This window comes from Proteiniphilum sp. UBA1028 (assembly GCF_002316955.1).
GTDB lineage: Bacteria > Bacteroidota > Bacteroidia > Bacteroidales > Dysgonomonadaceae > Proteiniphilum.
The window spans coordinates 2,087-54,233 of sequence record NZ_DCEN01000072.1 but is presented as its reverse complement, the minus strand read 5'-3'; the positions used below and the strand labels follow the sequence as shown (position 1 = coordinate 54,233).

General features: G+C 50.0%; 59 protein-coding genes, 2 tRNA genes and 2 pseudogenes. 42 read left to right on the top strand and 21 right to left on the bottom strand.

Annotation, left to right across the window (positions count from 1 at the left end):
• Positions 1 to 311 (bottom strand): annotated as a pseudogene (locus B3Z75_RS12385) (hypothetical protein); the annotation flags it as partial.
• A 146-nt stretch (positions 312 to 457) separates the two neighbouring features.
• On the opposite strand from B3Z75_RS12385, the gene B3Z75_RS12380 reads away from it, so the two are divergent.
• Positions 458 to 1,831 (top strand): Gfo/Idh/MocA family protein, encoded by a 1,374-nt coding sequence (locus B3Z75_RS12380; protein ID WP_294072131.1) that lies wholly within the window; start codon positions 458 to 460, stop codon positions 1,829 to 1,831.
• Between the two features lie 118 nt (positions 1,832 to 1,949).
• On the opposite strand, the gene B3Z75_RS12375 is transcribed toward B3Z75_RS12380, so the two are convergent.
• The 5 genes from B3Z75_RS12375 to B3Z75_RS12355 all read right to left on the bottom strand — a co-directional run bounded on the left by B3Z75_RS12375 (position 1,950) and on the right by B3Z75_RS12355 (position 4,411).
• Complete coding sequence (locus tag B3Z75_RS12375; RefSeq protein ID WP_294072130.1) at positions 1,950 to 2,498, bottom strand: NADPH-dependent FMN reductase; 549 nt, start codon at positions 2,496 to 2,498, stop codon at positions 1,950 to 1,952.
• A gap of 134 nt (positions 2,499 to 2,632) precedes the next feature.
• On the bottom strand, positions 2,633 to 3,223 hold the full coding sequence (locus tag B3Z75_RS12370) for an HD domain-containing protein (protein WP_294072126.1): 591 nt from the start codon (positions 3,221 to 3,223) through the stop codon (positions 2,633 to 2,635).
• 28 nt (positions 3,224 to 3,251) lie between these two features.
• Positions 3,252 to 3,665 (bottom strand): hypothetical protein, encoded by a 414-nt coding sequence (locus B3Z75_RS12365; protein ID WP_294072124.1) that lies wholly within the window; start codon positions 3,663 to 3,665, stop codon positions 3,252 to 3,254.
• A 56-nt stretch (positions 3,666 to 3,721) separates the two neighbouring features.
• On the bottom strand, positions 3,722 to 4,156 hold the full coding sequence (locus B3Z75_RS12360; RefSeq protein ID WP_294072121.1) for a nucleoside deaminase: 435 nt from the start codon (positions 4,154 to 4,156) through the stop codon (positions 3,722 to 3,724).
• A 30-nt stretch (positions 4,157 to 4,186) separates the two neighbouring features.
• Entirely contained in the window at positions 4,187 to 4,411 is a 225-nt protein-coding gene (locus B3Z75_RS12355; protein WP_294072217.1) for a hypothetical protein, read from the bottom strand.
• 168 nt (positions 4,412 to 4,579) lie between these two features.
• On the opposite strand from B3Z75_RS12355, the gene B3Z75_RS12350 reads away from it, so the two are divergent.
• The 10 genes from B3Z75_RS12350 to B3Z75_RS12305 all read left to right on the top strand — a co-directional run bounded on the left by B3Z75_RS12350 (position 4,580) and on the right by B3Z75_RS12305 (position 12,411).
• On the top strand, positions 4,580 to 4,942 hold the full coding sequence (locus B3Z75_RS12350; protein WP_294072118.1) for a YraN family protein: 363 nt from the start codon (positions 4,580 to 4,582) through the stop codon (positions 4,940 to 4,942).
• 11 nt (positions 4,943 to 4,953) lie between these two features.
• Positions 4,954 to 5,316, top strand: coding sequence for an MmcQ/YjbR family DNA-binding protein (locus B3Z75_RS12345; protein WP_294072115.1), 363 nt, complete (start codon positions 4,954 to 4,956; stop codon positions 5,314 to 5,316).
• Entirely contained in the window at positions 5,300 to 6,052 is a 753-nt protein-coding gene (locus B3Z75_RS12340) for a biotin--[acetyl-CoA-carboxylase] ligase (RefSeq protein ID WP_294072112.1), read from the top strand. Before B3Z75_RS12345 ends, B3Z75_RS12340 begins: the two co-directional genes overlap by 17 nt.
• A 61-nt stretch (positions 6,053 to 6,113) precedes the next feature.
• Positions 6,114 to 6,821 carry a UMP kinase gene (gene pyrH / locus B3Z75_RS12335; protein ID WP_294072109.1) on the top strand — a complete coding sequence of 236 codons (708 nt, stop codon included), beginning with the start codon at positions 6,114 to 6,116 and terminating at the stop codon, positions 6,819 to 6,821.
• A 57-nt stretch (positions 6,822 to 6,878) separates the two neighbouring features.
• A complete protein-coding gene (frr, locus tag B3Z75_RS12330) occupies positions 6,879 to 7,436 on the top strand; it encodes a ribosome recycling factor (RefSeq protein ID WP_294072106.1) in 558 nt (185 codons plus the stop codon).
• A 35-nt stretch (positions 7,437 to 7,471) separates the two neighbouring features.
• Positions 7,472 to 8,398, top strand: coding sequence for a ribosome small subunit-dependent GTPase A (gene rsgA / locus B3Z75_RS12325; protein WP_294072183.1), 927 nt, complete (start codon positions 7,472 to 7,474; stop codon positions 8,396 to 8,398).
• A gap of 2 nt (positions 8,399 to 8,400) precedes the next feature.
• The gene (gene cls / locus B3Z75_RS12320; RefSeq protein ID WP_294072102.1) at positions 8,401 to 9,825 is read left to right on the top strand and encodes a cardiolipin synthase; all 1,425 of its coding nucleotides are present in this window, start codon (positions 8,401 to 8,403) and stop codon (positions 9,823 to 9,825) included.
• 60 nt (positions 9,826 to 9,885) lie between these two features.
• Positions 9,886 to 10,425, top strand: coding sequence for a shikimate kinase (locus B3Z75_RS12315; RefSeq protein WP_294072100.1), 540 nt, complete (start codon positions 9,886 to 9,888; stop codon positions 10,423 to 10,425).
• A complete protein-coding gene (locus B3Z75_RS12310) occupies positions 10,422 to 11,630 on the top strand; it encodes an alanine dehydrogenase (protein ID WP_294072097.1) in 1,209 nt (402 codons plus the stop codon). Before B3Z75_RS12315 ends, B3Z75_RS12310 begins: the two co-directional genes overlap by 4 nt.
• Before the next feature lie 217 nt (positions 11,631 to 11,847).
• The gene (locus tag B3Z75_RS12305) at positions 11,848 to 12,411 is read left to right on the top strand and encodes a hypothetical protein (protein WP_294072094.1); all 564 of its coding nucleotides are present in this window, start codon (positions 11,848 to 11,850) and stop codon (positions 12,409 to 12,411) included.
• A gap of 26 nt (positions 12,412 to 12,437) precedes the next feature.
• Here B3Z75_RS12305 and B3Z75_RS12300 read toward each other — a convergent pair whose 3' ends face one another.
• The 5 genes from B3Z75_RS12300 to B3Z75_RS12280 all read right to left on the bottom strand — a co-directional run bounded on the left by B3Z75_RS12300 (position 12,438) and on the right by B3Z75_RS12280 (position 15,331).
• Entirely contained in the window at positions 12,438 to 13,793 is a 1,356-nt protein-coding gene (locus B3Z75_RS12300; protein ID WP_294072092.1) for an MATE family efflux transporter, read from the bottom strand.
• Positions 13,794 to 13,857: 64 nt separating this feature from the next.
• Positions 13,858 to 13,930, bottom strand: a tRNA-Gly gene (locus B3Z75_RS12295).
• Positions 13,931 to 14,019: 89 nt separating this feature from the next.
• A tRNA-Tyr gene (locus B3Z75_RS12290) sits at positions 14,020 to 14,102 on the bottom strand.
• 28 nt (positions 14,103 to 14,130) lie between these two features.
• Positions 14,131 to 14,622 carry a 6,7-dimethyl-8-ribityllumazine synthase gene (gene ribH, locus B3Z75_RS12285; protein WP_294072089.1) on the bottom strand — a complete coding sequence of 164 codons (492 nt, stop codon included), beginning with the start codon at positions 14,620 to 14,622 and terminating at the stop codon, positions 14,131 to 14,133.
• A 4-nt stretch (positions 14,623 to 14,626) separates the two neighbouring features.
• A complete protein-coding gene (locus B3Z75_RS12280; protein ID WP_294072086.1) occupies positions 14,627 to 15,331 on the bottom strand; it encodes a tetratricopeptide repeat protein in 705 nt (234 codons plus the stop codon).
• A gap of 251 nt (positions 15,332 to 15,582) precedes the next feature.
• On the opposite strand from B3Z75_RS12280, the gene B3Z75_RS12275 reads away from it, so the two are divergent.
• The 8 genes from B3Z75_RS12275 (at position 15,583) to B3Z75_RS12240 (ending at position 22,304) form a co-directional block, all read left to right on the top strand.
• The gene (locus tag B3Z75_RS12275) at positions 15,583 to 16,143 is read left to right on the top strand and encodes a DUF4468 domain-containing protein (protein ID WP_294072083.1); all 561 of its coding nucleotides are present in this window, start codon (positions 15,583 to 15,585) and stop codon (positions 16,141 to 16,143) included.
• Between the two features lie 254 nt (positions 16,144 to 16,397).
• Entirely contained in the window at positions 16,398 to 16,637 is a 240-nt protein-coding gene (gene rpmB / locus B3Z75_RS12270) for a 50S ribosomal protein L28 (RefSeq protein ID WP_294072080.1), read from the top strand.
• Between the two features lie 18 nt (positions 16,638 to 16,655).
• Entirely contained in the window at positions 16,656 to 16,844 is a 189-nt protein-coding gene (gene rpmG, locus B3Z75_RS12265) for a 50S ribosomal protein L33 (protein ID WP_294072075.1), read from the top strand.
• A gap of 14 nt (positions 16,845 to 16,858) precedes the next feature.
• Complete coding sequence (locus B3Z75_RS12260; RefSeq protein ID WP_294072072.1) at positions 16,859 to 17,020, top strand: DUF4295 domain-containing protein; 162 nt, start codon at positions 16,859 to 16,861, stop codon at positions 17,018 to 17,020.
• Positions 17,021 to 17,241: 221 nt separating this feature from the next.
• Entirely contained in the window at positions 17,242 to 18,195 is a 954-nt protein-coding gene (gene ftsY, locus B3Z75_RS12255; RefSeq protein WP_294072069.1) for a signal recognition particle-docking protein FtsY, read from the top strand.
• A 28-nt stretch (positions 18,196 to 18,223) separates the two neighbouring features.
• Entirely contained in the window at positions 18,224 to 19,519 is a 1,296-nt protein-coding gene (gene rimO / locus B3Z75_RS12250; RefSeq protein ID WP_294072066.1) for a 30S ribosomal protein S12 methylthiotransferase RimO, read from the top strand.
• A 51-nt stretch (positions 19,520 to 19,570) separates the two neighbouring features.
• Positions 19,571 to 20,755: an HU family DNA-binding protein gene (locus B3Z75_RS12245; RefSeq protein WP_294072063.1), complete on the top strand. Its 1,185-nt coding sequence runs from the start codon at positions 19,571 to 19,573 to the stop codon at positions 20,753 to 20,755.
• A 124-nt stretch (positions 20,756 to 20,879) separates the two neighbouring features.
• The gene (locus B3Z75_RS12240) at positions 20,880 to 22,304 is read left to right on the top strand and encodes a Gfo/Idh/MocA family protein (RefSeq protein ID WP_294072060.1); all 1,425 of its coding nucleotides are present in this window, start codon (positions 20,880 to 20,882) and stop codon (positions 22,302 to 22,304) included.
• Between the two features lie 90 nt (positions 22,305 to 22,394).
• Here the strand turns inward: B3Z75_RS12240 and sucD are convergent, their stop codons facing one another.
• Both sucD and sucC read right to left on the bottom strand, forming a co-directional pair.
• Positions 22,395 to 23,267, bottom strand: coding sequence for a succinate--CoA ligase subunit alpha (gene sucD / locus B3Z75_RS12235; RefSeq protein WP_294072058.1), 873 nt, complete (start codon positions 23,265 to 23,267; stop codon positions 22,395 to 22,397).
• A gap of 13 nt (positions 23,268 to 23,280) precedes the next feature.
• On the bottom strand, positions 23,281 to 24,426 hold the full coding sequence (gene sucC, locus B3Z75_RS12230; RefSeq protein WP_294072055.1) for an ADP-forming succinate--CoA ligase subunit beta: 1,146 nt from the start codon (positions 24,424 to 24,426) through the stop codon (positions 23,281 to 23,283).
• Between the two features lie 366 nt (positions 24,427 to 24,792).
• Between sucC and B3Z75_RS12225 the strand changes: the two genes are divergently transcribed.
• On the top strand, positions 24,793 to 27,195 hold the full coding sequence (locus B3Z75_RS12225) for a TonB-dependent receptor (RefSeq protein ID WP_294072053.1): 2,403 nt from the start codon (positions 24,793 to 24,795) through the stop codon (positions 27,193 to 27,195).
• Here B3Z75_RS12225 and B3Z75_RS12220 read toward each other — a convergent pair.
• Both B3Z75_RS12220 and B3Z75_RS12215 read right to left on the bottom strand, forming a co-directional pair.
• On the bottom strand, positions 27,192 to 27,794 hold the full coding sequence (locus tag B3Z75_RS12220; RefSeq protein ID WP_294072050.1) for a response regulator transcription factor: 603 nt from the start codon (positions 27,792 to 27,794) through the stop codon (positions 27,192 to 27,194). The genes B3Z75_RS12225 and B3Z75_RS12220 overlap by 4 nt on opposite strands.
• Positions 27,787 to 28,467: a hemerythrin domain-containing protein gene (locus B3Z75_RS12215; RefSeq protein WP_294072047.1), complete on the bottom strand. Its 681-nt coding sequence runs from the start codon at positions 28,465 to 28,467 to the stop codon at positions 27,787 to 27,789. Before B3Z75_RS12215 ends, B3Z75_RS12220 begins: the two co-directional genes overlap by 8 nt.
• Before the next feature lie 267 nt (positions 28,468 to 28,734).
• On the opposite strand from B3Z75_RS12215, the gene B3Z75_RS12210 reads away from it, so the two are divergent.
• The 4 genes from B3Z75_RS12210 to nadD all read left to right on the top strand — a co-directional run bounded on the left by B3Z75_RS12210 (position 28,735) and on the right by nadD (position 31,411).
• Complete coding sequence (locus tag B3Z75_RS12210; protein WP_294072045.1) at positions 28,735 to 29,274, top strand: nitroreductase family protein; 540 nt, start codon at positions 28,735 to 28,737, stop codon at positions 29,272 to 29,274.
• Positions 29,275 to 29,313: 39 nt separating this feature from the next.
• Positions 29,314 to 30,456, top strand: a complete 1,143-nt coding sequence (nspC, locus tag B3Z75_RS12205) for a carboxynorspermidine decarboxylase (protein WP_294072042.1) — start codon at positions 29,314 to 29,316, stop codon at positions 30,454 to 30,456.
• Between the two features lie 116 nt (positions 30,457 to 30,572).
• Entirely contained in the window at positions 30,573 to 30,818 is a 246-nt protein-coding gene (locus tag B3Z75_RS12200) for a GlsB/YeaQ/YmgE family stress response membrane protein (RefSeq protein ID WP_294072039.1), read from the top strand.
• A gap of 11 nt (positions 30,819 to 30,829) precedes the next feature.
• Positions 30,830 to 31,411 carry a nicotinate (nicotinamide) nucleotide adenylyltransferase gene (gene nadD / locus B3Z75_RS12195; protein WP_414702898.1) on the top strand — a complete coding sequence of 194 codons (582 nt, stop codon included), beginning with the start codon at positions 30,830 to 30,832 and terminating at the stop codon, positions 31,409 to 31,411.
• Between the two features lie 15 nt (positions 31,412 to 31,426).
• Here the strand turns inward: nadD and B3Z75_RS12190 are convergent, their stop codons facing one another.
• From B3Z75_RS12190 to B3Z75_RS12175, 4 genes are all read right to left on the bottom strand, one after another.
• The gene (locus B3Z75_RS12190; protein WP_294072037.1) at positions 31,427 to 33,652 is read right to left on the bottom strand and encodes a tetratricopeptide repeat protein; all 2,226 of its coding nucleotides are present in this window, start codon (positions 33,650 to 33,652) and stop codon (positions 31,427 to 31,429) included.
• A gap of 7 nt (positions 33,653 to 33,659) precedes the next feature.
• Positions 33,660 to 34,559, bottom strand: coding sequence for a hypothetical protein (locus tag B3Z75_RS12185; RefSeq protein WP_294072035.1), 900 nt, complete (start codon positions 34,557 to 34,559; stop codon positions 33,660 to 33,662).
• A 24-nt stretch (positions 34,560 to 34,583) separates the two neighbouring features.
• Positions 34,584 to 35,816, bottom strand: coding sequence for a phosphoserine phosphatase SerB (serB, locus tag B3Z75_RS12180; protein WP_294072032.1), 1,233 nt, complete (start codon positions 35,814 to 35,816; stop codon positions 34,584 to 34,586).
• Between the two features lie 85 nt (positions 35,817 to 35,901).
• The gene (locus B3Z75_RS12175; RefSeq protein WP_294072030.1) at positions 35,902 to 36,744 is read right to left on the bottom strand and encodes a DUF4922 domain-containing protein; all 843 of its coding nucleotides are present in this window, start codon (positions 36,742 to 36,744) and stop codon (positions 35,902 to 35,904) included.
• A 191-nt stretch (positions 36,745 to 36,935) separates the two neighbouring features.
• On the opposite strand from B3Z75_RS12175, the gene B3Z75_RS12170 reads away from it, so the two are divergent.
• Positions 36,936 to 37,427 (top strand): DUF4348 domain-containing protein, encoded by a 492-nt coding sequence (locus B3Z75_RS12170; protein ID WP_294072028.1) that lies wholly within the window; start codon positions 36,936 to 36,938, stop codon positions 37,425 to 37,427.
• A gap of 9 nt (positions 37,428 to 37,436) precedes the next feature.
• On the opposite strand, the gene cdd is transcribed toward B3Z75_RS12170, so the two are convergent.
• Positions 37,437 to 37,919 (bottom strand): cytidine deaminase, encoded by a 483-nt coding sequence (cdd, locus tag B3Z75_RS12165; protein WP_294072025.1) that lies wholly within the window; start codon positions 37,917 to 37,919, stop codon positions 37,437 to 37,439.
• Positions 37,920 to 37,925: 6 nt separating this feature from the next.
• On the opposite strand from cdd, the gene B3Z75_RS12160 reads away from it, so the two are divergent.
• The 17 genes and pseudogenes from B3Z75_RS12160 to B3Z75_RS12080 all read left to right on the top strand — a co-directional run bounded on the left by B3Z75_RS12160 (position 37,926) and on the right by B3Z75_RS12080 (position 51,953).
• The gene (locus tag B3Z75_RS12160) at positions 37,926 to 38,873 is read left to right on the top strand and encodes a glucosaminidase domain-containing protein (protein ID WP_294072022.1); all 948 of its coding nucleotides are present in this window, start codon (positions 37,926 to 37,928) and stop codon (positions 38,871 to 38,873) included.
• Positions 38,874 to 38,899: 26 nt separating this feature from the next.
• Positions 38,900 to 39,493 carry a DUF4290 domain-containing protein gene (locus tag B3Z75_RS12155; protein WP_294072019.1) on the top strand — a complete coding sequence of 198 codons (594 nt, stop codon included), beginning with the start codon at positions 38,900 to 38,902 and terminating at the stop codon, positions 39,491 to 39,493.
• 5 nt (positions 39,494 to 39,498) lie between these two features.
• Positions 39,499 to 40,020 carry a ribosome maturation factor RimM gene (rimM, locus tag B3Z75_RS12150; protein ID WP_294072017.1) on the top strand — a complete coding sequence of 174 codons (522 nt, stop codon included), beginning with the start codon at positions 39,499 to 39,501 and terminating at the stop codon, positions 40,018 to 40,020.
• A gap of 36 nt (positions 40,021 to 40,056) precedes the next feature.
• The gene (locus B3Z75_RS12145) at positions 40,057 to 41,064 is read left to right on the top strand and encodes an ABC transporter ATP-binding protein (protein WP_294072015.1); all 1,008 of its coding nucleotides are present in this window, start codon (positions 40,057 to 40,059) and stop codon (positions 41,062 to 41,064) included.
• A gap of 80 nt (positions 41,065 to 41,144) precedes the next feature.
• Positions 41,145 to 42,335, top strand: a complete 1,191-nt coding sequence (locus B3Z75_RS12140) for a 1-deoxy-D-xylulose-5-phosphate reductoisomerase (RefSeq protein ID WP_294072012.1) — start codon at positions 41,145 to 41,147, stop codon at positions 42,333 to 42,335.
• 9 nt (positions 42,336 to 42,344) lie between these two features.
• Positions 42,345 to 43,667 carry an RIP metalloprotease RseP gene (gene rseP / locus B3Z75_RS12135; protein WP_294072010.1) on the top strand — a complete coding sequence of 441 codons (1,323 nt, stop codon included), beginning with the start codon at positions 42,345 to 42,347 and terminating at the stop codon, positions 43,665 to 43,667.
• 113 nt (positions 43,668 to 43,780) lie between these two features.
• Positions 43,781 to 44,731 (top strand): methylenetetrahydrofolate reductase, encoded by a 951-nt coding sequence (locus B3Z75_RS12130; RefSeq protein WP_294072007.1) that lies wholly within the window; start codon positions 43,781 to 43,783, stop codon positions 44,729 to 44,731.
• Entirely contained in the window at positions 44,731 to 45,840 is a 1,110-nt protein-coding gene (gene holB, locus B3Z75_RS12125; RefSeq protein ID WP_294072004.1) for a DNA polymerase III subunit delta', read from the top strand. Before B3Z75_RS12130 ends, holB begins: the two co-directional genes overlap by 1 nt.
• 106 nt (positions 45,841 to 45,946) lie before the next feature.
• Positions 45,947 to 47,098, top strand: a pseudogene (locus B3Z75_RS12120) (PSP1 domain-containing protein); the annotation flags it as partial.
• Positions 47,099 to 47,105: 7 nt separating this feature from the next.
• Positions 47,106 to 47,612: a gliding motility lipoprotein GldH gene (locus tag B3Z75_RS12115; protein ID WP_294072001.1), complete on the top strand. Its 507-nt coding sequence runs from the start codon at positions 47,106 to 47,108 to the stop codon at positions 47,610 to 47,612.
• A complete protein-coding gene (locus B3Z75_RS12110) occupies positions 47,609 to 48,370 on the top strand; it encodes a Rossmann-like and DUF2520 domain-containing protein (protein WP_294071998.1) in 762 nt (253 codons plus the stop codon). The genes B3Z75_RS12115 and B3Z75_RS12110 overlap by 4 nt, the downstream gene beginning before the upstream one ends.
• Positions 48,367 to 48,888 (top strand): KdsC family phosphatase, encoded by a 522-nt coding sequence (locus B3Z75_RS12105; RefSeq protein ID WP_294071996.1) that lies wholly within the window; start codon positions 48,367 to 48,369, stop codon positions 48,886 to 48,888. The genes B3Z75_RS12110 and B3Z75_RS12105 overlap by 4 nt, the downstream gene beginning before the upstream one ends.
• A gap of 104 nt (positions 48,889 to 48,992) precedes the next feature.
• Positions 48,993 to 49,223, top strand: coding sequence for a 4Fe-4S dicluster domain-containing protein (locus B3Z75_RS12100; RefSeq protein WP_294071994.1), 231 nt, complete (start codon positions 48,993 to 48,995; stop codon positions 49,221 to 49,223).
• A 40-nt stretch (positions 49,224 to 49,263) separates the two neighbouring features.
• Positions 49,264 to 50,346: a 3-methyl-2-oxobutanoate dehydrogenase subunit VorB gene (locus B3Z75_RS12095; protein WP_294071991.1), complete on the top strand. Its 1,083-nt coding sequence runs from the start codon at positions 49,264 to 49,266 to the stop codon at positions 50,344 to 50,346.
• 13 nt (positions 50,347 to 50,359) lie between these two features.
• Complete coding sequence (locus B3Z75_RS12090) at positions 50,360 to 50,521, top strand: hypothetical protein (RefSeq protein ID WP_294071988.1); 162 nt, start codon at positions 50,360 to 50,362, stop codon at positions 50,519 to 50,521.
• A 93-nt stretch (positions 50,522 to 50,614) separates the two neighbouring features.
• The gene (locus B3Z75_RS12085) at positions 50,615 to 51,376 is read left to right on the top strand and encodes a thiamine pyrophosphate-dependent enzyme (protein ID WP_294071986.1); all 762 of its coding nucleotides are present in this window, start codon (positions 50,615 to 50,617) and stop codon (positions 51,374 to 51,376) included.
• A gap of 16 nt (positions 51,377 to 51,392) precedes the next feature.
• Positions 51,393 to 51,953, top strand: coding sequence for a 2-oxoacid:acceptor oxidoreductase family protein (locus B3Z75_RS12080; protein ID WP_294071983.1), 561 nt, complete (start codon positions 51,393 to 51,395; stop codon positions 51,951 to 51,953).
• Here B3Z75_RS12080 and B3Z75_RS12075 read toward each other — a convergent pair.
• Positions 51,954 to 52,147, bottom strand: a 194-nt coding sequence (locus B3Z75_RS12075) for a hypothetical protein (protein WP_294071980.1), incomplete at its 5' end; no start/stop codon positions are given.

Below are 52,147 nucleotides of genomic sequence, written 5' to 3'. Positions count from 1 at the left end.
GTCTGCTTCACCTCTCTGTGCAGGATCAACAGCCCGATCAGGTTGGGCACCGTCATAAAGGCCACGGTAAGCATCGAGAGGTTCCAGATGATGATGGTGTCTATAAATGGTTCAAGGATGGCCACCATGCCTTCCGATTTTTTATCATATTTTCCTTTGATGATGCGGATGGCATGCCTGAAATAACGGATCTGTGGAAACTTTAGATAGAGGGTAAAGAAAAAACCGGTACCCAACAACAAGAAAATAAACCAGTTATTCCCGCCGATATATTGATGTAAAGTAGTGAAGAACGCATTGATTTGCTGCATAATAGAAGCAGTTAATGTGATATGAAACCAAAAGGCCAAAAATATGGATAATCTTTTAATTAATGAAAAATTACTTTAAATATTAAATTTATTCACTTGAGGGGCAATCTTTATTATCTTTGCGATAACTTTTTTATATAATCATCATGGATAGACGAAATTTTCTGAAAAAATCAGCTATTACGGCAACCGGTTTAAGTCTGACGCCATTAATGGGAAAACCCTTTTCCTCCCTGTATGGTCAGTCGGCACCAGGCAACAAAATTAAAATAGGCCTGATAGGTTGTCGGAATCAGGGATGGAGCAATCTCAAAACTTTTCTGCAGTATCCTACAGTGGAATGTATCTCGCTCTGCGATGTGGACGATCAGTGGCTCTACCAGCGCGCGGCAGAATATGAGAAACTCAAAGGTAATAAACCCGCACAGCTGGTGAAGGACTGGCGAAGGGTCATCGACAACAAGGATGTGGACATGGTGATCATTGGTACTCCCGACCATTGGCACTGTCTGCAGATGATTGCCGCCTGTGAGGCAGGAAAGGACGTATATGTGGAAAAACCGCTGGCCAATACCATCGAAGAGTGTGACCTCATGGTCAGGGCTGCACGGAAATATGACCGGATCGTGCAGGTGGGCCAGTGGCAACGTAGCGACCCGCACTGGGATGAAGCTGCGGCCTATGTGCAGAGTGGCGCACTGGGGCGCGTGAGAACCGTAAAGGTGTGGGCTTATCAGACCAGTAAGTGGACATTGCCTGTTGTCCCTGATTCGGCTGTTCCCGCCGGTGTGGATTATGACATGTGGCTCGGCCCGGCACCCAAACGCAATTTCAATCAGAATCGTTTTCATTATAACTTCCGCTTCTTCTGGGATTATGCAGGCGGGCTGATGGCCGACTGGGGAGTGCATCTGCTCGATTATGCCATGAAGGGGATGAATGCAGGGCTTCCTTCGTATGTTTACGGGGCCGGCGGGAAGTTCGGTTACCCCGATGATGCCATGGAAACACCGGATACGTTGATGGCGACCTACAAATATCCCGATTTTAATATTATCTGGGACCATGCCTGCGGGATCGGGAACGGACTCTTCGGATTGCGTGAAGGTGTTGCCTTTTTCGGAGAAAACGGTACGCTCATCCTTACCCGTAGCGGTTGGGAGGTTGTACCCGAACAAGCAGTCAACAGCCGTAATTTCCCATATTGCTATCCCTGTGACGATGAGAAAAAACCGAATACCCTTCGCATGGAAGCAATTGAAAAAAGAAAGGGCTCTGGCAAAGGCCTCTATCTACATGCGGGGAACATGCTCGAGTGCATGCGCACGCGTGAACTGCCCAATGCCGACATTGCCATTGGTGCCGAAGTGGCGAAACTCAGCCATCTGGCAAATATCTCCTGCAGAGTAGGTAGCGCCCTGAACTGGGACAATAAGACCGGCAAATTCATCGGTAATGAAGAAGCAAACCGCTTGATAATGGCAAACTACCGCGCTCCGTGGAAATTGCCAAAGGTCTAATGAGAGAGTTGTACAAGGGAGTGTCTGATCTTCCGTTTTGAAAAATAACAGGAAAGAGGGTGAATCACCGCGTGATTCACCCTCTTGTAATTGTGGTCAGCGAAGTTAATCGCATTTGTCAGAACCTGTTTACCCAAGCTTCAAAAGCCTGCATGTAATTGCGCAGGAAGGTTCTTGTTTCCTCTTTCAGCAATTTACCGTCTTCTCCGAACAGCGACATGGTGTTCCCGATATAGGCTTCAGGCTGTTGCATCATGTACACGTTTACAAAGACCATGGGTTGACGCAGCACGTGATTGGCTCCTTCCCCTCCGAGCGGACTGATGGAGCTGCTCACAATAGCGCCCGGTTTCCCGCCCCAGTTGTTTTGTCCATAGGGCCTTGAAGCCACGTCAATGGCATTTTTTAATACTCCCGGTATGGAACGGTTATATTCCGGTGTGAAAAAAAGATAACCATCGGCTTCTTTAATTTTTTTACGAAATTCAACCCACTCTGTCGGGGGATTCTGATCGAGGTCTTCATTATAATGTACCAGTTGTCCAATTTCTACCAGCTCCATTTCCAATGAATCGGGGGCCATGGCAATCATTTCTTTGGCCAGTTTCCTGTTATACGACTCTTTGCGTAAACTACCTACCAAAACAGCAATTTTCTTCTTTTTCATTTTTAAGTCTTGTTGATTGTTCGTTATTTCTTTTCCTAAAAGAACAAATGTTCTCTGCACCAATTAATTTTGCATTGGAAAATAATAACATCCGAAATCTTAATTTGTTTAATTGCTAATTTCGATGGGCCATTTTATGTAAGATTACCATTTTTTCTGGCCATAAAGATCAATTCTTCCAGCAATTCCTGTATTTTTCTCGGCCCTTTTTTAATCCCTTTCAGTGTTGTATGTACCTGCTCCGCGGTAATCTGCGCTTCCCGCCAGCTTGTTCCCTTGCTGTATGTATTCAGCAATACCGGCATAATCTTGTCTACAGATGATGCAAAAATAGCATCGGGCGTTTCTTCCTTTTCGAATTCGAGCCAGATGTCATAATACTCCTTCCCCTGATCGTAAGGCAACAGGCTGAATATCTTTTTTGCAGCCTGATTTTCCCTGTCGAACTTTTTTTTGTTGGCTTCCTCATCGAACATGAAAGTGTCACCTGCTTCAATTTCCACCAGATCGTGGATGGAGATCATCCTTACAATACGCTGCAGATTGAGCTCATGCTTGTTTTCGGTATATTCAAACAGCAGGAGTGCTGTCAGTATGGTGTGCCATGAATGTTCCGCCGTATTCTCCCGTCGTGAATCATCGGAAATATAGTTGCGGCGGATCACATTTTTCAGTTTGTCCGCCTCCAGGATAAAATCGATCTGCTGCTTCAATCTTCTGTTCATGAGTTTAAATTATTTAAGAGGTACCCGGTCATGGTAGATTTCTTCTGTTAATCCGATTCTCCTGTTTCTGTTTCAGGGAATTGGGTTTCTCTTCGTCTCTCAGGTTCCGTAGAAAATAATGAAAGGTGGTGTCGGGTTTCACCACAATCATTTGAAACTGGTGATGCGGAGGAACAATGACCGGCATGTTGTCGAGGGGGGTGGTTAGGATCCTCTCTTCGGTCATTCTCTCCTGACTCTTTTTCTTCAGGTATTTTTCCCATAGGGGGTTTGGAATGGTATCGCCGGGAAAAAAACGAAGCGTGTCGGCAGATGCAATTTTAAAAGGAGGCAAAGTGGATGAGACAGAGTCCCATGGCAATCTTTTTGGCTCTTCTTGTTGTGACATCAGATTCACGCCATAAAGCCCGAGCAGCAACGAAATCAGAATGAGCATTTTCATATCATGCGATTTAGGTATAACAAATATATGTTTTACGAATCACATTTCCAAACAGATTATCTGAAACGGGCAAAAAAGAGTTTCATTAGATCGGCACAGTCATCTGCCATAATTCCGGAGGTCACGCTAGTTTTGGGATGGAGCAGGTGAGGTGAGATACGCGAATATCCTCTTTTTTCATCCGGAGTGCCATACACTATTCGCGTTATCTGTGCCCACCGAAGTGCCCCCGCACACATGGGACATGGTTCCACCGTGACATAGAGTGTACAATCGGTCAGATATTTTCCGCCCAGAACGTCGGCGGCGGCTGTAATCGCCTGCATTTCGGCGTGGGCAGTCACGTCGTTCAGCATCTCCGTGAGATTGTGGGCACGGGCAATAATCCGCTGATTGGATACCACCACAGCACCAATGGGTATCTCATCCTTCTCAAAAGCCTTATGAGCTTCCTGAAGTGCTTGTCGCATGAAATATTCGTCGTCTAGCATCCGGCCATTTTTTTACTGCAATTCATATTCCTACCGCCGCATCTCGTTCTCTTCGAACAGGGTGGGGTAGTCCTGATCCATATTTTTAAGTATGTGATTGAGAACTGTCTCACGAAACCATCGTGATCGGTTGGTGATCTTGTATTTTTTTAGATAAAACCGGATTAGTTCGTGCTCATCATCGCTTAGCATGAACTCCGCCTTTTTTGTACGCGGTTTCCTCCTTCCCTGCAGCTTATAACTCTTCGTCCTCATTAAAACCATTGAATTTCCGGCGGAAAGCGCTCTGACCGAAAAAAACGAAAAACAGTCGCTTTCCCTTTGCTGGTACAAAAAAACAAAATATTTTCGCCAAAACGAAGTATTTACAACCTAAATTTGTATTTTTACGAAGTTATAAGGCTTTTCTGCCGTTAAAATAAGATGGCTGATCACAACGAACTGGGATGGAAAGGAGAAGAGGCTGCAGCGAACTATCTGGCCTCCAAAGGTCATCGTATTGTAGAGCGAAACTGGACTTTTCGTGGTTATGAAGTTGATATTATTTCGGAAGATGACGGATACATTGTTTTTGTGGAGGTTAAAACCCGCACATCGGCAGAGTGGGGCAATCCCGAAGATTTCATCGGCAAGCAGCGTATGCGACGTATGATCCATGCGGCCGGTCTTTATCTTAAAATGAATTGTGTGGATAAACCCGCCCGGTTCGATGTTGTAGCCGTAATCTGGAATAAACAACATTTTGAACTGCAGCATATTGAAGATGCCTTTTTGCCATTTTTGTAAGAGTGTCCCAAATGAACATAGAAGAGCTTTTTGATTATTGTCTGTCCATTGAAGGCGCCGAAGCTACCACACCCTTTGATGAGTCCACCATCGTGATGAAGGTGATGGGTAAGATGTTTGCCATGATTCCCACCGACACCGACCGGATAAGTATCACGTTGAAATGCAATCCCGAAAAAGCAATAAGGCTGCGTGAGAACTACGACTGTGTGGAAAGTGCTTTTCATATGAACAAGACGTACTGGAACACCATCTATCTGGACGGAGATATGCCGGAAAAAGAGATCAGAAAATGGATCCACCATTCCGTCAGGGAGGTGGTGATGAAATTACCCAAAAAACAACAACAGCAATATTATGGATCAGTTAAGTAAAGAGCGAATCACAATTCGGGTCGATGAGGTTGATTCTACCAACCTTTACCTGAAAAAAATTGCCCGCGAAGAGCATCCAGAAGAAGGGTCGCTTGTGATTGCCGAGTACCAGACCGGGGGGAGGGGACAAATGGGTACCTCCTGGTTCTCCACGAAGGGGGAAAACCTGCTGTTCAGCATGCTTCTTTATCCCAGTGAAGTAGTGCCAAACGAGCAGTTTATCATTTCACGCATCGCCTCCCTGGCCGTAAAAAATACGCTCGACCATTTTACCAACGATATCCGCATCAAATGGCCCAACGATATTTACTGGAAAGATAAAAAAATTGCCGGGATGCTTATAGAGAACGACATACAGGGAAAGTATATCGAAAATTCGGTCATCGGCATCGGCATCAATGTCAACCAGCAATTCTTTCCGACGGAACTGCCCAATCCCGTGTCGCTACGACAGATTGTCGGATCTGTACAGGATAGGGAGTACATCCTTGATGTGTTTATGCGTGAGTTCTTCCTGTTGTATCGTGATTTTCAGCAGGGCCGGAGAGAAGTCATTGAAGACGAATATATGCTCGATCTTTATCGCGTAAATGATTATTACTGGTTTGAAGACCGCGAGGGGAAATTCCAGGCTAAGATTGAAGACGTGTTGCCGTCGGGACACCTGATGCTGAGAACGCTGGAGGGTGATAATGTACGGAGGTATGCGTTCAAGGAGGTCGCTTTTGTCGAGTAAACCCGACAGCCGAATCCCGACCTCCTGATTCCGACAACGAATAAACTGACAATATAATAATATGCAATTCAAAAGAATATTACTGAAGCTTAGTGGTGAGTCGCTGATGGGCGGCAAACAGTATGGAATAGACGAAGTACGCATTGACGAATATGCGCAACAAATAAAAGAGGTGGCCCGCATGGGTGTGCAAATTGGAATCGTCATTGGTGGCGGTAACATTTTCCGGGGACTGAGCGGCACCTCTAAAGGATTCGACCGGGTGAAGGGCGACCAGATGGGAATGCTGGCAACCGTGATCAACAGCCTGGCACTAAGTTCAGCGCTTACCATACTGGGACAGAAGAATCGTGTTTTTACGGCTGTTCGCATGGAGCCCGTGGGCGAATTTTACGATAAATGGAAAGCCATTGACGCGATGGAAAATGGAGAGATTGCCATCATGGCCGGAGGAACAGGAAACCCCTTTTTTACCACCGATACGGCTTCTGCACTGAGGGGCATAGAAATCGAAGCCGACGCCATGTTCAAAGGGACCCGGGTTGATGGTGTGTATACGACCGACCCGGAGAAAGATCCGGCTGCCACCAAATTCCGGACCATCACTTTCGACGAGATGTATGACCGGGGGCTCAAGGTGATGGATCTTACAGCAACTACATTGTGCAAAGAGAATAACCTTTCCGTTGTTGTATTCGATATGGATACCGTGGGCAACCTGAAGAAGGTAGTTAATGGCGAAGATATTGGCACATTGGTTCATTTATAGGACCGTTAAGAATATTTTCACTATTTTTGTTCCCACAAACAACAAAATAAATTACCTATGGATACAACGACAATCAGAAAAGATGCCGAGGAGAAAATGCAGATGACCCTCGAATTTTTGGAAGAAACCTTTTCCCGCATCCGGGCAGGCCGTGCCAACCCGCATATCCTCGACGGGATACGCGTGGAGTATTACGGAAGCATGGTGCCCTTATCAAACGTGGCCACGGTGACCACGCCCGATGCGAAAACTATCCTGGTGCAGCCATGGGAAAAGGCGATGTTGAGGGTGGTGGAGAAAGCCATTCAGGACTCAGACGTGGGCATCACGCCTGAAAACAACGGCGAGATGATCCGGCTGGGTATACCTCCCCTAACCGAGGAGCGCCGCAAACAACTGGTAAAGCAGACCAAACAGGAAGCCGAGGAGGCCAAGATCAGCATACGCAATGCACGACGTGAAGGAATCGACGAGGTGAAAAAAGCGGTGAAAGAGGGCCTTCCCGAAGATATGGGAAAAGATGGCGAAAACGAGCTGCAGAAGCTCCACGACCTTTATATCAGGAAGGTGGATGAGAAGTTCGCCGGCAAGGAGAAAGAAATCCTCACCGTTTAATGGGACTGGGAGAAGAGGGAAGTGATCCGAAAGGCGTGAGGGGCAGGGTCATCAAGAATACCGGCAACACGTATCTTGTGCGAACTGCGAACGGAACCGATTTTGTTTGCATAGCAAAAGGGCACTTTCGCCTTAAAGGTATTCGCAGTACTAGTCCCGTGGTTGTGGGCGACATGGTTCTCATGAATGTAAATCCCGACGGTACCGCGTTCATCACCGATATTGAAGAGCGCAGCAACTATATTGTCCGCAAAGCTTCCAACCTCTCCAAACACACCCACATCCTGGCGGCGAATATCGATCTTGCGTTACTTTGCATTACGGTTCGCTATCCCGAGACCACCACGGTATTTATCGACCGGTTTCTGGTTACTGCCGAGGCATACACCGTGCCCGTTATCCTTGTATTCAATAAGATCGATCTGTATAACGAAGAGGATGACGCATACCTGGAGGCCTTGATCCGCCTATACTCCGTGATCGGTTACCGTTGTGTGAAAACATCCATGGTCACGGGAGAAGGACTGAATGAGATTGACGAAGCGACAAAAGGAAAAATTATCCTGCTGGCCGGTCATTCGGGCGTAGGGAAATCGAGCATCATCAATGCGTTGAAAGGGGAGTATGTGCAAAAAGTAGGTGAGATCTCCGATTATCACCACAAAGGAATGCATACCACTACCTACTCGGAGATGATTCAGCTGAACAACGGGGGATTTGTCATCGATACGCCCGGCATCAAAGGTTTTGGAACCATCAACATGGTGGCGGCAGAGGTGTCGCACTACTTTCCCGAGATATTCAAGGCCTCAGAAAATTGCAAATATTACAACTGCCTGCACCTGAACGAACCCGGCTGTGCCGTACAGAAAGCCGTCGAAGAACATCATATTAGCGAAAGCCGGTATCATTCCTACCTGAATATTCTGGAAGACACCGGCGATGGGAAATATCGGATATAACTATGCAGATCAGCGCGACATTCATCCTGATCCTGGAGATACTATACCTCCTCACGGTGGTGAGTATCGTGGTGGTGGTGATTTCGGAAAACCGGAACCCCATCAAGACGGTGGCATGGATAATGGCGGTTGTCTTTCTTCCGTTTGTCGGCATCATCTGGTATGCCTTCTTCGGACAGGACGCCACCAAAAAACATGTCATCTCCAAGAGGATGTACAGCAAGCTGAAAAAACGCCCGCTGGATGAGATGGAAACACCGGTGGAAGTGTTTGTTCCCAAAGAACACTCCAACCTGGTGAACTTGCTGAAGAACATGGACTATACACCTTTGCTGGGTGGCAACGACGTGAAACTCTTCACAAACGGGAAAGATAAATTCGATCATCTTTTTGCCGATATCGAGAAGGCAAAAAAACATATCCACGTGGAGTATTATGTCTTGCTTGATGATGAGATCGGGAGAAGGTTCCAGGAGGCGCTTATCCGCAAAGCCAAAGAAGGACTGGAGGTGCGCATCATCTACGATAGCTTCGGCTCCAGGAAAGCAAAGGAAAAGTTTTTTGAGGAATTTCGTATGGCCGGAATTGAATCGGAACCGTTTCTGAAACTTACCTGGTCGGCATTGACTTCGAGGCTAAACTACCGTACTCACCGGAAAATTATAGTGATAGACGGATGCATAGGATATACCGGAGGTATGAACATTGCCGATCGCTATATAAAAGGTATGGAATGGGGCTGTTGGCGTGATACCCACGCCCGTATCGAAGGCAAGGGGGTGCAGGGATTGCAGTCGGTCTTTCTGATTGACTGGTATTTTGTATCCCAGACACTGATCACTTCCCGCGACTATTTTCCCATGCTCGATAACTTTGGCAACTGTCCCATGCAGATTGTCAATAGCGGTCCTCTGAGCGAAGAGAACGAGATCTCATACGGTATTACCCAGGCAATTTACGAAGCACGCGAATCAATCTTTATACAGACTCCCTATTTTTTACCGCCCGATGCAATGGTTCATGCACTCCAGGCTGCTGCTATGCGGGGAGTGGATGTGCGGCTGATGACTTCCCTGCGCTCCGACGTGCCATTGGTGCAGGTTGCCTCACACTCCTATTTCAAGGAGATGCTCCATACGGGCGTAAAAATATACCAGTACAAAAAAGGATTTCTCCATTCAAAAATGATGATTTTTGATCATTCGCTCACCCTGATTGGATCGGCCAATTTCGACTCACGTAGTTTTGATCAGAATTTTGAAGTGGAGGCTTTTATCTACGACGACCAGCTGGCGCAACAAGCGGAGAATATCTTTGCCGAAGATCAGCGCCATTGCGATCAGATATCGCTCAGGGAGTGGTCGAAACGTCCCGTAATGAAACGCTTTATTGAATCATTGTTGCGGCTTTTTGCCCCGTTGTTGTGAGGATGCAAGACATAAAACGCAAAAAAAAGAGTAAGACGCAGGAAAATGCAAAGAGAAAATATGGAACGAATTTTTCTGATCGGCTACATGGGGTCAGGTAAGACAACAGTGGGTAAACGTTTGGCCAACTCTTTGTCCCTTGAGTTTATCGACCTGGATGCCTACATTGAAAACAAATACAGGAAAACAATCGCAACCCTTTTTGCTGAGAAGGGTGAGATGGAATTCAGGAAAATTGAGAGGCAGTCGTTGCATGAGGTGGCAGTATTTGAAAATGTGGTTGTTTCCACGGGAGGAGGGGCACCTTGTTATTTCGACAATATGGAGCTGATGAACAAGACAGGTACCACCATCTATATTAAGGCTCACCCGGAGGAGCTCGCTGCCAGGCTGCTGGCTTCGAAAACGGTGCGTCCGCTCATTGCGGGAAAACCGAAAGAGGAACTTATCCCCTTCATTGCGGAACATTTGGCGCAGAGAGAGTGTTATTACAATGATGCACAAATTGTTTACCATACCGACCGTATGATTACCAGGAAGGATATCCATTTAATAGTATGCGGCATTGAGGAGTTACTGAGAAAGAGAGATGAACAATGATACAGGATCCCCAAAAAATCACGTCGTTTGTCGTACGTGAATTACTTCTGAAAGCAGAAAAGCAGAAAACTTCCCTGGTGATTGGAGTGCCCAAAGAAAATCAGGAGGTGGAGAGAAGGCTCGCGCTTACTCCCGAGACCGTCTCTTTGCTGGTGTCGTCCGGGCACAGGGTGTTGCTTGAAGCCGGAGCAGGTCATGCGATCAACTACTCCGACAGCTATTATGCCGAGTCGGGGGCGGAAATTGTGGGGACAGCCATGGAGGCCTTTCAGGCTGACCTCATTCTGAAGGTGTTGCCTCCCACACTGGAGGAGGTACTGATGATGCGGCAGAGAAGTACCGTCTTTTCGTTTCTCTACCTTCACCGGCTCTCCACTCCCTTGCTGGAGCTGATGTCGGAGAAGAAGATCAATGCCATGGCCTACGAATTGATTTGTGATGATTCGGGCGTATCACCCTTTGTAACCTCTGTTTCTGAGATTGAGGGAGCATGCTCCATCACCCTGGCGGCCGAATTGTTGAGTAACGTTCACGGAGGAAAGGGTATCCTGTTGGGAGGCATTCCCGGAATCTCCCCTACAGAGGTGGTAATCATTGGTGCAGGTGTAGCCGGCACCATGGCAGCACGCGCCGCCTTGGCAATGGGAGCATCGGTGAAGGTGTTCGACGACGATATCGGCAAATTGCGTGCCATCCGGCATGAGCTGGGGGGGGCGCTTTTCACCTCCACCCTTCAGCCCAACGTCCTTAGAAATGTATTTCGCTCTGCCGATGTGGTGATCGGTGCCATGCAATATATCAACAAAACCAATTTTTACCGTATCTCTGAAGACCTTATCCGGGAGATGAAGAGGGGAGCCCTCGTCATTGACCTGCGCATGGCGCAGGGTGGATGTTTTGAGACGACCATGGAAGCTTGCCTCCCCAGTCATCCGGCCATCTTCGAAAAGTTTGGTGTACTTCATTTCTGTGAAATGAGCCTCAGTTCGCGTGTGGCGCGTACCGCCTCCATAGCTTTGAGCAACATTTTTATCTCTCTTTTTACCTCCATGGGTGACTGCGGAGGGGTAGATCATTTTGCACGGTTCGACCGAGGCTTTGCCTCCGGCTTTTACCTCTATGCCGGAAAAATGGTCAACTCCTACGTGGCCAATCATTTCAATTTCCCGGTATCGGACATCGGCCTCTTTCTGCACGGGTATTAAAATCAAACCACAGTCCCCGGAGTCAACGAACTTTCCTTTTTCAGACGGGATGGCTAACTGGTTCTCTGTTTGGTGAGTAGAGATGTTGCGCGACCCATACCTTGTAGCGAGAAGCCTGTTTTGTGATTATTTAACTATATGAGTGCAATTTTTTACCTCGTTGATTCATCATATATAGAAAGGTCCCGTTACTTTTTATATTAGAATAATTGATACTATGCAAGTAAGAGTTTTATGCCTGTTGTTTGTTGTTCTTCTGTTGGGCTGTAATTCGGAGAATACGTTTCTTGATGATACACCCGGAGAGGTGCTTATGTTGAAGGTTGATTATATCACAAACCGCTTTGAAGGAGGGGGCGAATTACGCTTTTCGCAAAAGGCGGATAACTTTACAATAGGCTATGAGTATAAGGAGCCCGCTGATTTCGGCTATGTGAAATTGAGATACGAAGAGTTGAACGAACCCCTCTTTGAAGGTTCTATTCATTGGATGGGGTTGGGAGAAATGAAATATCCGGAAAAGCTGGAGCCGGCCGGTAAGTTCAATCATGTTCTGACGGAGGATTTTGTTTATCCCGTCAATGGATTTGAGAATGTTTTCAATCCCTACAATATGGATTTGAAATACGAGGATGCATGGTTTGCCGTCCAGGGCTTGGTAAAGGCGAGAGAATACCTGAGAGCGAATCCCTTGCAAAAAGTAAAAATATTCCTCTATACACCCAGCGTAGGGGTAGGGAATCCCGAAAATTGGGACTGGATCATTTATTTGAACAGGTGACCGTGATGCTGTCCGTGGATGCGTTTTTAAAAACGCTTCTGCAGGATCCTGTACCAGGTAAATAAAATAATTCCCTTAAAGAAAGAGGTGATGGAGATGGCCCACCAGACGCCTGTCACCCCTATACGCGCACCCAGAAAGAGCGCCAGCGGGATACGCAGTGTGTTGAACACCATGCTGATGATGGCCGGAGGGGTGGTTTTGCCCAGGCCGTTGAACATACCCTGCGTGGTAATCTCCAGCATCATGAAGAGCTGCGAAAAGCCCAGAATCATCAGATAGGCACCTCCCGCCACATAGGCTTCCCTCTCCTGCACGAAAAGCGAGAAAATTTCTTTTCCGAACAATACAAATGACACGGTCACAACCACTCCCAAGGTGCCCATCATCATCAACGTATAGCGGAAGGCGCGGTTGGCGCGCTGCATCTTGTTGGCTGCATAGTTTTGCGCCACAAAGCTACCCAGCGCCGTGGAGAAGCCATTGGAGGTGTTCCAGGTGATCCCTTCCACCTGGCCGCCAATAGATTGACTGGTGATGCCGAGGTGTCCTCCGTACACCGATGCGGTACGGGCCAGATTCATGTTGATAAAGGCGAAGTAGACATTCATCGCTGCTACGGGCAATCCCAACTTCAGAATATTAACCGTGTACTTTCTATGGGGACGGATCAGAAAACGGAAGTGTCCCAGCAGGCCATTTCTTCGCTTCAGATGGAAGACGAAAAGCAGCAGGATCACTCCTTGTGACAGAACGGTAGCAAGTGCTGCCCCCTTTACCCCCATCGCCGGGAAAGGACCAATTCCAAAAATCAAAAGAGGATCAAACACAATATTGATCAGGAGTCCGGTGGCATTAAAATAAAAAGGGATGTCACTTCGTCCCGAGCCAATGTAGATGCCGGAAAAATTGAGAATCAGAAACATGACCGGTATCCCGGTCGCAATGACCTTGAGGTAACCTGCTGCTTCGAGCGAGATGCTGCTTTCTAAGTTGTAAAAAGATACATAAGGGTGCGGGAAGAAAAAGAAGAAAATACCGAAGGCGAGACCCAGCACCCATGCAAGAGTCGTGGTGTGAGAGGCATAGATCGATGCCAGGGCGGGCTTTTGGGCGCCGATGGACTGGCCAATGGAGATCTCGGCACCCACCTTGGAGATCAGCGCCACGGAGTTCATCATCCACATAAGCATTCCCACGGAGCCCACGGCGGCGACCGATTTGCTCCCCAGCCTTCCTATCCACAGAATATCCACCAGGTTGTAGGCCATCTGGATAAAGCTGATCGCCATCAACGGGAGTGCCAGCGTGGTCAGCTGCCGGAAAATATTCCCTTGTGTAAGGTTGCGCACGGAAGGCTTAGAGGATGTCGTTTTATTCACCGTTTTTTTTGAGAAGTTCTTGCAATAAAAAAGGAAGCAACCTGATGGGTTGCTTCCTTTTGAGAGCGGAAGACGGGACTCAAACCCGCGACCCTCAGCTTGGAAGGCTAATGCTCTATCAACTGAGCTACTTCCGCGAAAAATGATTCTGACTAGCCGCTTCGCTGACCGGCCGATTGTTCGGCATCGAATTGTTGAATTCTCAAATCATCGAATCGGAATTGTGTGGGCAGTGATGGATTCGAACCACCGAAGGCGTAAGCCAGCTGAGTTACAGTCAGCCCCATTTGGCCACTCTGGTAACTGCCCTTTTTTCGAACGGCAAAGATACAAAAAATTATTGATATTTCCCTTTGAGAGCGATCATTTTTAATGCTGTGATCGCTGCCTCGTCCCCTTTATTTCCGTGTCTGCCGCCTGCTCTCGCTTTTGCCTGATCAAGCGTGTTGGTGGTGAGCAATCCAAAGATTACGGGAATATCCTGTGTGAGATTCAGTTGTGTGGTTCCGTCGGTTACGCTGTTGCAAACAAAGGTGAAGTGGGGCGTCTCCCCCTGAATGACGCATCCCAGAATGATCACACTGTCCACGTTTGCTTTTTCGATCAGCAGCTTTGCCCCGTAGGTAAGTTCAAAACTTCCGGGCACATGCTCTATCACAATGTCGTCACTTGAAACACCGAATTTCACCAGTGTATCGAAGGCTCCGCGTAGCAGGTTGCCGGTTACGGATGAGTTCCATTCCGATACCACTATCCCGACACGTTTTCCATTTCCGCTGGGAACCGATTGTGGGTCGTAGGACGAAAGATTATTTAGTTCGGTTGCCATCTGTTTACTTTGATTCTTTCAGCAATTCGGCCTGTTTGATGTACTTGTCGGCCTCCTGTGCTTCGGGGGTGTTGATATAATTTTCTTTGATCCGGGTGAAGGTCTCGATGGATTTGTCATAATCAGCCAGGCTCAGGTAGGCTTCGCCTGCCTTTTTCAGATAAATAGGGGTCAGCATCTGGTCGTCTGCTCCTTTAGCGGCCTTCAGGAAAAAAGAGATGGCTTCGGCGGTGTTGCCCATGTTCATGTACACATCACCGATAGCGCCGGTGATGGCAGGGGTGATCAACAAATCGCCACCTTTGAATTTTTTCAGGTGCTCCAGTGCCTTTTCGTTGTTGCCGAGACGATTGTAGGCGATGCCAGCGTAGGCGCGGGCTAAGTCAGCAGTCCGGGTACCTTTGTACTGGGTGATCACGGCTTCAAAACCTGTATAATCATTGCCATTGCCAAAAAGCGCCAGAGAGTCCTGCCCCTCCTGGAAATAACGCTCACCCTTGAAGATGGCTGTCTGTGCTTTCTCGTTACGAGGCATCTTGTATAAATAATGGTATGCCATAAAAGCTCCTACCAGAACAATGACAATGAGCAACCCTGTTAAAATGGTTTTTTGATTCTTCTCCAGAAACTGTTCCGATGTGGTTAAGGCTTCTCCGATATTCTCGAAATTCTTTTCGGCTTTCGACTCGTTTGTTTTTTTTGCAGACATGATCGTTGAAAAAATGTGACGTTATTTTTTGAGATGCAAAAGTAATGGTTTTTAAATGATAAATAAAATTTAAAAGAGTGTTTTTTATAAAAACAACACGCCCGATTAATCTTTTTCGTACGTTTGCAGTCATAGAAGCAGTTGCAGGTATTTTTTGTCAATGAAAATACACCGATGTAACATAACGGCCTTTTGTCCGTCTTAATAAGAAAAGAGCCCGAGAGATTGAAATGAGTAAAATAACTACTTATATGAAAAAATATATACTGACATTAGTTGTGCTGACTATCAGCCTAATGCATGTTGAGGCGCAGGTCGACGCCGTCTTTGTGAACGTGCCGGTGGTAAACGGAAAAGTAATCTTTGAACAGTTTATCCTGGCTGACCAGCTGAGTGGCGCAAGCCAGCGTTATGCAAAGCTGCAAAACTGGACGAAAAAAAACTTTACCGGAAATCCCCTGTTGTCCGGTATTCGTTTCGATGATAAAGCCCAAACAGTCACTGTGAGCTCGAAGGCCGAATTGCAGCTGCCGGCAAATAAAGCGGGTGTGCGGGAAAACATGATCATGAGTTACCGGTTTGATGCCACCATCACCAATGCCGGCTGTATACTTGTTGTACGTGACATTACCTATCAGAAGGCCCGCAAAGAGGAGGGCTCGTTCTTTCCCAAAATTTATGTTGCCGAGGAGACCATTACCGATCAGGCGGTGGGGATCAGCGGTGATGAAAGTGAGCTGAGAAACAACCTGCGGAAGGAGACCCTTCTGTTGCTGAACAGGCTCTATGCCGATCTTTTGGGAGCATTTTGAACGGAATAACAGACGGCTTGTATGGCCCTCAAGTTTGTTGTTTTTGGAGGCAGCCTCTTTCAATTTTCCAAAGGTGGTTTAAAATGCAATACGAAGTTGTTCCCGGCAGAAATAGCTGATTCTGTCAAAATTATATCAAAATTAATTTGCCGGAAACTTTGGTAAATTAAAAATATATGCTTAATTTTGCGCCCTGATTTGTCGGGAAGATTGCGTTCCGAAGAGAAAGTAAACAATAAATACACAATATAGCAATGTCTAAGATTTGTCAAATAACAGGAAAAAGAGCAATGGTTGGAAACAACGTTTCTCACTCTAACAAGAAGACGAAACGCAAATTCAACGTCAATTTGTTCACGAAGAAGTTCTATTGGGTGGAAGAAGATTGCTGGATCAGTTTGAGTATCTCGGCGTCCGGATTGCGCACCATCAATAAGATTGGATTGGATGCAGCCTTAAAACAAGCTGCTGCGAAAGGATTTTTAAACGCATAACGAGAAGGAGAAGCAGCAATGGGAAAAAAAGTAAAAGGTAACAGGGTGCAGGTGATCCTGGAATGTACGGAACACAAGGAGAGCGGTATGCCCGGCACATCCAGATACATTACGACCAAAAATAGAAAGAATACGACCGAGCGTCTGGAATTGAAAAAATACAATCCGGTGCTCAAAAGAATGACTGTTCACAAAGAAATAAAGTAAAAACAGGATAAACTATGGCAAAGAAAGCAGTTGCGGGATTCCGCGATAAAAATACAACCACAGGGCGCAGTCACACCAAAGTTATCAAGATGGTGAAGTCACCAACTACGGGTGCGTACAGCTTTAAAGAAGAGATGATTCTGAATGATCAGGTAAAGGATTATTTTTCGAAATAAAGATTACCCGCTGAGTTTTTCTCCGTCCCTCCCGGGCAAACAGGTTTGTTTCGGTTTGCTCACGAGAGAACTCGTTAAAAATACATAAAAGCTTCCCTGTGCCTCAACACAGGGAAGTTTTTTATTGACTATTTTGTAGTTTTGCAGATAATCCGTTGTCTGCTTCAAGTAAACCGAACTGAAGATTAATTGACATTCATCGTTTAAACATTCACTGCTTTATGGGCTTTTTTGACAGATTCACGAAAGGGAAAAAAGAAACACTCGATAAAGGTCTTGAAAAAACAAAAGAAAATATTTTTTCAAAGATCACCCGGGCCGTAGCCGGAAAATCAAAAGTCGACGACGAAGTGCTCGACGAGCTGGAGGAGATACTGGTGACCTCCGACGTGGGTGTGGAGACAACACTGAAGGTGATTGACCGGATCGAGGAGCGCGTGGCGCGTGATAAATACGTGGGGACCGATGAGCTGACTGCCATCCTTCGCGACGAGATTGTCAATCTTCTCACCGAAAACAATAGCGAAGACCTGGCAGAATTTACGGTGCCCGAAGATAATAAGCCCTATGTGATCATGGTCGTGGGCGTAAATGGCGTTGGCAAAACCACTACCATCGGGAAGCTGGCACACCAGTTCAAACAGAAGGGGTTGTCGGTCTACCTGGGTGCCGCTGATACTTTTCGTGCTGCCGCCGTGGAACAGCTCGATGTATGGGGCCGGAGGGTCGACGTGCCTGTGGTGAAGCAAAAGATGGGAGCAGACCCTGCCTCTGTTGCATTCGACGCGGTGAACTCAGCGAAAGCGCACAATGCCGATGTGGTGATCATTGATACTGCCGGCCGTTTGCATAACAAGGTGAATCTGATGAACGAACTGACCAAGATCAAGAATGTGATGGGAAAGATCGTCCCCGATGCACCGCACGAAGTGCTTCTCGTCCTGGATGGCTCAACAGGACAAAATGCTTTTGAGCAGGCGAAGCAGTTTACTGCCGCCACCGAAGTCACGGCACTGGCCATTACCAAGCTCGACGGTACCGCCAAGGGTGGGGTGGTGATCGGCATCTCCGATCAGTTCAGGATCCCGGTAAAATACATCGGACTAGGCGAAGGCATGGACGACCTGCAGGTGTTCCGGAGAAAAGAGTTTGTGGATTCGTTGTTTGGGGGGTAATTGAATTGAGGGCGTTGATATCCATCATATGATTAAAAACAAAATAGATGTGGTGACACTGGGTTGCTCCAAGAACCTGGTCGACTCGGAGTTGCTAATGCGTCAGCTTGTGGCCAACGGCTATACAGTTGCACACGACCCGGAAGAAGCGAAGGGTGAAATAGCTGTGATCAATACCTGCGGCTTTATCGGCGATGCGAAAGAGGAATCCATTAACATGATCCTCTCTTTTGCCGAGGCAAAAAAGAACAACAGACTGAAAAAGCTTTTTGTGATGGGGTGTCTCTCGGAACGCTACCGTCGGGAGTTGACCGAGGAGATCCCCGAAGTGGATAAGTTTTATGGAAAATTCGACTGGAAAGCGCTGATTGCGGACCTTGGAAAATCTTATAACAAAGAGCTGGAGTACGAACGTTCCCTTTCCACCCCCGCACACTACTCCTATGTGAAGATATCGGAAGGGTGTGACAGAACCTGTTCTTATTGCTCCATCCCGCTGATTACGGGAAAATACAAGTCACGCCCCATGGAACAGATCGAAGAGGAGATCCGTCGCCTGGTGGCCAGCGGGGTGAAAGAGTTTCAATTCATTGCTCAGGACCTCACCTATTACGGACTCGATCGCTACAGGGCGATGAAGCTGCCTGAACTGGTGGAGAGAGTGTCCGACATTGAAGGAGTGGAATGGATCCGGCTTCATTATGCCTATCCGGCACACTTTCCCAAAGATCTGCTGCGTGTGATGCGCGAGCGCGAGAATGTCTGCAACTACCTCGATATCGCACTGCAGCATATCAGCGACAACATGTTGAAAATTATGCGGCGCAACATCACCCGGCAAGAGACCATCGACCTGATACAGCATATCCGGGACGAAGTGCCGGGCATCCATCTGCGCACCACCATGATGGTGGGACACCCCGGCGAAACCGAAGCCGACTTTGAGGAGTTGTTGGGATTTGTCGGAAAAACGCGTTTTGAACGCCTTGGGGCATTTCCTTACTCCCACGAAGAAGATACATATAACGACAAGCACTATGTCGACGATATACCTGCCACGGTGAAGCAGGAAAGAATGAATACACTGATGGAGCTGCAGGAGGAAATTGCCCTTTCTGTGAACGAAGCCAAAATAGGAAAGACCCTGAAGGTGATCATCGACAGAGAAGATCCCGATTATTACGTTGGACGTACTGAGTTCGATTCCCCGGAAGTGGACGGAGAGGTACTGATATCAAAAGAGCGACCACTGACGGTCGGTAATTTTTATGAGGTCTCAATCCACGATGCCCTGCCCTTCGACCTGATTGGCAGCCTGAATTGAGAGTCCTTTCCGGTTTTGGACCCCTCCCGGATTTAAAATATTTTACATAGCATGACAAACGAAGACCTTATTGCCAAACTTGTACAACTCCTCGGATGGACAGAAGCTGAAGCTTCCCGGGCATTGGATACGATGATTGCCGTGATGAAAACTGAATTGGAAGAAAATAACCCTGTTATCATCGACGATTTTGGAAAATTTTTTACCCACAAACAATCAGAATATATTCTTATTGACAGGGAAACGAAAGAACGGTATCTCATGCCTCCGGCAGTGGGGGTGGTGTTTGAATCTCTTGTAGAGAAAAATGAGGAGGCTTTGACTTTCAATCTTTTTTTCACGCCGGAAGATTCCCTGAATGATTCAGTAAACAGCTCCTTCTCCTACTTTGAGCCTGCCTTGCTCAACGAGGGAGTACAAATTCCGGGAATTCCGGAAGTGGTTGCCGGAGAGGTCGATGAGGTCGGACAGATAGGAGATGTTGAGCAAGCCGGACAGCCTGAACAGAGTGAACAGATTGAAGTAACCGGGGAGGTTGAGGAGCTTGAGCAGGCCGCACAGATTCAGGCCGCACAGATTGAAGAGATCGAGAAAACAGCGGAGGTTAAACAAGCCGAACAGGGTGAAGAGATTCCGGAGACAAAGGGTTTGGCGCAGGTTGAAACAATCCCGCAGGCCACACATTCTCCACAGATCAGACAGGCCGGAAAAGCAGAGCCAAACAGGCATAAAAGGACAAAACGCAAAAAGACAACCGCATTGTGGATCCCTATTATGGGAGGAGTGGCAATTGCATTGGCAGCTCTTTTTTTTTTCAGAGGCCTTCAACCCGGGGAAAGTGAAATAATTGCCGGATACCTGCCCGGAACAGAAGCCGAAAAGGTTATCATCCCTCCATCAGATACCTTTTTACATGCATCGCCCGGAACCAACGCCGTATATGGCGCCTCCCGCACCGAAGAAGCAAAAAACAACCTTCCGCAAAGAGAAGCGGAAAAAATCCGACTCGGTGAAGGCAAAACGTTGCGTCTGCTGGCGCTGGAGCTGTTTGGAAACAGGGAGTTTTGGGTCTATATTTACCTCGAGAACAAGAAACAGATCATAAATCCCAACCGCGTACCCGCCGGCACAGAACTGATTATTCCCGATACATCAACATACGGCATTGATGCCGGTGACCCACGGTCGGTCTCCAAGGCAAAAGAGGAGGGTGAACGTGCCTTGGGCAACTTATAGCAGATCGTGTTCTTTTGCGTTGCCAAGCAATATCCCTGTTTTCTCTATTGACATATAAGGGAAAAAACGTATATTTGAATTCTTCTTAAAAATAGATGAAGTATCTTTAAAAATATATATTACGATGACGAAAACGAATACCTTATTATTGTTTTTATTGATCCTGTTATCGGCATGCAATGGCGGTTCATCCCGGGGATCCGGGAAAGACGATCCCCACCGGTACGTAATCAAAACAGATGTCCCCGCACGACCCGCGGGACAAAAAGATGTACTCGGTCTGGTTACGCCTAGACTGGATACAGTGCGCGTGGGCTTTATCGGCCTGGGTATGCGTGGACCCGGGGCTGTGCAGCGTTTCACACATATCCCGGGGACAAAGATCGTTGCTCTCTGCGACCTGCATGCCGACAGGGTGGAGGAAACACAAACAATCCTCGACAAGGCCGGATTGCCCCGTGCGGCTGACTATAGCGGAAGCGAAGAGGCCTGGAAGAAACTTTGTGATCGTGATGATATTGATCTGGTCTATATTGCTACCGACTGGAAACGGCATGCCGAGATGATGATCTACGCCATGGAGCAGGGTAAACATGTGGCCTGCGAAGTGCCGGCTGCCATGACTCTCGACGAAATCTGGTCGGTCATCAACACCGCCGAGAAAACACAGAAACATGCTATGCAGCTGGAAAACTGTGTGTATGACTACTTTGAATTAACCACCCTCAATATGGCACAACAGGGCCTTTTTGGGGAGGTCCTTCACGCGGAAGGAGCCTACATCCACAACCTGAGAGACTTCTGGGGGTATTACGAAGGCGACTGGCGAATGCAGTACAACAAGGAGTTCCGTGGCGACGTCTATGCCACGCACGGCATGGGACCTGCTGCGCAGGTACTGGATATTCACCGGGGCGACAAGATGAACCTGCTCGTGTCGATGGATACCAAGCCGGTAAATATTCCTGAATACCTGATCGAAGTGAGGGGGATGGAGCGCGACAGCGCCTATCAGTTTGCCAACGGACAGCACACCATGACCATGATCCGAACCGAAAAGGGGAAGACCATTCACATCCAGCACGATGTGGCATCGCCGAGACCCTACAGTCGTATGTATCAGGTGAGCGGAACCAAAGGTTTTGCGAACAAATATCCCAATCAGGGCTATGCGCTGGAGGCCGAAATGGTGGATGAGAGCGTGACGCCCGACCACGAAAATCTCAACTCTCACTCCTACGTCTCCGACGAGGTGAAAGATGCCTTGATGGTAAAATACAAACACCGCATACATCGGGAACTGGAAGAGAAAGCCAAAGAGGTAGGCGGCCACGGCGGCATGGACTTTATCATGGACTACCGGCTTGTCTACTGCCTGCAAAACGGACTGCCGCTCGATATGGACGTGTACGACCTGGCCGAGTGGTGCTCGCTGGCCGAGCTGAGCCGTATCTCTCTCGAGAACAACAGCGCCCCGGTGGAAGTGCCCGATTTTACACGCGGCAACTGGAACAGGATTCAGGGATACAAGCACGCCTTCGTTGAATGAGGGCTTATCCGGAAATGACCAGATAAAAAAGCGGGCTTTTTCACAGGCCCGCTTTTTTACGACTGGTCAAATGAATGTGTGGGTTGTGGTTCACAAATGGCCTCTTTGTTTCAAAAGGGCTGGTAGCTGGCTTGGCTCATCGGCCACGGGGACACCGGCGGCTTCGAAGGCGGCAATCTTTTCGGCGGCGGTACCCGTTCCGCTGGAGATGATGGCACCGGCATGTCCCATCTGTTTGCCCGGAGGTGCCTGTTGTCCGGCAATAAAGACGGCAACGGGCTTCGTAACATGCTCCCGGATATAGGCTGCTGCACGCTCTTCCGCATCGCCACCTATCTCACCGATCAACGCAATCGAGTCGGTTCCCGGATCGTTTTCAAACATTTCCAGTAGCTCATTGTAATAAAGGCCTACCACCGGATCCCCTCCCACACCCACTGCCGTGGATTGACCCATACCCTTCGCTGTGAGATTGTACACCACCTCGTAGGTCAGCGTGCCACTGCGGCTGATTACGCCCGTGCCACCCTCGCGGAAGATCATGGAGGGCATAATCCCCACCAGGCTCTTTCCCGGTGAGATCAGTCCGGGGCAGTTGGGACCGATCAGGCTGGCACCCTTGCGCCGGATATAGCTGTAGGCTTCCACCACATCGAGCGTGGGAACACCTTCCGTGATACAGACAATCAGTCTGATTCCTGCGTCGGCAGCCTCCATCATGGCATCTTTCGCAAAGGCTGCGGGAACAAAAATCACCGACGCGTTGGCACCTGTTTCCTTTACGGCATCTCTTACCGTATTAAATACCGGAATGCCCTGCACCATCTCACCTCCTTTGCCGGGTGAAGTCCCGCCGACCACATTCGTACCGTACGCTTTCATTTTCGATGCGTGAAAACCGCCATCACGTCCCGTTATGCCTTGCACAACGAGCCTTGTATCTTTGTTTATCAGAATACTCATACCCTATTTGTTTTCAGTCTTGATATTGTTTTGCCAGCTCTACCGCTCTGCGCGTGGCGTCACCCATGGTCTCCGCCACATGAAAGTGGGTGCCTCTAAGCAGGGCGCGTCCCTCCTTTTCGTTGGTCCCGGTGAGACGGATCACGATGGGTATCCCGGTCTTGATCTGTTTGAAAGCCTCCAGCAGACCGCTGGCCACGTCGTCGCACCGGGTGATGCCTCCAAAGATGTTGATCAGCACCACCTTCACGTTTCTATCACCCAGTAGCAGCTTCATCGCCTCAATCACCTTGGTGGGATTGGAGCTTCCGCCAATGTCGAGAAAGTTGGCCGGATTGCCGCCATAAAGCTTGATCATGTCCATGGTGGCCATGGCAAGGCCAGCGCCATTCACCATGCACCCAATATCTCCACCCAAATGAACATAGCTGAATCCTTTGCTTTTGGCACTCTGCTCCTTCTTCTCCTCCTCGGTCGGTTCGTTGAGCAAAGCGATCTTCGGATGGCGGTAAAGCGCGTTGTCGTCGAAAGTCATCTTCGCGTCAATTGCCACAATAGCGCCCTCTTTTGTCAGTACCAGCGGATTAATCTCTGCCAGGGAAGCATCATTTTCCACAAATAAGCTGTACAGCTTCTGGAATATGGTTGCTGCCTGTCGAACCAGCCCGATTTCGTCGAACAGCTTGAAGGCTGCTTCACGGGCCAGGTAATCGGGAACACCCACCGAGGGGTCGATCGCAAACTTGTGAATCTTCTCCGGCATAGTTCTTGCCACCTCTTCTATGTCCATCCCCCCCTCCCTGCTTAACATCAGAATGGCCGATTTGGTGCTCCTGTCTACCACATAGCTGACGTAATACTCCCTGTCAATATTTACGGCTTGGCCCACCAGAATGCGATCGACAATAAATCCCCTGATATCCATACCCAGAATGGCAGCGGCGTGTCGGCGCAGTTCTATCTCATCGCCGGCCAGCTTTACGCCGCCTGCCTTGCCTCTGCCACCGGTGTGCACCTGTGCCTTGACAATAACCTTTTGCGAGTCCAGCTGTTCGTACGCCTTTACTGCATCTTCCACAGAGCGGCACACAATGCTTTTGTCTACAGGGATCCCATAGTTTGCAAAGATCTCTTTTGCCTGATATTCATGAATCTTCATACGATAATTTTTTATAAAATGGCTTCCTCTATGTTGTTACAGGGTGTCGATTAGAAAAATGAAACGTATGATCCCGTTAAATTGTTTAACAAAAGAATGAAAAAGAGACCTTCACACCGGAAATCCGTGCAACGACTGTCCAATCCGTACGTTTCGCATAATAATAGTGATCTGCAACGGTATCGCCAGCAGGCAGATATTTCAATTGCATGTTGTGGGTATTCAATGCCACAGAAATGGTAATTTCATGGGATTGATCTCCACCCTGTTTTTATTTTCCTTTGTCCCCTGTAATTATTATCTCAAAAGAATCCGGAGTGAGCCATTGTGATTACTCCGGTGCTACCTCAAAAAAGATTGTAACAAATGAAAAAAAAATTGGTTATCTTGCTGATGAGCCTCCTGGCAGGCTTCGGTGAATCATTTTCACAAGAAAACAACATATTTACGGGAACAGTCGTGGACGAAGAGAATCAGGAACTCACCGGCGCCACTGTCTACCTGGAAGAACTGGGTATCGGCGACGATACCGATGCATATGGAGCCTTCCACATTGGCAACGTGCCGGGAGGAACACATGCTGTCGTGGTAAGCTACGTGGGCTATAAGCCGGTCACAAGGGAAATCACTTTTCCCCGGGGGGAGACACGGCAGGATACCTTCCAGCTGGAACGCGACGAACAGGTATTGGTGGAGGTAGAGGTGTTCGGCAGGCGCAGGGAGCGGCCGGAGAAGATGGATGTCCTTCTGCGCATCCCGCTCCGCCTGGACGAGCAGATACAGAGTATCTCGGTGATCTCGCAGAAGATGCTGACCGACCAGGGCGTACTCACGTTACATGATGCTGTGCGAAATGCACCGGGAGTGGGCACCTTCGCTACCTTTGGCAACACCACGGAAAGCATTACTTCCCGGGGATACAGGGGTATCCCCGTCGTGAAGAACGGGGTGAGGGTGCATTCCGACTTCAGGGGGACAGGCTTTCTGACTGATATGCAGGGGGTGGAGACCATCCAGATCCTCCGTGGGTCGGCTGCCATTGCGCAGGGGGTGGGAAACGACCTTGGCTCGGCGGGAGGGGTGGTCAACATCGCCACCAAGACCCCGCGCTTCATCAACGCCGGGAACGTGGGATTCCGAACAGGCAGCTGGGGGCAGGTGAGACCCACCTTCGACGTGCAGTTCGTGGGCGACAGGCTGCAGCGGACCGCTTTTCGGCTGAATGGTGCCTGGGAAAGGGCCGATAACTACCGGGTCTTTGTTTCCAAAGACCGTATCTATCTGAACCCCTCATTCATCTGGCGTACCGATAACAAAACCAGCATCACGCTGGAGATGGATTACCTGCACGACGCACGTACTCCGGACCAGGGTACAGTCAACCTGAATGCCGACAGCGTATGGAATGTGTACAAGATGCCCCACGACCGCTTTCTTGGTTTTTCCACCGACAGACAGACCACAAATACGCTTACTTATCTGGCGCAGGTACACCGTACTGTCAATGAACATCTCAGCCTGCGTGTTTCTTACGCGGGCTCCGGCATGAATCAGACAAAAATCGGCTCTCATGCTTCGCCCCTCAGAAATGTCACGCAAACGGGTTTGTATAATTTACGTTCACGGGCTTATAGCGGAAGTGAAAGGGATGACAAAAACGGTGTCTTTCAGATCGATCTCATCGGGAAAAATCTCCTTACCGGCATGGTAAAACATACCTTCAACCTCGGGATCGATTACCGGTGGACCGACCTCACTACTGTCAATACCAACACGGTAACGGTGGATACGGTCGATGTCCTGCAACCCATCTCCAACACCGCACCCAATGTCAGCCTTATCAACGGAGATCCGGTCCGTTCACGCGAATATGCTTATGGCATGCTGCTGCAGGAGCTGATGACGGTCGGCCCACATCTCAAGCTCTCGCTCGGCCTCCGCTATAGCCAGTTGAGCGGTACCAGCAACAACAGTATCTCCACAAACGGCGGCAGCGTCTGGGATCCGCTGTTGGGAATCATCGTCACCCCAAGTCAAAACATCAACCTGTTTGCCTCCTACACCACCACTACGTCCCTGCGCGGCGCTGCCAACCTGCTCGAAGACCGCCTCACCCCCGCAGGCGCTTCGCGTGAAAAACAGGTCGAAGCCGGCTTCAAGACAGAGTGGTTCCAAAACAGGCTGCGGTTCAATGCAACCCTGTTCCACATTCGGAACAACAACCTCACCTACGCTGCCCTCAATGAGGCAGGAAGCAACACCGGATACTACATCAAAGCAGGAAACCTGAAACGACAAGGAGTGGAACTGGAGCTGACCGGAAAAGTACTGAAAAATATGGATGCCGTCGTGGGCTATGCCTACCTTGATGCGGGTTATCACGACAGCCCTTACTACCACGAAGGGTCCGCCCCCATGAATACAGCGGCACATACTGCCAACGGATGGGTTAATTATACCTTCTTCGAAGGGCCCCTCAGGGACCTGTCCCTGGGAGTGGGGTTCTATTACACGGGGGAGAGACCCTTCGCTGAATATACCTACCAGGTGCTTCCCGGCCACCAGGTACAGCCCAACACCCGGCCGTTTCTGGCCGATGGCTACACCACCGTGAATCTGCAGGCGGGCTACAGGATAAACCGTTGTCAGTTGCGCATATTTCTGAATAATATTCTTGATTCACAGGGGTATACGTCTTATTACAGGGGCGGATACCTCAATCCAACCGACCCCCGCAACGTCTCTGTGGGACTGAACTGGCAACTCTAAATCTCGAGATCTTCGATGGCTACAATCTTCTTGGAGATGGCATAGATGGTGAGCCCCGACTGGCTGCGGATGCCGGTCTTCATGGTGATGTTTTTCCGGTGACGCACTACGGTGTGGATGCTGATGTGAAGCGAGTCGGCAATCTCCTTGTTCATCAGCCCGTTTACAAGGCCGGTGAGGACTTCGATCTCTCTTTTGGTGAGGTTGTCGTCCTCACCCTTTTGTTTGTTTTCCTTCCTGCTTTTGTTGTCCAGCTTCGTCAGGCATTGAAGAATGTGCTCCGGCGTATCATAAAGCGTGAAGGAGATGTCGGCAAGCATGGACTGCTTTTGGATGATGCCGTAATCGATGCCGGCTACTGACAGGGAGGGATGATTTTTTCGGATCCTCCTGACCTCTTTCTCCCGGTTTACAAACTGCAACGGGTTGGCAATAAGGATGTCGATAGCTGTGGACTCCAGCATCTCCGAAAGGTCTTCCAGTGACTCCACCCGGAGGATCCGGCAATCCAGGTCGGACTGATACAAAATGGCCATCAACCCCTCACAGATAACCCTCGAGGCCTCCAATATCACGATATGAAGAAGGGGCTTACGCATCTTGCTCCTGTTCAATGCTCACACCCGCCGGGATTAGTATGGTCTCTTCTATCAGGGAGTGGATATATAGATCAAACTCAAGCTCGTAAAGTGCGAAGAACAACCGACGACGTAGATCAAGGTCGTTCTCTATCTTCACATACTTCAATAACAGTTGCTTCAGATCTTTCAATTTCAACTCAATATCGGTGTGATGCTCGCCATACTCGATGGAGGAATAAAGCTCCCGCCGGAAGGAATCGGATTTTTTCTCCTTCAGCAAGTGAATGAAATAGGGAAAGGCTATGTTGTCTTCGTAATCAAGATGCTCCAGTACTTCGGCAAAGTAATCGTTGAAGAATTTTTCAAGCAGCTTCAACTCTTTCGCAGAATGATTTTCCTGCAACTGACGAATATAGGAGCTGATTTGCGGATACTTGTCGGAGCGATAATAGTCGTGGCTCTGCTTCAGAAATTCGATCACCCGGACCAGATCGTCCCGGGTAAACAGTGGATGGGCCTTCGGCCCCAGACCATTGTAAAGATTGGCAATGCCAACGAACAGGTTTTCACTGATACTGTAACCGGTACACAGCTGCATCACAGTCTGGTCGCTCACCCGGAAATCAATGTTAAAATGCTGCAACATCAATAACAGATTAGGGTTGGCATCGATCAGATCGGCCATCTTCATATAAGACTTGACTTTTATTTTCGAAGCGTGAACCATATCGGGAAAGTATTTTTTTTCTACAAAAATAGAAAAAAGAACCCAGTTATTTGGAATTATTCTAATCAAAATGACCGTGCTGTACCCAGCCCCTCCGAACAACTGGATCAATTTCAACGTGAAGTCTGGAGAATCAGTATTCACATCCTCTTCTCTCCCTGAGTTTCCGGTCGTCTGGAATTCTCCCGTTTTTTTTGTATCATTGTGCTCTCAAATCAAAAAAACAAAAAAATGAACGGTTTTCAACAGTTATTGATGCAGCGCCGCAGCATCAGAAAATTCAAAGAGGAGCTGCTGACACCCGATGAGACACGCATGATCCTTGAAGCAGGGTTGCTTTCGCCCACTTCCAAGAACAGGCATTCGTGGGAGTTCATTGCCGTAGAGGATAAGGAGATGCTTATCCGTCTGTCGCACTGTAAGCCGCAAAGTGCTACCTTTATTGCTGATGCTGTCCTGGCTGTCGTGGTGGCGGGAAATCCCCTGGAAAGCGATGCCTGGATTGAAGATGCTTCCATCGCTGCTATCAATATGCAACTACAGGCGGAGGAACTCGGCATAGGTAGCTGCTGGGTACAGGTGCGCAACAGGTCCTACACCGACCTGCTCTCGTCGGGCGATTATATCAACGAGCTGCTGCAGATACCCATGCCCCTCGAAGTCCTTTGCGTGATTGCCTTCGGCAGAAAAGAAAAAGAAAAATCTCCGGCAAGCCTCGACAGCTTGCATTGGGAAAAAGTTCATATCGAAAGATATCTACTTAAATCTTAGGCATAAGACACAAGAGCCAACAACAGACAACAGAAAAAGATGATTGACTTCACAAAAATACCCTCTCCCTGTTATGTGATGGAGGAGGAGTTGCTTCGCAGGAACCTGCAGCTGATCAGGTCGGTCAGCGAACGTGCCGGCGTTCAGATTATCCTTGCCTTCAAAGCATTTGCCCTGTGGCGTTCGTTCCCCATTTTCCGGGAGTATATCCGTTCTTCTACCGCCAGCTCTGTGTCTGAGGCCAGGCTTGCTCTCGAGGAGATGGGTACTCCGGCACATACCTATGCCCCTGCTTATACTGACGAGGAGTTCCCCCTCTTTTTGCAGTACAGCAGTCACATCACCTTCAACTCACTTTCTCAGTTCGAACGCTTTTATCCGCAGGTGGAAGCTTCGGGGAAGGAAATAGCATGTGGGGTAAGGATCAACCCCGAATTTTCGGTGGTGGATACCGACCTCTATAACCCGAGTGCGGCGGGATCGCGCCTTGGCATCACGGCTGCCGGGATAGGGGAGAAGCTTCCCAAGGGGATTACAGGGCTGCATCTGCATAACCTTTGTGAGAACAACTCCCATGATCTGGAAAAAACGCTCGAGGTAGTGGAAAGAAAGTTTGGCCATCTCTTTGGACAGATCCAGTGGCTGAATTTGGGCGGTGGTCATCTGATGACGCACAAAGACTACGACGTGGAGCACCTCATTCAGGTGCTTCATGGCCTCAAAGCACGCTACCCGCACCTGGAAATCATCCTGGAGCCGGGGAGCGCATTTGTCTGGGAGACGGGCGTGCTGGTAGCGACGGTGGCCGACATTGTGGAGAACCACGACGTGAAGACGGCCATGCTGAACGTCTCCTTTGCCTGCCATATGCCGGACTGTCTGGAGATGCCTTACAAACCCCGCATACGGGGAGCATACCAGGAGCCGATAGCCGGAAAACCGACATACAGAATGGGTGGAAACAGCTGCCTGAGCGGCGATTTCATGGGCGATTGGTCGTTCGATACTCCGCTTGAAGTGGGCGACCGCATCCTGTTTGAAGATATGATCCATTATACCACGGTGAAAACAACCCTTTTCAACGGAGTAACTCATCCCTCCATCGGCCTCTGGACCACGAACGGTACGTTCATTCTCTATCGCCGGTTTGGGTATGAAGATTATAAAAGCCGGATGAGCTGAGTAAATCCTTTTTTCTTTTTAAACAATTTCTGCCCAAATTGTGTTAATTGAAGAAGTGAGAAGATTGATCTTTCACAAGTTTATCAACAACTATTCACATTAAACATTCACAAACTATGGGATTGATATGGTGGATTATTATCGGAGCAGTAGCCGGATGGCTTGCAGGTAAATTAATGAGGGGCGGCGGTTTTGGCTTTCTGGTTAATCTTTTGGTCGGTATTGCCGGAGGAGTCATTGGCGGATGGGTATTTGACAAGTTGGGAATCTCTACCGGCGGGGTTATCGGTAACCTTGTAACAGCACTCGTGGGAGCAATCCTGTTGCTGTGGATCATTTCACTCTTCAAAAAGAAAGCCTGAGAAAGGATTCCGTGAGACACGAAACAGGTATATTTTCCGGATCATTTAACCCTATCCACATGGGGCACCTCATGTTGGCGAACTACATCAGCGCTTTCACGCCCGTGAAGGAGGTTTGGTTTGTGGTCTCTCCTCATAATCCGTTGAAAAAATCAGGGGATCTGCTGGATGACGAAATCAGGCTGGAGATGGTGCGACTGGCGCTGAGCGATTACGAACATTTCAAAGTATCGGATGTGGAGTTTCATATGCCGCGCCCCTCTTATACAATTGATACGCTCGATGCACTTACACGGGCACATCCCGATAGGCGCTTTTCCTTGATCATCGGGGGTGATAACTGGTCCTTATTTGAACAATGGAAAGAATATAAGCGCATCCTGGAGCTCTACGAAATCCTTGTTTATCCGCGATTAGGGGAAAAAATACACATTCCCGAAGAACTGCGCAAATCGGTCCGGCTTATCAATGCTCCTGTGGTGGAAATATCCTCCACTTTCATCCGGCAAGGCATCGGAGAAGGAAAAAATATGCGTGCCTTCCTCCCGCCAAAGGTGTACGATTACATTGAGCAAAATAAGCTTTACCGCTAACGGTTAACTTTCGGCTCACTCTCCTCCCAGGTCATACCTGATCTTATCCAGAATGATCGGTAATATGGCGGTATTCACACCTGCTTCCTGTAGCTCCTCCTCATCTTCGGCAAGCATAGACCGAAAGGCATCAAAGCTACCGGCTTTCTCCAGCGACGACCGATAGAGCGAGACCGCCTTTTTGTTTTCTTCCATGCAGAGTTCCACGTGGCCTGCGTTAAGGAAATCGTGGGCATTGGGCTTGTTCTCCATAATCTGGGCATAGTATTTCCTTGCCACATCGAACTTGCGCGATAGAAAAGCACACCAGGCCACCGAACGCCATGCACGCCTGTTCTGGCTGTCGAGCAGCTCCACCTTGAAGTAGTAGTTCAGAGCCGTATCGTACTGCTTCAGCTCCAGATAGCAATGTCCGATGCTGAGCTGAATATGCAGGTCGTCGGGCCTGAACTGCTCCAGCCTGCGATAATAGTTCAGTGCTATGTCGGGCTGCTTCAGCACCCGGTAACAATGTGCTATGCGATGTAGTACCCACGTATTGTTTTCGTCGATCAGGTCGGCATGCAGATAGGCATCCAGGGCTCCTCCCGTATCTGCCAGCATCTGTCTGCAGTAGCCTATCTTTTGCCAGAACTCGCTTTTGGCAACACCTGCTGCTTCGGTCAGCATCGTGTAAGCAACAAGTGCCTCATCAAAGTTGTTTTTTTCAAAATAGTAAAGAGCTATCTGCTCCAGGTGCTGCGGTTGCAGTACCACAGGGTGAAATGCCTCAATCAGGTGATAGTTGAGCGGCAGGCTGAAAATATCCCGGAACTCGCTACGACGCCGGTAAAGCTTGAAGAAGCGATAAAGGTCCTGAATATATTGTTTGATCAGGGTATCCTCTTTCTGATAGGGATTCAGCACACCTTCCTCCTCCTGCATCTTTGTGAGCTCTTCGCCTTCGGCACCCAGCTGTGAAATTATCATGCGGCGGTAGTTTTCCGGCATCATCATAATGCTGAGGCAGAAAGAGTATTTGTCGGAGTTGCAGATTAACGACGACCGGAACATGGTCTCAATCAGGGAGACACCTTCCGACTTGTCGGAAAAAAGCTGCCGGATGCTGCTGTGACGTGGGTTAAACGGCAGGAACCAGTTGCTCATCTCCTGAAAGAAAGGGTAGGACTTCAGGTTGGAAAAGGTGGAGTGGAACACGTCGGCGCCCTCGAGCTGTAACTCGGAGAACTCCTGCAGCTTATCTGTCAGCCCGGTCTCGTCGAGTATCTTCTGCCATTCCGGGTTTTTTTCATCCAGTCCGCTTTCGCCCATCCACTCATCCAGGTTTATTTTCTTGCCAATCATCGGGCTTAACTTCATCATCTCCGGGAGGATCTCCTCGTTCAGCCGTTTTGTGATCTTCTCCGTTTCGTGTGCCTGAATGAAGCCAATGATGGCTGCGATAAACCGCCGGTTGAACAGCTTGTTGTCCGATAGCAGCTTCAGCCTGCTGCTGCACTCGGAATAGAGAGGCCAGCGGGCTGCGTAGGTCTGGAAGATGGGAATGATACCGATGATGGTACGTGTCACCAGCTCCGGCTCGGGACGGAGGCACACATCAAGAAGCAGCTCTACCTTGACCGCATCGAAGCGCTGCAGCACATTCATGGTGAGGGCGGAGAGGAGCACGCTCTTGTCGTATACGGGAATGAGCTCATCATCCATAAAACTTCGGAACGATGCAGCCATGTCGGCATTGGCCCTTGGTGATACAAATACGCAGTAAAAGAGATCCTGCAGGGTCCTTTCATGTGCCAGTGCATTTTCTTTTATACGGCGCTCCTTTTCCTCGCCCTCTTCGAGCAGATCGATAAAGGAGAAGGTATCCGCATGCCGTGTGATGATGCTCCGGTATTCGTCCAGAGAGAGCGGTGTACGCACCTGAAACAGCCGTGACTTATCGAAAAAAAGGGAGGAACTTTCCTGCAGAAGCAGGTGCTCGGCCGCATCATCGGCAACGGTGTAGAGGTCGCGGATCAGCTTGTCGTAAATATGCTGCTGCTCGGGATCCTTTTTTCCCTCAATCAGGTAGTGGAGCATATATTGATAGTTGGTCTCCAGTTCTGATATTTTTTCGGTAATGGTCCAGTGTTGTGAAAGCGAAGCAAGTCCCTTGACACCGTCAATTGCCTGTTTCAGCTGCCGCTGTTCGATATGGGAATGGATTACTTCGAGTCTGGTCCCGCTGTCGGTCGGTTGCATAATGATTTCAGTTTGATGAGTCTTTGATGATCAGGGTGGAAGGGAGTGAATCTTTCCAGGGCAGAGGTGCGGCAACCAGCTTGCTCCATCCGTCGATGCCAATGATGAGGAGGTCCTGGTCCCGAATAAACTCCTTTTCAATCTTCTTGTTATCGTCCCAAAGGCGTACCCGCCCGTCGCTCTTTTTTACAATGAACTGATAGAGCTTCTGCATCTTTGCCTCCGACTGAATGATTCCCACCGCATCCCAAACCATGATCTGCACATTTTCCATCTGGGATGTCTGGTACACAAAGGTGAAAATATGCATGTCGGCTTTACAGAGCACGGGAATGAAAATATGGCTTGTCTCTTCCAGGCCGTTGTCCAGGAAGATGCCTGTCGGCACCCTGTTCCGGTCCAGCAGCGATGACATCTGTTTTAAGGTGGATGCTTCCTTCTCCCCGAATTGTGCCAGAACAGCAGCATCGGTGATTGCCGGGTCGTTCTTCTGCTGCATGTACCTGCTTGCCTCGCGAAGGCCTATTTCGTCCTGGCCCAGCCCAATCAGCAAAAGGTTGCTGCCCTGCTCGTCGGTCATTTTACGGATTTCGGAGACAAGGTCGGCATACTCCCTGATAAAAAGCCGTACCGTGATTTTACTTTTTTCGCCCTTGGGCATCAGGTCGGCAAGCAGCTTATGTTGAAGCACTTCTATTGGCTCATCCTTCAACACGGCCTCCATGTTGGCGATGAAGTGCAACAGGGTGATTGATGATTTCTCCGTTTTCGAAAGAACAATGTCCGATGCCAGTTTGCATAGTTTTCTACCTGTCTCAAGCCGGGTGAAACAAACCAGCGCATGGGTAGGTTTCTTCAGTTCCGATTCGCCATCGATGCGATTTAACAACATATCCACAAAATCCATACCTGTGTGTTTTAAAGGTACATTTTAGCTGTTCAGTATTTTGCTGTCGAGCATGGAGTCTTTGTATCCCAAAAAATAAAGGATGCCGTCAATGCCTACGGTCGAGAGAGACTGCCCCGCATTTTGCTTCACCTTGGGTTTTGCGTGGAAGGCAATACCCAGACCGGCGATATCCAGCATGGGCAGGTCGTTGGCACCGTCGCCCACGGCCACTGTCTGCCGCAGGTCAATCCGTTCCACCTGGGCAATGAGCCGCAACAGCTCTGCCTTTCTCTTGCCGTCAACCACATCTCCCACATAATTGCCGGTAAGCTTCCCGTTGGCGATCTCCAACTCATTGGCATACATATAATCAAAGCCGTACTTCTCCTTCAGATGATTTCCAAAATAGGTGAACCCTCCCGACAAAATTGCCGTTTTAAATCCCACCTTCTGCAGCACCTTCATCAGCCGGTCGAGCCCTTCGGTAATGGGCAGGTTTGTGGCGATCTCTTTCATCACCGAGACATCGAGCCCCTTCAGTAACTTCACCCGCTGCCTGAAGCTCTCTTCAAAATCAATCTCTCCCTGCATGGCCAGTTCGGTGATGGCCTTCACTCGCTCACCCACACCGGCCCTTTCTGCCAGCTCATCGATCACCTCCGTCTGGATGAGGGTGGAGTCCATGTCGAAACAGATGAGCCGGCGCATACGACGGTACATGCTCTCTTCCTGGAAGGAGATGTCGAAGTTGAGTTCGGAGGAGAGCGCCAGAAATGCCTCCTGCATCTGTTGCCGGTCGTTGGGCGTCCCCCGCACCGACAGCTCCACGCACGATTTGGCGGCCCGCTCCTTCTCGTTGAGCGGAATACGCCCCGTCAGCCGTACAATATTGTCGATATTGAGATTCTGCTCTGCAATGATCTTCGATACGGCTGCGATCTGCTTGGCGGTAAGAATCCTTCCCAGCAGCGTGATGATATACCGGTTCTTGCCCTGCATGCTCACCCAATTGGAGTAACGGTCTACCGAGATGGGCGTAAAGCGGATGTTTACGTCCATCTCGTACGCTTTGAACAGCAGGTCCTTCATGATCTCGCCCGAGTTGTCGTTCATAGACTTGAAGAGAATACCCAGCGACAGATTTCTGTGTATATCCGATTGCCCGATGTCGAGGATGAAAGCACCATGCTTCGCGAGTATTTCCGTCAGCGCCGCTGTCAGTCCCATTTTGTCCTCTCCGTTGATGTTGAGCAAAATAATTTCTGAATTTTCCATATTTAAGTTATCATAGACCTGAATTCGGCATTTAGCCGGTCAGTTGTCTGTAATCAGCTTGTTGTTCGTCTACCGGATCCTGGCCCTACATCACCGGCAACGACACCTGGGTGTAAATATCTTCGATATCGTGCGGCCCCAGTTTGTCGAAATCTTCTTCCCGCACGGTGATGATGAGGCCTGCCATGTCGAGCGCCCCCGGGCTGATCATCAGTTGTTTGCTCCCCGTTTCGAAGTATTGCCGGGGACGGTGCGCCCTGCGCGGAAACAGATGTAGCTTGTAACGGTTTTGCTCGGTGAAGGCAATCACGTTCATCATCGGCTCCCCCTCTTCCGGCTGCCGGTGACGAAGATACTGATATACGTCTTCAAACAACTCCTCCACCTCTTCTTTGTCTGAGCTTTCAATCATCAGGCAAGCACGCAGCTCGTTATCCCCCTGCAAGAGGACCGGTGACTTGAGCCCCGCCTGCAGGTGAAAGTGATCGGGGGCAGAGGCGCCGCTACGGGGTCCGTTGTAAAAAACCACATATCCAGGCAAAAGCTCTGCCAGCGAAAGCATGTCACCCACCTTCCTGCGTATGCGCTGTGCCACATGCGAATGGAGTGGGATGGTGAGATGGTTTTCTATGATGGGGTAAGGATTGCAAAGGATGAGGTACTTATCCAGAAAAGGAATGCCTTTTTGCAGGGAGGGTCTGTTTTCCGCACACAGAAAACAGGGACGCTTTTCGATCGTTTCCGCATCGATGTCGGCCCCTGTGGATACCATCCTTGCTGGATTGTACTGTACCTTCACCTGAAAATCATCTCCCCAGAAAATGGTCTTCTCCCTGATCGTGTCCCGCTGATTGATTGCGGTTCTTAGCAGGCCCCATTCCTCTTGTTGCCGCGAGAACAAGTCGTTTATCTCTTTCGAAAGATTCATCCGCCGTCGTTTTAATTAAACAAAGATAGCGATATTTTCTTTCACTAAAAATAATCGCTTTACTGTTTGGTTATCAACTTTTTTTATACCTTTGCACCTGAATAGGTTATTTGCCCGCGGTTGTTACGAAACGGCACTCCAAAACCGTTCCACCCCAAAGGTACAAATGCTGCCAAAATTTACAAAAGACGATGAAGCTAAAAAGTCTTCTCTTTCCCTGTTTGTTTATGTTCCTTATCGTCTCCTGCTCGCGGGGGGCGGGTAAAAAGAATGCGGAGCAGGGCGTGGAAAAGATGAAAAGCGAGGCACACAGCAATTTTGCCGATCAGACTGCCTCGAACGAGGAGTTTGAACAGTTCATCCAAAGGTTCAGCACGGAAGAATCGTTCCAGTTTGAACGGATTAAATTTCCCATTAGTGTCATCGTGCCCGACGAAGCACACGAGGGCATGGCCCCAATTCAGGAGTCCATCGGAAAATACGACTGGGAAATTCTTGATCTCACCTACGATAGCACCTATCTTACGCGTCCTTACGACCAGTATTATCAGGTCGTGCGCTTTAAAAATGATACGGCCGTTGTGGAAATACGCGGCATCGATAACGGCATTTATGCCGACTATTACTTTGCGCTGATCGATAAAAAGTGGTATTTGGTCACCTTATACGAAGCTTCCTTCTAAGCAGCCTTTTTATTTCTTTAGCATCTCATCCCCAAAGCTGAGCGGCAGCAACTCCCTGGCGGAGCTTGTCGCATAGATGCCATCTTCGCTGGACATTAGTATTTTTACGCTGGAGTGAAAGCGGTTTTCCACCTCCAGCAGTACCTGACGGCAGGCACCGCAGGGGGTGATTACGTCGCGGGTAAACTGGCCGTTGTGCCAGGCAGCAATGGCAATGGCCACCACCTTTTGGTCGGGGCGGGAGGCGTTGGCAAAGAAAAGCGCAGTCCGCTCGGCGCACAGGCCAGATGGATAAGCGGCGTTCTCCTGGTTGTTTCCCGCAATCACCTCGCCGTTCTCCAACAATACGGCTGCACCTACCCTGAACTGTGAATAAGGTGCGTACGCTTTTTGTGTGGCATTTTTTGCGGCGTCGATTAATTTTTTTTCCACTTCGGAGCATTCCTCTAACAGATAAACAGCTATCTTTGTGGTTAAATTGATTTCTCTCATATCCTCATGCAGATTTTGTCACGCAAATATAACTATATTTTACCGTTCTTTGCCCTTCTCTCTTTTTTCTTTGTGGCGGATGGTCTGTCTGCACAACACAGGGTGAGGACCTACGAAGATTATATTGGCCGCTACAGCGACCTGGCCATTGACCATATGGAGCGGTACAAGATTCCTGCCTCCATCACTCTAGCACAGGGTATTCTGGAGTCCGGTGCGGGGTTAAGCGACCTGGCACGGCGCTCCAACAATCACTTTGGCATCAAGTGCCACCAAGGCTGGAGAGGGCCCTCGGTATATGCTGCCGATGATTTGCCCAACGACTGCTTCCGGAGGTACGACCGTGTGGAAGATTCTTATCAGGATCACTCCGAGTTTCTGATCAACGGAAGCCGTTACAAGATGCTGTTTGAGCTCTCCATCACCGATTACAAAGGATGGGCAAGAGGACTTCAGAAGTCGGGCTATGCCACCGACAAGGCTTACGCTAATAAGCTGATCAAGCTTATCGAAGACTACGAACTGTATCGCTTCGACGACAGAAAGTACCGCAAAGGGATCAGCCGCAGTGAGCGGCAGTCGCAACGGATGCGGGAGACGGCGCAGGTGACCTGGACACACCAGCCCTACATCACCCACGGCCTGGTGTATGTGATTGCCCTGAATGGCGACTCGTACGCCAGCATTGCCCGGGAGTTTGGTTTTGGTGAAAAAGAACTGCTGAAGTACAACGAGGTGCCCGAAGATTTTCCGCTGAGCGAAGGCGACATTGTCTATTTTCAGAAAAAAAAGACTCGTGCCGACAAGCCTTATGAGTATCATACCGTACAGGTGGGCGAGTCGATGTACAGCATCTCGCAGCAATATGGTATTCAGCTGAGAAACCTGTACCGGCTGAACAAAAAAAGTTACGAATACGTTCCGGAAGAGGGAGATCGGCTGAAGCTGAGATAAAATAAAACGAATAAAACTTTATAAAAATGCAATACAACACCCAAAAAGAAAAACTGCTGTTGCCGGAATATGGGCGCAACATCCAGAATATGGTCGACCACTGTGTTTCGATCAAAGATCCGGAAGAACGAAAGAAATGTGCCTACACCGTCATCGACATCATGGGAAGTATGTTTCCGCACCTGCGTGATGTGAACAACTTTAAACATATTCTCTGGGATCATCTGGCCATCATGTCTGACTTTAAGCTGGAGATCGACTATCCCTACGAGATCATCACGCGGGAGGAGCTCTATACCAATCCCGGACATCTCGATTATAGCAGGCCCACCATGAAGTATCGTCATTATGGCAAAATACTGGAGCGGATGATCAAAATTGCTGCCGACATGGAGGAGGGTGAGAAGAAGAACCATCTTCTCAAAATGCTGCTAAGCCAGATGAAGCGCTCCTATTCGCAGTGGAACAAGGAGGCCGACGACGAAAAGATATTTCACGACTTGTACGACCTGTCGGGCGGTAAGATAAAATTGAATGCCGACACGCACTCGATCCCCGAAGTGAAGCTGAATAACAGCCGCGATAAGCTCAAGAACATCAAGTACCAACGTAAAAGATAACGCAGATGATTCCCGGCGAAGATATCCTTCAGGTGGGACGTACGCAGAAGCCGTACGGCATCAGAGGTGAGATCATAATTCTCTTCCGCAAGGCAGAGTACGCCGATCTCGACACAGAGTTCTATTTCCTGGAAATAGAGGGTATCCCCGTACCCTTTTTTGTGGAAGAGTTCACCTATACCACCGATACCTCTGCACGGGTGAAGTTCGAGGATGTGAACGACGAGAAGCAAGCTTCGCGTTATGTGAACACCGACGTTTTTCTTTCCCGCGACATAGTGAGTGCGGTGCGTACTCAGAGTAGCGACGACTGGGAATTCTTTGTGGGATATTCCATTGTGGATCAGTATGGCGAAACAATCGGTACCATCCGGGAGGTAGACAGCACAACCATCAACGTGCTGTTTGTGGTTGAAAAAGACGGGAGTGAATATCTAATACCTGCAACGGAAGATTTTATTGTGGCTGTCGATGAGGGAAAAAAACTCCTTGAGATGTACCTCCCGGAAGGGTTGACAGAGGAGTAAAAACAACCTGCGACGGCTTCCGGAATTCGAAACAACATGCCCTTTCTTCAGCTTTTACATGTCAGCATCGGTTATCCTGCCAGCAGGGGGACAAAGATCGTACAGCACGATCTTTCCCTTACGGCAGGAGAGGGGGAGTTGATCGCACTGATCGGAAAGAACGGCTGCGGAAAGTCCACCCTGCTGCGATCCATAGCTTGTCTGCAGCCGATACTGCAGGGGGCCATGCTGTTCAATGGCGAAAACCTGACGGAGATATCCCCCAAAAAGAGGGCCAGGCTCCTTTCCGTGGTGCTCACGGAGCAGCAGCCGGTAGCGTCATTCACCGTGAGGGAGCTGATTTCTATCGGACGCGACCCCTATACAGGGTGGTTGGGAAGCCTGTCCGAGGAGGACGACCGCATTATTGCCGAGGCCATGGAAATGACCTATCTTGAAGGATTTGAGCAGAGAAACATTCACGAGCTGTCCGATGGAGAGCGGCAACGGGTCTTTATTGCCCGCGCACTGGCACAGGATACTCCGGTGATCCTCCTCGACGAGCCTACCTCGCACCTCGACCTGCCCAACCGCATCCACATCATGCTGCTGCTGCAAAAGCTGGCGAGGGAAACGGGGAAAACCATATTTATCTCTACCCATGAGCTGGAGACAGCCATGCAAGTGGCCGACAAGCTGTGGCTCATGGAGAAGGAGAAGGGGGTCACCGTGGGAGTGCCCGAAGACATGGTGCTCAATGGCATCTTCGACAGCGTCTTTCATCACCCCTCCTACGAATTCGATAAAGAGTACGGCAGCTTTGTCGTACAGAAGCTTCTCGACAAGTCCATCGCCACCCGGGTGCAACATCCCGGCAGCCTGATGGCCCGCTGGACCACCAAGGCACTCACAAGAAAAGGGTACAGGATCGCCTCCGAAGCTCCCGTCGAACTGGTTGTGGATGAAGAAAGGCGGTGCTGGGTCATTACCTGCGAAGGCAGGAGTGTGGTGACGCACAGCATCGGGGAGGCACTGCAGCAGATTTCCGCTTTCGCGGTAAAATAGCAAATCCGGGGATTTTCGGCCATCAAAAAACCCTTATTTTTATTATCTTTGCACGATTTATGGGTCAATCAGCTTTCTGCATGGAAGTAAAAAAACGAAACATCGCCATATTGGGCTCAACGGGTTCCATCGGGACACAGGCACTGGACGTTATTTCGCGGCATCCCGACAGGTTTGCTGCATACGCCCTGGTCGCCAATAACCAGGTGGAGCTTCTCATACAACAGGCACGCACCTTCCTCCCCGAGGTAGTGGTGATTGCGAACGAGTCACGGTACGAACAACTGAAAGAGGCGCTGAGCGACCTGCCCATCAAAGTGTGGTGCGGTAGCAGCGCTATTGAGGAGGTGGTGCAGGATGCCGCGATCGACATGGTACTCACTGCCATGGTCGGCTTCTGCGGATTAAAACCTACCATCAACGCCATCACGGCAGGGAAAGCGATCGCTTTGGCCAATAAGGAGACGCTGGTCGTAGCCGGAGAGCTGATCACCTCGCTGGCACTGAAGCACCGGACTCCCATTCTGCCGGTCGATTCGGAGCATTCCGCTATTTTTCAGTGCCTCAACGGAGAGGGAAACAACAGGATCGATAAGATCCTGCTCACAGCTTCCGGCGGTCCCTTCAGGACATATTCGAAAGAAGCGCTGAAGACAGTATCCAAAGCGGAGGCACTGGCTCATCCCAACTGGAACATGGGTGACAAGGTCACCATCGACTCATCCACCATGATGAACAAAGGGTTCGAGATGATCGAGGCCAAGTGGCTTTTTGGGGTAGATCCCGAACAGATAGAGGTGCTGGTGCACCCTCAGTCCATTATTCACTCCATGGTGCAGTTCGAAGACGGCTCGGTGATGGCCCAGCTGGGGCAGCCCGACATGCGCCTGCCCATTCAGTATGCCTTCTCCTATCCCCACCGGCTGGAGTCCGGCATCGCGCCGCTGGACTTCGTTAAGCTGGCGCAGCTTACCTTCGAGCAGCCCGACATGGACAGGTTCCCGAACCTGCTTTATGCCTACGAGGCTATCCGCGCAGGAGGAAACATGCCCTGCATCCTCAATGCGGCAAATGAAGTGGCCGTATCCCTGTTTTTGGAGGAACGCATCGGCTTTGTGCAGATGAGCCGCCTGATTGAACAGGCAATGCAGCGGGTCACCTTTGTGAAGAAACCTCTCCTCGACGATTATCTGCACACCGATCAGGAGACTAGGGAGTTCGTAAAATCAACATATAGAAATTTGCAATCAATCAACAACGTAAACAAGTAGTTACACATAATGGAGACATTTTTAATTAAGGCGCTGCAACTCATTCTGAGTTTATCGATACTGGTCGTGGTCCACGAGTTCGGCCATTTTATTTTCGCGCGGATGTTCAAAATCAGGGTAGAGAAGTTTTATCTCTTTTTTGATCCCTGGTTTGCTCTTTTCAGATACAAACCCAAAAAGAGCCATACAGAGTACGGGATAGGATGGCTGCCCCTCGGCGGCTACGTGAAGATTTCGGGCATGATCGACGAGTCGATGGACAAGGAACAGATGGCTCAGCCTGCCCAGCCCTGGGAGTTTCGCTCCAAGCCTGCCTGGCAGCGACTGCTGGTGATGGTCGCCGGGGTGCTTTTCAACCTGCTGCTGGCCTTTTTTATCTACTCGATGGTGCTCTTTACCTGGAACGATACCTACCTCCCGCTTAAAAATGTGACCCAGGGGATGGAGTTTAGCCAGGCTGCCAGAAATGCCGGTTTTCAGGATGGCGATATTCTGTTGCGGGCCGACGATAAGGAGCTGGAGCGCTTTGGCGTACGCACACTGCTCGATGTGGCAGATGCCACCACGGTCACCGTTCTGCGTAACGGACAAGAGGTGGAGCTCGACATCCCCGAAAGGCTGATGCAAAATCTGCTTACCGACAAGGAGGGCTTTGCCAACTACCGTGTCCCTGCCGTGGTGTACGAAGCGATGGAGGGGAGCGCTGCCCAAAAGGCAGGACTGATGCGCGGAGATAGCATCGTTGGCGTGAATGGCGTGGCCACGCCGCTGTTTGGTGACCTGCGCACGGCGCTCGACAGGAACCGCAATAGCCAGGTGACGCTCGATTATTACCGCAGCGGCTCGCTGCATACCACCGTCATACAGGTCGACTCGGCCGGTACGCTGGGCTTCTATGCCATGGGGGCTCCTCAGGTTTATAAAACGGTCACCCTCACCTATGGCTTCTTCGAATCGTTCCCGGCAGGAATGAAAATGGGCATACAGACGCTGAAAGATTATATCGCTCAGTTCAAATATGTATTCACCAAGGAGGGCGCCTCTTCGCTTGGAGGCTTCGGCGCCATCGGAAACCTGTTTCCCGCACAGTGGAACTGGCAGGCATTCTGGATGATGACCGCCTTCCTGTCGGTTATCCTCGCCTTCATGAACATCCTGCCCATTCCCGCTCTCGACGGCGGACATGTGATGTTCCTTATCTACGAGGTGGTCGTCCGTCGCAAGCCAAACGAAAAGTTTATGGAGTATGCGCAGATAGCCGGCATGATCCTCCTGCTGGGCCTGGTATTGTATGCCAACGGCATGGACGTGGTCAGGGCCATTTTTAATTAAACAACAAAAGAAGTAATTTAAAATACATAAAATCCGGCTGGGCCGCAATAAGGGTTAAATGGTCCATCCGGAAAACGGATCGAAGAGGATCCAAACAGAAAGGAGAATGAAACATGAAGATTTCGGAATTTTTCGAAAAAGAGGGAAAGACAACCTTCTCGTTTGAGCTGCTTCCTCCATTGAGGGGAAATAGCATTCAGCAGGTGTTCAATGCGATAGACCGGCTGAAGGAGTTCGATCCGAAATACATTAACATCACCACGCACCACAGCGAGAACGAATATAAGGAGGATGAACGGGGAATATTCCGGAAGGTGAATGTACGCAAGCGCCCGGGGTCGGTAGCCATTGCTGCCGCCATCCAAAACCGCTATGGCATCAGGGCTGTGCCCCACATCATCTCGCAGGGATTCTCGAAGGAGGAGACAGAGTATGCTCTGATCGACCTTTCTTTTTTGGGAGTGACCGACCTGCTGCTGCTGCGGGGAGATACCAAAAAGCTGGATGCCGGGCAAAAGAGCATGGACTCTCACCAGCACGCCACCGGCCTCCAGGAGCAGGTGAACAACTTCAATAAAGGCATTGCCTACGATGGCTCCACCCTCACGCCACCCGAAATACCCTTCACATACGGCATGGCCTGCTACCCGGAGAAACACGAGGAGTCACCCAACATGGAGTCGGAGATCTACTACACCAAGATGAAAGTGGATCAGGGCGCCGACTACCTGGTCACCCAGATGTTTTTCGACAACAGCAAGTACTTCGCCTTTGTTGATCGATGCCGTGCCGCGGGGATTACCGTGCCCATCATCCCCGGAATAAAACCCATCCACCTGAAGAACCAGCTTACCGTGTTGCCGAAGGTTTTTCGCTCCGATATTCCGGCCGACCTGGAAAAGGAGCTGCGCCGGTGCAAAGACGACGACGAAGCTAGGGAGGTGGGCGTGGCCTGGTGTATCGCCCAATGCAAGGAGCTGATGCAGCATCATGTCCCCGGCATCCATTTTTATGCGTTGATGGCCACGGAGAGTGTACACAAGGTAGCAAGTGCAATTTATTGATGTATTTCAGCGATGTCATAGGGCTCCACGATGTAAAACAGCATCTTACCGGCTCCGTACGGCGGGGCCTCGTACCACATGCCCGCATCTTTTACGGACCCGAAGGGGTGGGGAAGCTCCCGCTGGCCATCGCCTACGCGCGTTACCTCAACTGCGCAAACCGTGGTGACGAGGACGCGTGCGGAGCGTGCCCCTCCTGTCACAAGTTCGACAAGCTGGCACACCCCGACCTGCACTTTGTATTCCCGGTGGTGAAGTCGAAGGTGAGCGACGAGTACCTGCCGCAATGGCGTGAGTTCCTGTCGCAAAACAGCTATTTCAACCTCAATCAATGGCTTGCCTTCATCCGGGCAGAAAACGCCCAGGGCGTGATCTACGCCAAGGAGAGCGATGAGATCATCCGCAAGCTCAACCTGAAGGTTTATGAAGCTCCCTACAAGATTATGATCGTCTGGCTGCCCGAAAAGATGCACGACGCCTGTGCCAACAAGCTGCTGAAGATGATTGAGGAACCGCCTGAAAATACGGTCTTCCTACTCGTGTCGGAAGACCGGGAGAACGTGCTGCAGACTATCTGGTCGCGCTGCCAGCCCCTTCATATCCGTGCCATCGAAAACAACGAGATTGTGGATGCCCTGCAGCAGCGATACAGCCTCGATCACGCCGACGCCAAGTCTTGCGCCCATATCGCTAACGGCAGCTTCACCAAAGCCATTGAACTGATTACCTCCTCCCAGGAGACCCGCTACTTCTTCGACCTGTTTGTAAAGATGATGCGCACATCGGTGTCGGGCAACATCAAAACCATCAAAGAAACGGCTGCCGAACTGGCCGGCATTGGCCGCGAGATGCAGAAGAGCTACCTTCTCTATGCACTGCGCATGTTCCGGGAATACTTCGTGAGCAACCTCCGCGAGCCGGCAATGCTCTACCTGAATGAAGATGAACGTCAGTTTGGTGAGCGTTTTTCCCCTTACATCAACGAGCGGAACATCGAAGCTTTCAGCGACGAGTTTTCGCTGGCACACCGGCAGATAGAGCAAAACGGCAATGCAAAGATTATTTTCCTCGATCTTTGTTTAAAAGTTACCGTGTTATTAAGAAAATAATTTTGTAACTTGCACTCTGTTTTATTTTTAAATATCAAAAAGTTTCGCTTACCGGCCATCGAAAAGCGAATTTATATATATGGACAAAGAAATTTTATCTGATAAAATGGCGGATATCGTCCCCATCAAGACCGTGACCGCAAGAAATACCAAAAGCTGTAAAGGCTGCACACCCCATAATAACAAACTTCACATTTACGACTGGCTGCACGATTTTCCGGAATTTCAGGATCTCTCGAAGATGGTGGAAGTACAGTTTAAAAATACCCGCAAGGGGTACTACATCAACAGCAACGACCTGGAACTGCAACTGGGCGACCTGGTGGCCGTCGAGTCTGTGCCGGGTCACGACATCGGGACGGTGACCCTCACCGGCAAGCTGGTGGAGCTGCAAATGAAGAAATACAACTTTCGGGAGGATGCAAACGGTGGCCTCAAGCGCGTCTATCGAATAGCGCGGGCTACCGATCTGGAGAAATACGAACAGGCAAAGGCGCGCGAACAGCCTACCATGATCCGTGCCCGCCAGATCGCCGAAGAACTGGGCCTGCAGATGAAGATCGGCGACGTCGAATATCAGGGAGACGGCAACAAGGCCATCTTTTATTATATTGCCGATGAGCGGGTAGACTTCCGGCAGCTAATCAAGGTGCTGGCAAGCGAGTTCAGGGTAAAGATCGAGATGAAGCAGATCGGCGCCCGTCAGGAGGCAGGCCGCATTGGCGGCATTGGACCCTGTGGACGCGAAATGTGCTGTAGCAGCTGGATGCCCAGCTTTGTTTCGGTCTCCACGTCGGCTGCGCGTTACCAGGATATCTCCATCAACCCACAGAAGCTGGCAGGACAATGTGGCAAGCTTAAATGCTGCCTGAACTACGAGGTAGATGCTTATGTGGAAGCACAGCGCGGCATGCCGTCGCGCGAGATCGTGCTGGAGACCAGGGATGCCGATTATTATCACTTCAAGACCGATATCTTCGCAGGGATGATCACCTATTCCTCCGACAAGTTCAACGCCAGCAACCTGGAGACGATCTCCAAAGAACGGGTCTTCGAGATCATCGCGATGAATAAAAAAGGAAAGAAACCGCTCAAGCTGACCACCGATACGGACGATAAAGCTCGGGCTGAGGGTGAGTTCGCCGGCGACATACTTGAAGATCAGAGTATCACCCGCTTCGATGATGAACGGAAAAAGACAAATAAAAGAAGAAAGCCCCGCAGAAGACGTCCCGATCAACCGTCGGGCAACAGAAACAGGCGTGGTGAGCGCCCTACAGGAGAGAAAGATGCGTAGCGCCCTCCTTTTTCCGGTGCTCCTGCTATTTGCGTTTTCGCTTTCCTGTACGGAAGGAGAGGCCTATTACCGCTTCCGGCATATCGACAAAGGCAAGTGGATTCGTGACAGCACCATCTGCTTCCCCATGGATTCCCTGGCGCTGCAGCCGGGAGAAAACTACGATGTATCCATCGAGATAACCACGAGCCTCTCTTACCCCTATCGCGATCTCTGGCTGAAGGTAACTCATAATTTTACCGATACACTCTTGCGGAGCGATACAGTGCATTTCCGGATCGCTGACGACTACGGCCGCTGGCTGGGGAGTGGCGCAGGAGGGCTGAATCAGCTGTCGCTGCCCCTCTTTTCGTCGCTGCCCCTCGATACCGCCTCGCGCTATGTTGTTCATCTACAACAGGCTATGGAGGCAGACCCCCTGCCGGGCATCGAAAGGATAGGAATTAAAGTAGCAGTTGGAAAAGGAGAGAGATGAAAATAGTGTTCATAGGAGCCGGTAATCTGGCGACACATCTGGCTGCAGCCTGCAAAGCTGCGGGAAACAACATTGTCCAGGTATACAGCAGAACGATGGAGAATGCCACATTGCTTGCCGGAGAAACAGGGGCCGAGGCGGTAAATAATCTGGAACAGATCCGCCTGGATGCCGACCTCTACATCTTCTCGGTGAAGGACGATGCACTGCCTGCTGTCGTCCGGCAAATGCCGCCCACAGAGGGTGTCTGGGCACATACCGCCGGCAGCCTGTCAATGGATCTATTTGCAGCCCGCAAGGCGGAACATGGGGTGATCTACCCTTTGCAGACCTTCAGCAAGCAGCGGAAAGTAGACTTTGCCTCCATCCCCCTTTTTATTGAGGGAAGCAATCCCGCCACGACCCGCTTATTGGAGGAGCTGGCAGGATCCCTCTCCCGCAATGTCCGCCGCCTCTCCGGCGAAAAAAGACGAACGCTGCATCTGGCTGCCGTATACGCATGCAACTTCGTAAATCACATGTATACGCTGGCATCGGAGATCATTGGGAGGGAAGGCCTTCCGTTCGACCTGCTGTTGCCTCTTATTGCCGAAACTGCCGCCAAGGTGACGGAGATGGCGCCGCAGGCAGCACAAACGGGTCCTGCCATACGTTTCGATGAAGAGGTGATGCGCAGGCACCTCTCGCTGCTCCCCGATCCGGAGACGAAAGAACTCTATACATTAATCAGCAAAAGTATTCACAAACATTCTATATGAGCGCCATCAACTACGATCTGAAGAAGATCAAAGCTTTTATTTTTGATGTCGACGGGGTCCTTTCCTGTCAGACCATTCCCATGTCGTCGGAGGGAGAGCCGTTGCGTACGGCCAATATACACGATGGCTATGCAATGAACCTGGCCGTGAAACGTGGCTATGGCGTGGCCATCATCACCGGCGGCAACTCCCGGGCAGTGCGGATACGATACGAGTCGCTGGGGGTCACCGATATCTACCTGAAGTCGTCCATCAAGCTGAACGACTTCCACCATTACCTGCAAAAAACAGGCTATCGCCCCGAAGAAATCCTCTTCGCGGGGGACGATATGCCCGACTACAAGGTGATGAAGGAGGTGGGCCTGCCCGTTGCCCCGTGCGATGCTGCACCCGAGATCAGGGCCATTGCAACGTATGTCTCTCCCAAATTGGGGGGGCAGGGCGTGGCACGCGACGTGATCGAGCAGGTGCTGAAAGTCCAGGACTGCTGGATGGACGAGGAGGCTTTTGGATGGTAAAAGCAACGTTGACAACACCCCCGGACCAAAAATTAACATTTAAAAATTGAGCGCTTAAGAAACATGCGTTATATTTGTAACAATAAAAAAAACCACTCCAGATAATGGCAAAATTCAAGGGTTATGTAGAGGTAAACACAGGCCGCTGTAAGGGCTGCGATCTCTGTGTGGTGGCTTGTCCCACCGACGTGCTCGAGCTGCAGCCGCGCGAAGTAAACGACCGCGGTTATCATTATGTATATATGAAGAACGAGGACGATTGCATCGGCTGCGCCAACTGCGGATATGTGTGTCCGGACGGATGTCTGACGGTCTACAAGGTAAAGGTTGGATAATCTTTTATCTCAATGAGAAACAACGCGTAAAAGGAACATTATGTCAGAAGAAATAGCATTGATGAAGGGAAACGAAGCCATTGCCTATGCGGCAATACGTTACGGCGTGGATGGCTACTTTGGTTATCCCATCACACCCCAATCCGAAATCATCGAAACCCTCATGGAGGCTGCTCCCTGGAAAACCACGGGAATGGTCGTCCTGCAAGCTGAAAGCGAGGTGGCCGCCATCAACATGGTATATGGTGGTGCTGCCTGCGGTAAGTATGCCATGACCTCCTCCTCAAGCCCCGGCATCAGTCTCAAGCAGGAGGGCATCTCCTATATGGCCGGAGCAGAGCTGCCGGCACTGATCGTGAACGTGCAGCGTGGTGGCCCCGGGCTGGGTACCATACAGCCGTCGCAAGCCGACTACTTCCAGACGGTAAAGGGGGGCGGACACGGCGACTATAAGCTTATTACGCTGGCACCCAGCTCGGTGCAGGAGATGGCCGACTTTGTGGGGCTTGCTTTTGACCTGGCCTTTAAGTACCGTAACCCGGCCATGATACTCACCGACGGGGTGATCGGACAGATGATGGAGAAGGTGAAGCTGCCAGCCTGGCGTCGCCGCAGAACGGAGGAGGAGATCCGTGAGCAGTGTCCCTGGGCCACCCTCGGCAAGACGGCCGACAGAAAGCCCAATATCATCACCTCGCTCGAGCTCGATTCGGCAGCGATGGAGAAGAATAACGAACGCTTCCAGGCCAAGTACCGTGTGGTGGAGGCAACGGAAGTACGCTACGAAGAGGTGAAATGCGACGATGCCGATTATCTGCTGGTGGCCTTTGGCTCCGCAGCACGCATCTGTCTGAAGACCATCGATCTGGCGCGAAAGGAAGGCATCAGGGTCGGCCTGGTCCGTCCCATTACGCTGTGGCCCTTTCCATCGGAGGTCCTGCAAGCCCATAGCGGCAGGGTGAAGGGAATGCTCACCGTTGAGCTGAATGCCGGGCAGATGGTAGAGGATGTCCGCCTCGCGGTGAACGGACAAATTCCGGTCGCCCATTACGGCAGGCTGGGAGGCATCGTTCCCACTCCCGAAGGGGTGCTTGCGGCATTAAAAGAAAAAATTGTCCAATAAAAAAGGTACCGTCATGGATCCAAAAATCAGAAACATTTTTTTGCTTCTCTTCTTGCTGGCTTTTGTAGCGACCATCGTCGTTTATTTCTCGTCCGCCCAGGATATGAGGCTCACCTGGTATTTCGGTGGCGCAGCGGTGATATTTTACCTTATCTACCGGTTCAGCAAAAAATAAATGGTAGGAAACGCGCATGACAATCATTATCACACAAGTGTGTGGTTAAAGCGAGTTTTGCGCTATTTTTTTGAAAGTCAATAGTTTAATTGTATGAAAACAAATCAAATAATAAGCCCTGAGAACCTGGTATACGCCAAGCCGGAACTCATGAACAACAACCACATGCATTACTGCCCCGGTTGTTCGCACGGCGTGGTGCACAAGGTTGTTGCCGAAGTCATTCAGGAACTGGGGCTGCAGGAGAAAACCATCGGCATTGCACCGGTGGGTTGTGCCGTGTTTGCCTATAATTACATCGATATCGACTGGCAGGAGGCGGCTCACGGCCGTGCTCCCGCGCTGGCCACAGCCACCAAGCGGCTCCTGCCCGACAAGATGGTGTTCACCTATCAGGGCGACGGTGACCTGGCGGCCATCGGCACAGCGGAGACCATCCATGCTGCCAACCGCGGTGAGAATATCGCCATCATCTTCATCAACAACGGTATCTACGGGATGACGGGCGGCCAGATGGCACCTACCACGCTGAAAGATATGAAAACCTCCACCTCTCCCGAGGGACGCAATGTGCAGACCATGGGCAACCCCCTGAAAATACTCGAGCTGCTGGCCCTGCTCGACGGTGTTTGCCTGGCCACCCGCGTTAGCGTGCATACCGCTGCGGCAGTGAAGAAGACACGGAGGATGATCAAGCTTGCTTTTGAAAACTCCATGGCCGGTAAGGGAACATCCATCGTTGAAGTGGTGTCGACCTGCAATGCTGGGTGGAAGATGACTCCCGCTGCAGCCAACGACTGGATGGTGGAAAACATGTTTCCGGTATACCCCATCGGCGATTTGAAAAACATTTAAACAAGAAGGAGATAGCATGTTACAGGAAATAGTGATTTCGGGTTTCGGCGGACAGGGAGTGTTGTCCATGGGCAAGATCCTTGCTTATTCGGGCATGATGGAAGAGAAGGAAGTATCGTGGTTCCCGGCTTACGGGCCGGAGCAGCGTGGCGGCACAGCCAATGTCACGGTCATCATCTCCGACGAGCCCATCAGCTCGCCCGTGGTGAATCAGTTTGATGTCGCCATCGTGCTTAATCAGCCCTCGCTCGAGAAATTCGAGGCCCGCGTGAAGCCCGGCGGAGCACTGATCTACGATGGATACGGCATCCACAAAAAAGTAGAACGGAAAGATATCAATGTATACAGAGTCAATGCCATGGACGAATCCATAAAGATGGACAACACCAGGGTGTTTAACATGATTGTGCTGGGGGGACTGCTCAAAATATCCCCCATGGTGGAACTTGAAAATGTAATGAAAGGCCTTAGGGAGTCACTGCCCGAGCGGCACCATAAGCTGTTGCCCATGAACCAGGAGGCCATCCTGCGCGGCATGGAGATTGTGCAGCAGGAACAGCAGGCAGAGCAGGTGTAGTCATTTCTTACCGAAAGGCCACCAACTCCATTTTCTCTTCTTTTCGCTTGCCGGTTTCTCCGCTTTGCCGGTTGTGGCGACGTTGGGTTGCGGCACAACAGTCTGATTGGAAGTCTGTTTTGCCGCATTCTTTTTCACCAGTACTTTCTTTTTGGTATTCCCGGTTTCTGCGCCTTCGCTGTTTCGCCTGCTCT

Excerpts from the sequence above, each read along its gene's own strand:
- B3Z75_RS12245 (WP_294072063.1), top strand. The coding sequence starts at position 19,571 with ATGACAAACGAAGACCTTATTGCCAAACTTGTACAACTCCTCGGATGG.
- B3Z75_RS12215 (WP_294072047.1), bottom strand. The coding sequence starts at position 28,467 with ATGAAGATGGCCGATCTGATCGATGCCAACCCTAATCTGTTATTGATG.
- B3Z75_RS12175 (WP_294072030.1), bottom strand. The coding sequence starts at position 36,744 with ATGAATCTTTCGAAAGAGATAAACGACTTGTTCTCGCGGCAACAAGAG.
- rimO (WP_294072066.1), top strand. The coding sequence starts at position 18,224 with ATGATTAAAAACAAAATAGATGTGGTGACACTGGGTTGCTCCAAGAAC.
- B3Z75_RS12305 (WP_294072094.1), top strand. The coding sequence starts at position 11,848 with ATGCAAGTAAGAGTTTTATGCCTGTTGTTTGTTGTTCTTCTGTTGGGC.
- B3Z75_RS12110 (WP_294071998.1), top strand. The coding sequence starts at position 47,609 with ATGAAAATAGTGTTCATAGGAGCCGGTAATCTGGCGACACATCTGGCT.
- B3Z75_RS12340 (WP_294072112.1), top strand. The coding sequence starts at position 5,300 with ATGGATCAGTTAAGTAAAGAGCGAATCACAATTCGGGTCGATGAGGTT.
- B3Z75_RS12240 (WP_294072060.1), top strand. The coding sequence starts at position 20,880 with ATGACGAAAACGAATACCTTATTATTGTTTTTATTGATCCTGTTATCG.
- ftsY (WP_294072069.1), top strand. The coding sequence starts at position 17,242 with ATGGGCTTTTTTGACAGATTCACGAAAGGGAAAAAAGAAACACTCGAT.
- serB (WP_294072032.1), bottom strand. The coding sequence starts at position 35,816 with ATGGAAAATTCAGAAATTATTTTGCTCAACATCAACGGAGAGGACAAA.
- B3Z75_RS12140 (WP_294072012.1), top strand. The coding sequence starts at position 41,145 with ATGGAAGTAAAAAAACGAAACATCGCCATATTGGGCTCAACGGGTTCC.
- B3Z75_RS12090 (WP_294071988.1), top strand. The coding sequence starts at position 50,360 with ATGGATCCAAAAATCAGAAACATTTTTTTGCTTCTCTTCTTGCTGGCT.
- sucD (WP_294072058.1), bottom strand. The coding sequence starts at position 23,267 with ATGAGTATTCTGATAAACAAAGATACAAGGCTCGTTGTGCAAGGCATA.
- B3Z75_RS12220 (WP_294072050.1), bottom strand. The coding sequence starts at position 27,794 with ATGCGTAAGCCCCTTCTTCATATCGTGATATTGGAGGCCTCGAGGGTT.
- B3Z75_RS12155 (WP_294072019.1), top strand. The coding sequence starts at position 38,900 with ATGCAATACAACACCCAAAAAGAAAAACTGCTGTTGCCGGAATATGGG.
- rimM (WP_294072017.1), top strand. The coding sequence starts at position 39,499 with ATGATTCCCGGCGAAGATATCCTTCAGGTGGGACGTACGCAGAAGCCG.
- B3Z75_RS12095 (WP_294071991.1), top strand. The coding sequence starts at position 49,264 with ATGTCAGAAGAAATAGCATTGATGAAGGGAAACGAAGCCATTGCCTAT.
- pyrH (WP_294072109.1), top strand. The coding sequence starts at position 6,114 with ATGCAATTCAAAAGAATATTACTGAAGCTTAGTGGTGAGTCGCTGATG.
- ribH (WP_294072089.1), bottom strand. The coding sequence starts at position 14,622 with ATGGCAACCGAACTAAATAATCTTTCGTCCTACGACCCACAATCGGTT.
- B3Z75_RS12160 (WP_294072022.1), top strand. The coding sequence starts at position 37,926 with ATGCAGATTTTGTCACGCAAATATAACTATATTTTACCGTTCTTTGCC.
- cdd (WP_294072025.1), bottom strand. The coding sequence starts at position 37,919 with ATGAGAGAAATCAATTTAACCACAAAGATAGCTGTTTATCTGTTAGAG.
- B3Z75_RS12380 (WP_294072131.1), top strand. The coding sequence starts at position 458 with ATGGATAGACGAAATTTTCTGAAAAAATCAGCTATTACGGCAACCGGT.
- nspC (WP_294072042.1), top strand. The coding sequence starts at position 29,314 with ATGATTGACTTCACAAAAATACCCTCTCCCTGTTATGTGATGGAGGAG.
- B3Z75_RS12225 (WP_294072053.1), top strand. The coding sequence starts at position 24,793 with ATGAAAAAAAAATTGGTTATCTTGCTGATGAGCCTCCTGGCAGGCTTC.
- sucC (WP_294072055.1), bottom strand. The coding sequence starts at position 24,426 with ATGAAGATTCATGAATATCAGGCAAAAGAGATCTTTGCAAACTATGGG.
- holB (WP_294072004.1), top strand. The coding sequence starts at position 44,731 with ATGTATTTCAGCGATGTCATAGGGCTCCACGATGTAAAACAGCATCTT.
- B3Z75_RS12315 (WP_294072100.1), top strand. The coding sequence starts at position 9,886 with ATGGAACGAATTTTTCTGATCGGCTACATGGGGTCAGGTAAGACAACA.
- B3Z75_RS12190 (WP_294072037.1), bottom strand. The coding sequence starts at position 33,652 with ATGCAACCGACCGACAGCGGGACCAGACTCGAAGTAATCCATTCCCAT.
- B3Z75_RS12310 (WP_294072097.1), top strand. The coding sequence starts at position 10,422 with ATGATACAGGATCCCCAAAAAATCACGTCGTTTGTCGTACGTGAATTA.
- B3Z75_RS12080 (WP_294071983.1), top strand. The coding sequence starts at position 51,393 with ATGTTACAGGAAATAGTGATTTCGGGTTTCGGCGGACAGGGAGTGTTG.
- B3Z75_RS12355 (WP_294072217.1), bottom strand. The coding sequence starts at position 4,411 with ATGAGGACGAAGAGTTATAAGCTGCAGGGAAGGAGGAAACCGCGTACA.
- B3Z75_RS12185 (WP_294072035.1), bottom strand. The coding sequence starts at position 34,559 with ATGGATTTTGTGGATATGTTGTTAAATCGCATCGATGGCGAATCGGAA.
- B3Z75_RS12210 (WP_294072045.1), top strand. The coding sequence starts at position 28,735 with ATGAACGGTTTTCAACAGTTATTGATGCAGCGCCGCAGCATCAGAAAA.
- rpmB (WP_294072080.1), top strand. The coding sequence starts at position 16,398 with ATGTCTAAGATTTGTCAAATAACAGGAAAAAGAGCAATGGTTGGAAAC.
- B3Z75_RS12170 (WP_294072028.1), top strand. The coding sequence starts at position 36,936 with ATGAAGCTAAAAAGTCTTCTCTTTCCCTGTTTGTTTATGTTCCTTATC.
- rpmG (WP_294072075.1), top strand. The coding sequence starts at position 16,656 with ATGGGAAAAAAAGTAAAAGGTAACAGGGTGCAGGTGATCCTGGAATGT.
- B3Z75_RS12275 (WP_294072083.1), top strand. The coding sequence starts at position 15,583 with ATGAAAAAATATATACTGACATTAGTTGTGCTGACTATCAGCCTAATG.
- B3Z75_RS12145 (WP_294072015.1), top strand. The coding sequence starts at position 40,057 with ATGCCCTTTCTTCAGCTTTTACATGTCAGCATCGGTTATCCTGCCAGC.
- B3Z75_RS12105 (WP_294071996.1), top strand. The coding sequence starts at position 48,367 with ATGAGCGCCATCAACTACGATCTGAAGAAGATCAAAGCTTTTATTTTT.
- B3Z75_RS12085 (WP_294071986.1), top strand. The coding sequence starts at position 50,615 with ATGAAAACAAATCAAATAATAAGCCCTGAGAACCTGGTATACGCCAAG.
- B3Z75_RS12130 (WP_294072007.1), top strand. The coding sequence starts at position 43,781 with ATGAAGATTTCGGAATTTTTCGAAAAAGAGGGAAAGACAACCTTCTCG.
- B3Z75_RS12360 (WP_294072121.1), bottom strand. The coding sequence starts at position 4,156 with ATGCTAGACGACGAATATTTCATGCGACAAGCACTTCAGGAAGCTCAT.
- cls (WP_294072102.1), top strand. The coding sequence starts at position 8,401 with ATGCAGATCAGCGCGACATTCATCCTGATCCTGGAGATACTATACCTC.
- B3Z75_RS12260 (WP_294072072.1), top strand. The coding sequence starts at position 16,859 with ATGGCAAAGAAAGCAGTTGCGGGATTCCGCGATAAAAATACAACCACA.
- B3Z75_RS12375 (WP_294072130.1), bottom strand. The coding sequence starts at position 2,498 with ATGAAAAAGAAGAAAATTGCTGTTTTGGTAGGTAGTTTACGCAAAGAG.
- frr (WP_294072106.1), top strand. The coding sequence starts at position 6,879 with ATGGATACAACGACAATCAGAAAAGATGCCGAGGAGAAAATGCAGATG.
- B3Z75_RS12100 (WP_294071994.1), top strand. The coding sequence starts at position 48,993 with ATGGCAAAATTCAAGGGTTATGTAGAGGTAAACACAGGCCGCTGTAAG.
- B3Z75_RS12280 (WP_294072086.1), bottom strand. The coding sequence starts at position 15,331 with ATGTCTGCAAAAAAAACAAACGAGTCGAAAGCCGAAAAGAATTTCGAG.
- B3Z75_RS12350 (WP_294072118.1), top strand. The coding sequence starts at position 4,580 with ATGGCTGATCACAACGAACTGGGATGGAAAGGAGAAGAGGCTGCAGCG.
- rseP (WP_294072010.1), top strand. The coding sequence starts at position 42,345 with ATGGAGACATTTTTAATTAAGGCGCTGCAACTCATTCTGAGTTTATCG.
- B3Z75_RS12365 (WP_294072124.1), bottom strand. The coding sequence starts at position 3,665 with ATGAAAATGCTCATTCTGATTTCGTTGCTGCTCGGGCTTTATGGCGTG.
- B3Z75_RS12370 (WP_294072126.1), bottom strand. The coding sequence starts at position 3,223 with ATGAACAGAAGATTGAAGCAGCAGATCGATTTTATCCTGGAGGCGGAC.
- B3Z75_RS12345 (WP_294072115.1), top strand. The coding sequence starts at position 4,954 with ATGAACATAGAAGAGCTTTTTGATTATTGTCTGTCCATTGAAGGCGCC.
- B3Z75_RS12200 (WP_294072039.1), top strand. The coding sequence starts at position 30,573 with ATGGGATTGATATGGTGGATTATTATCGGAGCAGTAGCCGGATGGCTT.